Origin of the sequence: Acinetobacter gyllenbergii, from assembly GCF_001682515.1 — a bacterium.
Taxonomy (GTDB): domain Bacteria; phylum Pseudomonadota; class Gammaproteobacteria; order Pseudomonadales; family Moraxellaceae; genus Acinetobacter; species Acinetobacter gyllenbergii.
This window is the reverse complement of record NZ_KV575263.1, coordinates 346,029-403,699: the sequence shown is the minus strand read 5'-3', so window position 1 is coordinate 403,699 and position 57,671 is coordinate 346,029. Positions and strand designations below refer to the sequence as shown.

57 protein-coding genes and 1 pseudogene (2 of these 58 cut by a window edge) are annotated in these 57,671 nt (G+C 40.5%); 28 read left to right on the top strand and 30 right to left on the bottom strand.

Annotated elements, in window-relative coordinates; genetic code table 11:
- From mlaD to dxs, 6 genes are all read right to left on the bottom strand, one after another.
- On the bottom strand, positions 1 to 269 hold the 5' portion of the coding sequence (gene mlaD, locus NG55_RS11035; protein ID WP_023271256.1) for an outer membrane lipid asymmetry maintenance protein MlaD. Its footprint begins 406 nt before the window's first position; 269 of the gene's 675 nt are visible here — the first part of the coding sequence; the start codon lies at positions 267 to 269; the stop codon falls past the left edge of the window.
- Entirely contained in the window at positions 269 to 1,048 is a 780-nt protein-coding gene (mlaE, locus tag NG55_RS11030; RefSeq protein ID WP_065343266.1) for a lipid asymmetry maintenance ABC transporter permease subunit MlaE, read from the bottom strand. Before mlaE ends, mlaD begins: the two co-directional genes overlap by 1 nt.
- Positions 1,045 to 1,863 carry an ABC transporter ATP-binding protein gene (locus NG55_RS11025; RefSeq protein ID WP_016542813.1) on the bottom strand — a complete coding sequence of 273 codons (819 nt, stop codon included), beginning with the start codon at positions 1,861 to 1,863 and terminating at the stop codon, positions 1,045 to 1,047. Before NG55_RS11025 ends, mlaE begins: the two co-directional genes overlap by 4 nt.
- Positions 1,864 to 2,281: 418 nt before the next feature.
- Entirely contained in the window at positions 2,282 to 4,198 is a 1,917-nt protein-coding gene (locus NG55_RS11020) for a DEAD/DEAH box helicase (protein ID WP_016542811.1), read from the bottom strand.
- An 847-nt stretch (positions 4,199 to 5,045) separates the two neighbouring features.
- Complete coding sequence (locus NG55_RS11010; protein WP_005238523.1) at positions 5,046 to 5,876, bottom strand: inositol monophosphatase family protein; 831 nt, start codon at positions 5,874 to 5,876, stop codon at positions 5,046 to 5,048.
- A 126-nt stretch (positions 5,877 to 6,002) separates the two neighbouring features.
- A complete protein-coding gene (gene dxs, locus NG55_RS11005) occupies positions 6,003 to 7,919 on the bottom strand; it encodes a 1-deoxy-D-xylulose-5-phosphate synthase (RefSeq protein WP_065343264.1) in 1,917 nt (638 codons plus the stop codon).
- Between the two features lie 304 nt (positions 7,920 to 8,223).
- On the opposite strand from dxs, the gene ribA reads away from it, so the two are divergent.
- The 3 genes from ribA (at position 8,224) to hemF (ending at position 10,410) form a co-directional block, all read left to right on the top strand.
- The gene (gene ribA, locus NG55_RS11000; protein ID WP_016542807.1) at positions 8,224 to 8,826 is read left to right on the top strand and encodes a GTP cyclohydrolase II; all 603 of its coding nucleotides are present in this window, start codon (positions 8,224 to 8,226) and stop codon (positions 8,824 to 8,826) included.
- 39 nt (positions 8,827 to 8,865) lie between these two features.
- A complete protein-coding gene (locus NG55_RS10995) occupies positions 8,866 to 9,339 on the top strand; it encodes a DUF4844 domain-containing protein (protein WP_065343263.1) in 474 nt (157 codons plus the stop codon).
- A 129-nt stretch (positions 9,340 to 9,468) separates the two neighbouring features.
- Positions 9,469 to 10,410 (top strand): oxygen-dependent coproporphyrinogen oxidase, encoded by a 942-nt coding sequence (hemF, locus tag NG55_RS10990; protein WP_065343262.1) that lies wholly within the window; start codon positions 9,469 to 9,471, stop codon positions 10,408 to 10,410.
- A gap of 41 nt (positions 10,411 to 10,451) precedes the next feature.
- Here hemF and NG55_RS10985 read toward each other — a convergent pair whose 3' ends face one another.
- The gene (locus NG55_RS10985; RefSeq protein ID WP_023271253.1) at positions 10,452 to 10,907 is read right to left on the bottom strand and encodes a GNAT family N-acetyltransferase; all 456 of its coding nucleotides are present in this window, start codon (positions 10,905 to 10,907) and stop codon (positions 10,452 to 10,454) included.
- Positions 10,908 to 11,020: 113 nt separating this feature from the next.
- Between NG55_RS10985 and pdxR the strand changes: the two genes are divergently transcribed.
- Together pdxR and aroE are read left to right on the top strand one after the other, a co-directional pair.
- On the top strand, positions 11,021 to 12,502 hold the full coding sequence (gene pdxR / locus NG55_RS10980) for a MocR-like pyridoxine biosynthesis transcription factor PdxR (protein WP_065343261.1): 1,482 nt from the start codon (positions 11,021 to 11,023) through the stop codon (positions 12,500 to 12,502).
- 60 nt (positions 12,503 to 12,562) lie between these two features.
- Entirely contained in the window at positions 12,563 to 13,351 is a 789-nt protein-coding gene (gene aroE / locus NG55_RS10975; RefSeq protein WP_065343260.1) for a shikimate dehydrogenase, read from the top strand.
- A 60-nt stretch (positions 13,352 to 13,411) separates the two neighbouring features.
- On the opposite strand, the gene NG55_RS10970 is transcribed toward aroE, so the two are convergent.
- Positions 13,412 to 15,763 (bottom strand): hypothetical protein, encoded by a 2,352-nt coding sequence (locus NG55_RS10970; protein WP_065343350.1) that lies wholly within the window; start codon positions 15,761 to 15,763, stop codon positions 13,412 to 13,414.
- 239 nt (positions 15,764 to 16,002) lie between these two features.
- On the opposite strand from NG55_RS10970, the gene NG55_RS10965 reads away from it, so the two are divergent.
- A complete protein-coding gene (locus tag NG55_RS10965; RefSeq protein ID WP_065343259.1) occupies positions 16,003 to 17,826 on the top strand; it encodes an acyl-CoA dehydrogenase C-terminal domain-containing protein in 1,824 nt (607 codons plus the stop codon).
- A 60-nt stretch (positions 17,827 to 17,886) separates the two neighbouring features.
- Here NG55_RS10965 and NG55_RS10960 read toward each other — a convergent pair whose 3' ends face one another.
- Positions 17,887 to 18,561 (bottom strand): hypothetical protein, encoded by a 675-nt coding sequence (locus NG55_RS10960; protein WP_065343349.1) that lies wholly within the window; start codon positions 18,559 to 18,561, stop codon positions 17,887 to 17,889.
- A 345-nt stretch (positions 18,562 to 18,906) separates the two neighbouring features.
- On the opposite strand from NG55_RS10960, the gene NG55_RS10955 reads away from it, so the two are divergent.
- Positions 18,907 to 19,176, top strand: coding sequence for a PspC domain-containing protein (locus NG55_RS10955; RefSeq protein WP_005276002.1), 270 nt, complete (start codon positions 18,907 to 18,909; stop codon positions 19,174 to 19,176).
- A 74-nt stretch (positions 19,177 to 19,250) separates the two neighbouring features.
- Here NG55_RS10955 and NG55_RS10950 read toward each other — a convergent pair whose 3' ends face one another.
- The 4 genes from NG55_RS10950 to NG55_RS10935 form a co-directional block, all read right to left on the bottom strand.
- Positions 19,251 to 20,351 carry an HPP family protein gene (locus tag NG55_RS10950; RefSeq protein WP_016660131.1) on the bottom strand — a complete coding sequence of 367 codons (1,101 nt, stop codon included), beginning with the start codon at positions 20,349 to 20,351 and terminating at the stop codon, positions 19,251 to 19,253.
- A 121-nt stretch (positions 20,352 to 20,472) separates the two neighbouring features.
- Positions 20,473 to 20,889: a lysozyme inhibitor LprI family protein gene (locus NG55_RS10945; protein ID WP_023271251.1), complete on the bottom strand. Its 417-nt coding sequence runs from the start codon at positions 20,887 to 20,889 to the stop codon at positions 20,473 to 20,475.
- Positions 20,890 to 21,021: 132 nt separating this feature from the next.
- Positions 21,022 to 21,813, bottom strand: a complete 792-nt coding sequence (locus NG55_RS10940) for a TIGR03915 family putative DNA repair protein (RefSeq protein WP_171257966.1) — start codon at positions 21,811 to 21,813, stop codon at positions 21,022 to 21,024.
- Positions 21,814 to 21,815: 2 nt separating this feature from the next.
- Positions 21,816 to 23,078: a putative DNA modification/repair radical SAM protein gene (locus tag NG55_RS10935; RefSeq protein WP_065343257.1), complete on the bottom strand. Its 1,263-nt coding sequence runs from the start codon at positions 23,076 to 23,078 to the stop codon at positions 21,816 to 21,818.
- Positions 23,079 to 23,863: 785 nt separating this feature from the next.
- Between NG55_RS10935 and glyQ the strand changes: the two genes are divergently transcribed.
- From glyQ to NG55_RS10895, 7 genes are all read left to right on the top strand, one after another.
- Positions 23,864 to 24,841: a glycine--tRNA ligase subunit alpha gene (gene glyQ, locus NG55_RS10925; RefSeq protein WP_004657598.1), complete on the top strand. Its 978-nt coding sequence runs from the start codon at positions 23,864 to 23,866 to the stop codon at positions 24,839 to 24,841.
- 13 nt (positions 24,842 to 24,854) lie between these two features.
- Entirely contained in the window at positions 24,855 to 25,331 is a 477-nt protein-coding gene (locus tag NG55_RS10920) for a DUF6678 family protein (RefSeq protein ID WP_016542793.1), read from the top strand.
- Positions 25,328 to 27,394, top strand: coding sequence for a glycine--tRNA ligase subunit beta (glyS, locus tag NG55_RS10915; RefSeq protein WP_065343255.1), 2,067 nt, complete (start codon positions 25,328 to 25,330; stop codon positions 27,392 to 27,394). The genes NG55_RS10920 and glyS overlap by 4 nt, the downstream gene beginning before the upstream one ends.
- An 84-nt stretch (positions 27,395 to 27,478) precedes the next feature.
- Positions 27,479 to 27,889 carry a hypothetical protein gene (locus tag NG55_RS10910; RefSeq protein WP_023271244.1) on the top strand — a complete coding sequence of 137 codons (411 nt, stop codon included), beginning with the start codon at positions 27,479 to 27,481 and terminating at the stop codon, positions 27,887 to 27,889.
- A 178-nt stretch (positions 27,890 to 28,067) separates the two neighbouring features.
- Positions 28,068 to 28,541 carry a hypothetical protein gene (locus NG55_RS10905; protein ID WP_065343254.1) on the top strand — a complete coding sequence of 158 codons (474 nt, stop codon included), beginning with the start codon at positions 28,068 to 28,070 and terminating at the stop codon, positions 28,539 to 28,541.
- Positions 28,542 to 28,645: 104 nt separating this feature from the next.
- The gene (locus NG55_RS10900; RefSeq protein ID WP_065343253.1) at positions 28,646 to 29,068 is read left to right on the top strand and encodes a hypothetical protein; all 423 of its coding nucleotides are present in this window, start codon (positions 28,646 to 28,648) and stop codon (positions 29,066 to 29,068) included.
- 220 nt (positions 29,069 to 29,288) lie between these two features.
- A complete protein-coding gene (locus NG55_RS10895) occupies positions 29,289 to 29,699 on the top strand; it encodes a hypothetical protein (RefSeq protein WP_023271241.1) in 411 nt (136 codons plus the stop codon).
- A 92-nt stretch (positions 29,700 to 29,791) separates the two neighbouring features.
- Here the strand turns inward: NG55_RS10895 and NG55_RS10890 are convergent, their stop codons facing one another.
- Together NG55_RS10890 and NG55_RS10885 are read right to left on the bottom strand one after the other, a co-directional pair.
- Positions 29,792 to 31,147, bottom strand: a complete 1,356-nt coding sequence (locus NG55_RS10890) for a S8 family peptidase (protein WP_065343252.1) — start codon at positions 31,145 to 31,147, stop codon at positions 29,792 to 29,794.
- Between the two features lie 76 nt (positions 31,148 to 31,223).
- Positions 31,224 to 31,535, bottom strand: coding sequence for a hypothetical protein (locus tag NG55_RS10885; protein WP_016542786.1), 312 nt, complete (start codon positions 31,533 to 31,535; stop codon positions 31,224 to 31,226).
- Positions 31,536 to 32,154: 619 nt separating this feature from the next.
- On the opposite strand from NG55_RS10885, the gene NG55_RS10880 reads away from it, so the two are divergent.
- Entirely contained in the window at positions 32,155 to 32,769 is a 615-nt protein-coding gene (locus tag NG55_RS10880) for a hypothetical protein (protein WP_016542785.1), read from the top strand.
- A gap of 65 nt (positions 32,770 to 32,834) precedes the next feature.
- Here the strand turns inward: NG55_RS10880 and NG55_RS10875 are convergent, their stop codons facing one another.
- Positions 32,835 to 34,106, bottom strand: a complete 1,272-nt coding sequence (locus NG55_RS10875) for a hypothetical protein (RefSeq protein WP_065343251.1) — start codon at positions 34,104 to 34,106, stop codon at positions 32,835 to 32,837.
- A 121-nt stretch (positions 34,107 to 34,227) separates the two neighbouring features.
- Between NG55_RS10875 and NG55_RS10870 the strand changes: the two genes are divergently transcribed.
- Positions 34,228 to 35,007 carry a class I SAM-dependent methyltransferase gene (locus NG55_RS10870; protein ID WP_065343250.1) on the top strand — a complete coding sequence of 260 codons (780 nt, stop codon included), beginning with the start codon at positions 34,228 to 34,230 and terminating at the stop codon, positions 35,005 to 35,007.
- A gap of 19 nt (positions 35,008 to 35,026) precedes the next feature.
- The gene (locus NG55_RS10865; RefSeq protein WP_065343249.1) at positions 35,027 to 35,590 is read left to right on the top strand and encodes a hypothetical protein; all 564 of its coding nucleotides are present in this window, start codon (positions 35,027 to 35,029) and stop codon (positions 35,588 to 35,590) included.
- A gap of 55 nt (positions 35,591 to 35,645) precedes the next feature.
- Here the strand turns inward: NG55_RS10865 and NG55_RS10860 are convergent, their stop codons facing one another.
- Positions 35,646 to 36,209, bottom strand: a complete 564-nt coding sequence (locus tag NG55_RS10860) for a hypothetical protein (protein ID WP_016542781.1) — start codon at positions 36,207 to 36,209, stop codon at positions 35,646 to 35,648.
- Positions 36,210 to 36,370: 161 nt separating this feature from the next.
- Here NG55_RS10860 and NG55_RS10855 point away from each other — a divergent pair, with 161 nt between their 5' ends.
- On the top strand, positions 36,371 to 37,006 hold the full coding sequence (locus NG55_RS10855; protein ID WP_023271236.1) for a class I SAM-dependent methyltransferase: 636 nt from the start codon (positions 36,371 to 36,373) through the stop codon (positions 37,004 to 37,006).
- Here NG55_RS10855 and NG55_RS10850 read toward each other — a convergent pair.
- The gene (locus NG55_RS10850) at positions 37,000 to 37,470 is read right to left on the bottom strand and encodes a Holliday junction resolvase-like protein (protein ID WP_004657567.1); all 471 of its coding nucleotides are present in this window, start codon (positions 37,468 to 37,470) and stop codon (positions 37,000 to 37,002) included. The two genes, NG55_RS10855 and NG55_RS10850, sit on opposite strands and share 7 nt — an antisense overlap.
- A 130-nt stretch (positions 37,471 to 37,600) precedes the next feature.
- Here NG55_RS10850 and NG55_RS10845 point away from each other — a divergent pair, with 130 nt between their 5' ends.
- The 4 genes from NG55_RS10845 (at position 37,601) to yccS (ending at position 42,545) form a co-directional block, all read left to right on the top strand.
- A complete protein-coding gene (locus NG55_RS10845) occupies positions 37,601 to 38,245 on the top strand; it encodes a ParA family protein (RefSeq protein ID WP_004657565.1) in 645 nt (214 codons plus the stop codon).
- Between the two features lie 123 nt (positions 38,246 to 38,368).
- A complete protein-coding gene (locus tag NG55_RS10840; RefSeq protein WP_065343248.1) occupies positions 38,369 to 39,463 on the top strand; it encodes an AI-2E family transporter in 1,095 nt (364 codons plus the stop codon).
- A gap of 108 nt (positions 39,464 to 39,571) precedes the next feature.
- Positions 39,572 to 40,153: a superoxide dismutase family protein gene (gene sodC, locus NG55_RS10835; protein ID WP_065343247.1), complete on the top strand. Its 582-nt coding sequence runs from the start codon at positions 39,572 to 39,574 to the stop codon at positions 40,151 to 40,153.
- 241 nt (positions 40,154 to 40,394) lie between these two features.
- Positions 40,395 to 42,545: a YccS family putative transporter gene (yccS, locus tag NG55_RS10830; protein WP_065343246.1), complete on the top strand. Its 2,151-nt coding sequence runs from the start codon at positions 40,395 to 40,397 to the stop codon at positions 42,543 to 42,545.
- 20 nt (positions 42,546 to 42,565) lie between these two features.
- Here yccS and craA read toward each other — a convergent pair whose 3' ends face one another.
- Complete coding sequence (gene craA, locus NG55_RS10825) at positions 42,566 to 43,801, bottom strand: chloramphenicol efflux MFS transporter CraA (RefSeq protein WP_407638712.1); 1,236 nt, start codon at positions 43,799 to 43,801, stop codon at positions 42,566 to 42,568.
- A 358-nt stretch (positions 43,802 to 44,159) separates the two neighbouring features.
- On the bottom strand, positions 44,160 to 44,531 hold the full coding sequence (locus NG55_RS10820) for a hypothetical protein (RefSeq protein WP_065343245.1): 372 nt from the start codon (positions 44,529 to 44,531) through the stop codon (positions 44,160 to 44,162).
- A 180-nt stretch (positions 44,532 to 44,711) separates the two neighbouring features.
- On the opposite strand from NG55_RS10820, the gene NG55_RS10815 reads away from it, so the two are divergent.
- The 3 genes from NG55_RS10815 to NG55_RS10805 all read left to right on the top strand — a co-directional run bounded on the left by NG55_RS10815 (position 44,712) and on the right by NG55_RS10805 (position 46,620).
- Positions 44,712 to 45,587: a DUF4349 domain-containing protein gene (locus NG55_RS10815; RefSeq protein WP_065343244.1), complete on the top strand. Its 876-nt coding sequence runs from the start codon at positions 44,712 to 44,714 to the stop codon at positions 45,585 to 45,587.
- A 112-nt stretch (positions 45,588 to 45,699) separates the two neighbouring features.
- Positions 45,700 to 46,296: an NAD(P)H-dependent oxidoreductase gene (locus tag NG55_RS10810; RefSeq protein WP_065343243.1), complete on the top strand. Its 597-nt coding sequence runs from the start codon at positions 45,700 to 45,702 to the stop codon at positions 46,294 to 46,296.
- A gap of 9 nt (positions 46,297 to 46,305) precedes the next feature.
- Entirely contained in the window at positions 46,306 to 46,620 is a 315-nt protein-coding gene (locus NG55_RS10805; protein ID WP_065343242.1) for a putative quinol monooxygenase, read from the top strand.
- 75 nt (positions 46,621 to 46,695) lie between these two features.
- Here the strand turns inward: NG55_RS10805 and NG55_RS10800 are convergent, their stop codons facing one another.
- Positions 46,696 to 47,460: a nucleotidyltransferase domain-containing protein gene (locus NG55_RS10800; RefSeq protein WP_065343347.1), complete on the bottom strand. Its 765-nt coding sequence runs from the start codon at positions 47,458 to 47,460 to the stop codon at positions 46,696 to 46,698.
- 136 nt (positions 47,461 to 47,596) lie between these two features.
- Between NG55_RS10800 and NG55_RS10795 the strand changes: the two genes are divergently transcribed.
- Entirely contained in the window at positions 47,597 to 48,385 is a 789-nt protein-coding gene (locus tag NG55_RS10795) for a xanthine permease (RefSeq protein ID WP_065343241.1), read from the top strand.
- Between the two features lie 96 nt (positions 48,386 to 48,481).
- On the opposite strand, the gene NG55_RS10790 is transcribed toward NG55_RS10795, so the two are convergent.
- From NG55_RS10790 to NG55_RS10750, 9 genes and pseudogenes are all read right to left on the bottom strand, one after another.
- The gene (locus NG55_RS10790; RefSeq protein ID WP_065343240.1) at positions 48,482 to 49,126 is read right to left on the bottom strand and encodes a hypothetical protein; all 645 of its coding nucleotides are present in this window, start codon (positions 49,124 to 49,126) and stop codon (positions 48,482 to 48,484) included.
- Positions 49,127 to 49,427: 301 nt separating this feature from the next.
- Positions 49,428 to 49,895 carry a hypothetical protein gene (locus NG55_RS10785; protein ID WP_016660125.1) on the bottom strand — a complete coding sequence of 156 codons (468 nt, stop codon included), beginning with the start codon at positions 49,893 to 49,895 and terminating at the stop codon, positions 49,428 to 49,430.
- 51 nt (positions 49,896 to 49,946) lie between these two features.
- Positions 49,947 to 50,435 carry a hypothetical protein gene (locus NG55_RS10780; protein WP_065343239.1) on the bottom strand — a complete coding sequence of 163 codons (489 nt, stop codon included), beginning with the start codon at positions 50,433 to 50,435 and terminating at the stop codon, positions 49,947 to 49,949.
- Positions 50,377 to 50,661, bottom strand: coding sequence for a hypothetical protein (locus NG55_RS10775; RefSeq protein ID WP_228704182.1), 285 nt, complete (start codon positions 50,659 to 50,661; stop codon positions 50,377 to 50,379). The genes NG55_RS10780 and NG55_RS10775 overlap by 59 nt, the downstream gene beginning before the upstream one ends.
- A 63-nt stretch (positions 50,662 to 50,724) precedes the next feature.
- Positions 50,725 to 51,225, bottom strand: coding sequence for a hypothetical protein (locus tag NG55_RS10770; protein ID WP_065343238.1), 501 nt, complete (start codon positions 51,223 to 51,225; stop codon positions 50,725 to 50,727).
- A gap of 229 nt (positions 51,226 to 51,454) precedes the next feature.
- On the bottom strand, positions 51,455 to 52,099 hold the full coding sequence (locus NG55_RS10765; protein ID WP_065343237.1) for a hypothetical protein: 645 nt from the start codon (positions 52,097 to 52,099) through the stop codon (positions 51,455 to 51,457).
- A gap of 827 nt (positions 52,100 to 52,926) precedes the next feature.
- Positions 52,927 to 53,217, bottom strand: a pseudogene (locus NG55_RS10760) (PAAR domain-containing protein); the annotation flags it as partial.
- 18 nt (positions 53,218 to 53,235) lie between these two features.
- Positions 53,236 to 53,658, bottom strand: coding sequence for a PAAR domain-containing protein (locus NG55_RS10755; protein ID WP_016542762.1), 423 nt, complete (start codon positions 53,656 to 53,658; stop codon positions 53,236 to 53,238).
- 251 nt (positions 53,659 to 53,909) lie between these two features.
- On the bottom strand, positions 53,910 to 55,319 hold the full coding sequence (locus tag NG55_RS10750) for an FAD-binding oxidoreductase (protein WP_016542761.1): 1,410 nt from the start codon (positions 55,317 to 55,319) through the stop codon (positions 53,910 to 53,912).
- Positions 55,320 to 55,666: 347 nt separating this feature from the next.
- On the opposite strand from NG55_RS10750, the gene serA reads away from it, so the two are divergent.
- Positions 55,667 to 56,899 (top strand): phosphoglycerate dehydrogenase, encoded by a 1,233-nt coding sequence (gene serA, locus NG55_RS10745; RefSeq protein ID WP_005185444.1) that lies wholly within the window; start codon positions 55,667 to 55,669, stop codon positions 56,897 to 56,899.
- A gap of 104 nt (positions 56,900 to 57,003) precedes the next feature.
- Positions 57,004 to 57,671, top strand: the 5' portion of a protein-coding gene (locus NG55_RS10740; protein WP_065343236.1) for an EamA family transporter. Its footprint extends 214 nt past the window's final position; only the first 668 of its 882 coding nucleotides appear in the window; it begins with the start codon at positions 57,004 to 57,006; its stop codon lies beyond the right edge, outside the window.

Sequence of the window (57,671 nt, the reverse complement as noted above, 5' to 3'; positions counted from 1 at the left end):
AACTTACCATCCAGATCAAATTTGACTGTTGCTAGACGTGTCACAGGATCAAGCGTAATCGACTCCACACGGCCAATTGTCACACCACTCATGGTCACTTTCGCACGTGCCTTTAAACCATTTACGTTATCAAACTGCGCTGTCATGCTATAGCTATCACGTAAATTAGTACCGACTAAACCACTGACTTTCATCGCAAGAAAAAATAGAGCGATACCGAAGATAATGACAAAAATACCTACGGCCAGCTCACTAGTACGTGATTTCATTAAATCCCTCCGAACATGACCGCAGTCAACACGAAATCAAAACCTAATACACAAAGTGAAGAATATACAACCGTTCTCGTCATTGCGGTCGCAATACCTTCTGGCGTCGGATCACAAGCATAACCTTGATAGACCGCAACCCATGTACAAATTAAAGCAAATACAATGCTTTTGATAATGGTGCCATTAAAAATGTCATGCCAGAACTGTACGCTACTTTGCATACCTCCCCAGAATGAACCTTCATCCGCACCTAAGAAATCAACACCAACCATTTTGCCGCCAATAATACCAATGGTTGCAAAAATCACCGTGAGCATCGGCAAGCTGACAATCCCCGCCCACAAACGAGGTGAGACGATTTGTCTGAGTGGATCAACGCCAATCATTTCCATGCTAGCAAGTTGTTCACTCTGTTTCATCGAACCAATTTCAGCGGTTAATGCTGAACCCGCGCGTCCCGCAAATAACAATGCAGCAACCACAGATGCCAGTTCACGAAGCAATGTCAATGAAATCGCTGTACCTAGCATTGCTTCACTACCGAAGGTCACCAAAATGCTGTACATCTGCAAGCCCAGTACTGCACCAATAAACAAACCTGAAACCGCGATAATCAGCAGGGACATGACCCCGACACGATACATCTGATAAATAAAGCGCTGAAACCCGCCTTTCGATGGCATGGAAAATAAAACTTGTAAGAGCATCAGCGCCGCAGCACCAATCCCCTTTATCCGCTCAATAACGAGTCTACCTAACCAGGCAATCGCATTCATGGACGAACCTCGTTATCTAAATATGCTTGGTGTGTAAATTGATATTCCACAGGTCCTTCTATTGAACCTGTTAAAAATTGGCGTACAAATGGTGAGGCATGATTTTTTAATTGTTCAGGTGAGCCTTCACCCTGAATTTTACCTTCAGCAACTACATAAATATAATCTGCAATCGACAAGGTCTCTGCAACATCATGCGAGACAATAATCGTTGTTAAATCGAGTGCTTCTCTGAGTGAGCGAATGAGACGAGTTAAGACCCCCATAACAATCGGGTCTTGGCCTGCGAAAGGCTCATCATACATAATCAATTCAGGATCAAGAGCAATCGCACGCGCCAAAGCAACACGACGGTTCATACCACCAGACAGCTCAGACGGCATTAACTGTTCAGCACCACGTAAACCCACTGACTCCAGTTTTAAACCCACCAATTCTGCAATGATATGTTCAGGAAGCTGGGTATGTGCACGAATTGGGAAAGCGACATTTTCGTAGGTCGACATATCAGTAAATAAGGCACCACTTTGAAATAACATCCCCATACGCGCACGTGCAGCAAATAATTCGTGGCGAGACATGGTCGCAATGTTTTTACCATCGAGCAGCACTTCGCCCTGATCAGGAATCAATTGCCCGCCGATCAAGCGCAATAAGGTGGTCTTACCTGTACCAGAAGGACCCATAATTGCAGTAATTTGACCACGTCGAATTTTAAGACTGATATCGTCATAAATGACGCGTTCTCCTCGACTAAAGCTCAAGTTTTTAACTTCAATTAAGGCTTCTGTATCGAGAGGAGAGTTGTTATTCATAATGGCATTCATTCCTGCACTTTTTATGCACGCATACTATACACTGAAACATTAAACGCTTGTTTTTATTTTGATAACCGATGTATCAAGATTATTTAATTTATGTAGTTATTCTTTGAAACAGTTTGACTGGTGGTATGTTGGGAATTGGCATTAAAAGAATCAGAGTGATTGGTATCAAACAATGCATACGCAAAAAATAAGCCATTACAGAGCATTAAAATGACAAATAGACACGGCAGCCCTTCACTACACATGAAAGACCAAGTTTGACTCAAAAGACTTTTATTTTGCTTAACCCTATTCATTTCTTATTTAAAATTTGAATTAGTACACATTTTTATAATTTTACATGACTAACACAAAATAAAAAAGCCAGTTTTTCAACTGGCTTCTTGTTTTTATCGGTTTTTAACGATTAAAAATCGTTTTTGCGACGACGGTCGCCACCGAAAGTTTCTTCACGTGAACCGCGTACTGGACGCTCATCGCTACCAAACTTACGCTTTGGACGGTCATCACCACCGAAGCTGCGTTTTGGACGATCATCACCGAAGCTACGCTTTGGACGGTCGCCGAAGCCACCTTCACGTTGTGGACGATCACCGAAATCACGTTTTGGACGGTCACCGAAGCTGCCTTCACGACGTGGTTTGTAGTCTACACGGTTACCCCGGTTGTCATCATTCGAATCAAAACGCGGCTTATCATTGAAACCACCTTCACGACGTGGGCGATCAGAATTGAACTCGCGACGTGGACGGTCTTCACCACCAAAGCTACGCTTTGGACGATCATCAAAACCACCTTCACGGCGTGGACGATCTGAATTGAACTCGCGACGTGGACGGTCTTCGAAACCACCTTCACGGCGTGGACGATCTGAATTAAATTCGCGACGTGGACGGTCTTCGAAACCACCTTCACGGCGTGGACGATCTGAATTAAATTCGCGACGTGGACGATCTTCACCACCAAATGATGGACGTTCACCACGAGGTTTGTCATCGAAGCTACGACGTGGACGATCATCACCGCCTTCACGACGTTTGAAGTTACCTTCGCCTTCAAAACGACGGCCACCGCCGAAACCACCACGACCACGACCGCCGCCATCACGACCACCGCGACCACGACCACCGCCATCACGACCTGAACGCGCAGGAGGTGGAGATGGCTCTAAACCTTCGATTTCAGATACATTCAAACGTGCATCTAAATAATCTTCTAAAGCACGGATTTTACCACGCTCACGGTAAGTCGCTAAAGTTACCGCCTGACCTGTACGGCCAGCACGACCTGTACGACCAATACGGTGTACATAGTCTTCATTTTTCATCGGTAAACCGAAGTTAATGACGTGAGAAATGGTTGGTACGTCTAAACCACGTGCTGCTACGTCAGTTGCAACCAAGATTTTTGCACGACCTTCACGAATGCTACGTAAACGACGGTTACGCACTGTTTGTGGCATTGCACCGTGCAACGCAACAACTGAGTGACCTGCTTCCGCTAATTCTTCAGCAAGCATATCGGTATCTTCTTGCGTGCTTGCGAATACAACAGCTTGATCTACTGATTCGTCAGATAACCAATGTGTAAGTAATTTTTTCTTGTGTTCAAAACCATCCGTCCAATGTAATGTTTGAGTTACATCAGTGTTGGTGCTGTGACCTGTTTCAATCGCAATACGTTGTGGATCATTCATCATGCGCTCAGCAAGACGGATAATACGATCTGCAAAAGTTGCAGAGAACATCAACGTTTGGTTACGGTTAGCAGCTAATTCACCAATTGCTTCTAAATCTTCAGCAAAGCCAAGATCAAGCATACGGTCAGCTTCGTCAACGATTAAAGATTCAACTTTATCAAGTTTTAATTGACGACGGTTTACAAGATCAAGTAAACGACCAGGAGTCGCAACAACTACTTGTGCACCTTTAAGCTGTTGGATTTGTTTACCAAAAGGCATACCACCCATAATTGCAGCAATACGAACACCTTTCATGTGACGTACAAATGCAATCGCGTCTTGGCTAACTTGTTGAGCCAATTCACGTGTAGGAGAGATAACTAAAATTGTTGGCTGGGTAACAGCTTTCATGCGCTCTTTAAATGGCACAAAAGTTTCTTCACCCGCTAACGCGTTTAATGTAGGAAGTAAGAATGCTGCTGTTTTACCAGAACCTGTCTGGCTTGAAACTAATAAATCTTTTCCTTCTAACGCAGCTGGAATCGCTTGTTCTTGCACAGGAGTTGGCGTAGTAAAACCTAAACCTTCTAGGGCTTGTTGTAAGGTTTCGTGCAAAGAAAATTCGGCAAAAGTTTTGCTCATAGAGAGTTTCACCCTTGTGGGTGCTCCATTTTAATAAATACAAAAAATAGACATCGGCAACAAGCGGCAAAGCGACTCAAGCTGAAAATAGATGAAATTCAGCGGCGATCCGAATAACGACGATGTGGACTAAACGCACGCTTGATTACTGCCTCAACCTGAAGAATCGCTAAGCGATTTGGGCGCAAGATGTGGTCCTCTCTATGGACAGCGTGCGCTAATATGAATAGAACTGAATGTTCAGGTAATGAACTGGAATTTAAGTGCGTGGGCGGATTATAGCAGAAAGTTTAAGAAAGTCACGTTTTTTTAGAAAATACTAGGCTTAACGGTCACAAATAAGCTACACACTTCCAGTAATTGTACAATTATTCTTTTTAGCAACAACAGATTACTTTAACTGTGACATGAAAAATAAGAGTCAAAACAATTTTATGCTCATCAAATTATTACTAGGCGTATGGTTCTTAGGATGTCTGAATATTATTTATCATGGACAGCAGCAGAATCCGTCCCCATTTATTCATGGCACAGAATACATTTTTAAGTATCCAATTGAAGGTGTGTTCTTTACCTGCCTTGTTTTTTCAATTTATTTTATTGCCCGTGGCTTCGCATCCGTACTAATGCTGGATAAAACATACCCCCTCCTCACCTATACAATTTGTAGCTTCATCGTAATTGGACAATTATTGATTGCCTTTCTCGGCGCGATGCATGCACCCCCTTATTGGGCTGCTTATTTAATCAATACGGCTTTTCTACTTTTATTTCAGCTTTTTATTGTTCCCGCTCTATTACACAAAAAAAAGAGTAGCGTTTAGCTACTCTTTTTTTAATCTACAAATTATTTTGCAGCATCGCCCCAAGCTGGAACAACTGCTTGCATTAATGGTTTTAACATTTTAAGCGAACATGCAAGCACTTGACCATTGTCAAATGACTCACTCCCACCACGCGCATCAACCACAACACCGCCTGCTTCTTTTACAATCAACTCACCCGCAGCGATATCCCACGGTTTTAAGCCCAACTCAAAGAAACCATCAAAACGACCAGCTGCAACATAAGCTAAATCTAATGCAGCAGAACCACCGCGACGGATTTGTGCGCCTGCTTTAGTTACAGCCAATAATGAAGCGAAATGTTGTTCTGCATAAGAAACAATTTCACCATTACGCTTTGCACGATATGGATGACCGACTGCAAGGAAAGTATTTTCCAAGCTATCTTTTACATTGACACGAATACGGCGTTGATTCATCACTGCACCGCGACCTCGGCTAGCAGAGAATAATTCATCACGGACTGGATCATAAATCACACCGTGTTGAGTCACACCTTTATGTTGTACAGCAATCGAAATACAGAAATGCGGAAAGCCGTTGATAAAGTTTTGCGTACCATCTAAAGGATCAATCACCCAGCACCAATCTGCATCGTGACCTTTACCTTCTTGCATACCAAACTCTTCACCAAGGAAGCTGTGGTTTTTATAACTTTTACGAAGCGTTTCAATTGTCAATTCTTCCAAGTAACGATCAACACGCGTTACTGGACCATCAATGCCTTTTTCTTCAACTTGTAAATCGAGTTTATGACGATTTTGATGAGCCTTTAAAAGCTCTTGACCAACTGTTTGAGCCGCACGCGCAGCCATAACCACCATAGGTTCCATTGAACACCCACTACAAATTTGAAGATTTTGACAAAGAATAATGCATAAAAGCCCCTATATTCTATCAAATATAAGCGCTTTTAGGGGAAAAATGTTGCTAAAAATTATTCTAACTTTTACATCAACTTAGTGATGAGAAAACCAAGCTTGCTCAATTGAAGCCAAGATTCCTTGAGTATCTAAACCACAATCATGCAGCATCTGTTGATGCGTAGCTTGATGTAAGAACGTATCTGGCAAGCCCAGATTCAAAATCGGCTTGAGAATACGTGCTTGGGCCAAAAATTCATTGACGGCACTGCCCGCGCCTGCCATCACCGCATGTTCTTCAACAGTCACAAAAAGTTCAGTCTGTAGTGCTAAGTCACGCAGTATTTGTTCATCCAATGGCTTCACAAAGCGCATATTTACCACACGCACAGCAACCGCATGTTTTTGTGCAAACTGTTCAGCAGCATCGATAGAGGCTGCAACACGACTACCAAAGGCAAGGACACTAATCTGCTGTTCAGCATCCAAATTAAATTCAGCCACGATTTCAGCTTTACCTATTTCCATCGTGGTCATCTGCTGCTGAATTTCAACGCCTGTGCCGACACCACGCGGATAACGTACCGCTGTTGGCCCTTGGTAAAGGTAAGCGGTATGCAACATTTGACGACATTCATTTTCGTCTTTTGGTGCCATGATCACCATATTGGGTACAGTACGCATATAAGCATAATCATATGCACCTGCATGGGTTGGGCCATCTTCACCGACCAGACCTGCACGATCTATTCCAAAAGTAACATCGAGATTTTGCAGTGCCACGTCGTGGATCAGCTGATCATAGCCACGTTGTAAGAAAGTCGAATAAATCGCAACAACTGGTTTTAAACCTTCACATGCCATACCTGCCGCTAAAGTCACCGCATGTTGTTCTGCAATGGCCACATCAAAGAAACGCTCAGGATATTGCTGCGCAAATTTAACCATGCCTGAGCCTTCACACATCGCTGGCGTAATTGCCAATAAGCGTTGGTCTTGTGCTGCTTCATCACACAGCCATTGCCCAAATACGTCTGAATATTTAGGTGGCGCTTTTACCGTTGATGTTTTTGCAGCGGTAGCAACCACTGGTGCAATCTTGGTAATGGCGTGATAGGTAATTGGATCAGCTTCCGCAGGCGCGAAACCTTTACCTTTTTTTGTATAAATATGAACTAAACGTGGGCCTTTCCGTTTTTTCAGCGCATGGAAAACTTGTGCCAGCTGTTGCACGTCATGACCATCAAATGGTCCAAAATAATCAAAACCAATCGCTTTAAATAAATTATCAGCGGCATCAGTCGCAGATTGATGTAAGCGCGAATTATAAGTCCACTTTGGATGTGGCTGAACATAGGCTTCCCCTTGCTCATTCACATTAATCAATTGACCTGTTTCCCAAATCGCCGCCAAATGCTTGGCAAAACCACCGGTACTACAAGAAATGGACATATCGTTGTCATTTAAAACTACGATTAAATCGGCATCATGTGCAACCGCATCATTCATGGCTTCAAAAGCCATGCCCGCAGTCATCGCACCATCACCAACAATCGCCACCACATCACATGGATCTTTTTGATAGCGACGCGCCAAGGCCATACCCAAACCAGCTGAAATTGCAGTTGAGGAATGCCCTACGCCAAAAGTATCGAACGCAGACTCATCACGTGCTGGAAAAGCAGCTAAACCATCCTTACTGCGAATCGTGGTGATCCGCTCACGACGACCTGTTAGTACTTTATGTGGGTAAGCTTGATGGCCGACATCCCAGACTAAACGATCATCAGGCGTGTTAAAACAATAATGCAAGGCAACCGTCAGTTCGATCACCCCTAAATTTGCACCAAAGTGTCCACCGCTTTGTCCTGCTGCATACAAAATATATTGACGTAACTCATCCGCCACTTGTTCGAGTTGGCTTTGTTCGAGCTGACGTAATTGTTGTGGATGGTCAATTCCATCTAACAATGGCGTAACAGGACGTTGAGTTGGAATTTCGGTATACAACATAATGTGGCAAAGCCTTTTTAAGCCTGGCAAATCCGAAGCTGGGTTAAATGGGGGCAATCATACAATTAAATACGATCTACCTTCAATCAGCCACATGAGCAAATGATGCAGTGCTGAACATTTGCATGTCAATCTTAATGACTGGCCCGCAGATTATCCTGAATTATGTCACTGTTTATCAACCATTATTGTGTGCTTTGTATGAAAAAGAAAAACTTATGTGAAAAATCAGAAATTCCAATTCACGCAATCTTCATACATTAGGCTATACTCAGACTGTTTTTATTATCATAGTGAGCTCTCTGTGCCGATTGAATTTATTGCAACATCAAAGCTTCCCACCGCTTTTGGTGACTTCAATATTTCTGTGTTTCAAGACCCTAAAACGGGCGAAGAACATGTGGCGCTTTCCAAAGGTTTAGAAACGGCTCCAGACCAGCCGGTACTCGTGCGTATCCACTCAGAATGCTTGACAGGTGATGCTTTCGCCTCGCTGAAATGTGATTGTGGCCCCCAGCTCCAAGCCACTCAACGCTTAATTAATGAGGCGGGTCAAGGCGTGATTTTGTACTTACGCCAAGAAGGCCGTGGTATCGGTTTGACCAACAAAATCCGTGCTTATGCCTTGCAAGATCAAGGGCATGATACGGTTGATGCGAACCTGTTATTAAACCTACCTGCCGATGCGCGTCGTTATGATATGTGCAGCATTATGCTTGATCATCTTCAAGTTAAAGAAGTGAAATTAATCACCAATAATCCTTTAAAACTAAAAGCATTAACGGATTTAGGCATCAATGTGGTTGATCGTGTCCCATTGACAGTGGGTCGAAACCCATTTAATGAACAGTATTTAAAAACCAAACGTGAGCGTATGGATCATCTCTATAAAAAGGATGACTTCTGAGTTTAGAGTCATCTCGCTCGTTAAAGAGTATTTATTAATATGCAGTTATTCAGTATTTTCTTAGTAACAGGTCTCCTGTTACTAAGTGGCTACACTCAAGCAAATGAGCATAAAATACCCTCTTCAAATATTAAAATTATCAATCAATTACATAAATTTAAGCAGCAAGATCATTTTCTAAGTGATGGCTATCTCTATACAGGCGTTCAAGATAATCACTTGAAAAGAGTATTGAATCAAAAAGTAGCCCACACTGCTGAAGCGTACATCCAGCTTTATCAGCACTCTGATCAACCAAGTAAACAACAGCGACTGAAAATACTTTCTGACGGTATTCATCAAATTGATCCTGATTCACTTGGTACAGATGACAGGGAGCAAGTTGCAGGTACATTTGAACATTTTTTAGATATTACGGGCTTGGAAAGTTCTGAAGGTATTTTAAATACTTGGCTATATAACGAAGAAATTAATCGGCTTATTGAAAAGAGTCGCGCTGCGCAGTCTAAGTAAAAATAGGGTTATCCCCTAGCACCACACCCTAGACCATGCATTTTTCATCTTGACTCAAAAATCCCTTACTTTTCTTATGGAATTGTGTTTTGATATCAATAATTCCTAGATCACTTTAAAAGGATCATCATGCAGCATCCAACTTCAGCTGATATTCAACGTGTTCGTGAGTTTTTACTCGATCTACAGGCACGGATTTGTGCAGGACTAGAGCAACAGGAACGTGCTGGCGGTGGCACCGCTGAGTTTATCATTGATGATTGGCAGCGAACCGAAGGTGGCGGTGGTCGCTCTCGCGTTTTGCAAAATGGTGAAGTGATTGAAAAAGGTGGGGTGATGTTTTCCCACATCAATATCAGCAAGCTACCTGCTTCTGCGACTGAACGTCATCCACAAATTGCAGGCGCGAAAGCACAAGCTTTAGGTGTCTCGTTGGTGATTCACCCGAAAAATCCCAATATCCCAACCTCGCATGCCAATGTTCGCTTATTTGTCGCTGAGCCTGAAGGCCAAGATCCAGTGTGGTGGTTTGGGGGTGGCTTTGACCTAACCCCGTTCTATCCTGACGAGCAAGATGTTCTCAACTGGCATCAAACTGCGTATGACTTATGTCAGCCCTTTGGTGACACGGTTTATGCAGAACATAAGCAATGGTGTGATGATTATTTCTATTTAAAGCATCGTGATGAGCAGCGTGGTGTCGGCGGTTTATTCTTTGATGATTTAAATCAATGGGATTTCGAAACTTGCTTTAAATACATGCAAGCTGTAGGTAATGGCTATTTAGCAGCGATTTTGCCAATTTTTGAAAAGTACCGTGAACAGCCATATACTGAAGCTCAACGTGAGTTCCAGCTGTATCGTCGTGGTCGTTATGTCGAATATAACTTGGTTTATGACCGTGGTACCTTGTTTGGCTTACAAACTGGTGGCCGTATTGAATCGATCTTGGTGAGTTTGCCGAATCTTGCAGGTTGGTCGTATCGCCCTGAGTGGGATGAGAACTCAGCAGAAAAGCGTCTTACCGATTATTATCTAAAACCAAGAGATTGGTTGGGTTTGAATGCTTAACCATCTAAAAGCCAAAGCAACCATCTGCTTTGGCTTTTTTCTTAATCTAAATGCATCCGATACTCAATAATCCCTGGCTTTTCTGCAATCCAGTCATAGAGTTTCTGTGCCGTATGATTCGTTTCCTGTGTATGCCAGTATAAGCGATCACACTGATGTTCCCTCGCTTGTTGCTGCACATATTCGATTAAGCGCTTTCCGATCAACTGCCCCCTTTGTGCTGGTGAAACGAATAAATCTTCTAAATAACAATAGTTATTTTTCGCCCAAGTTGAACGGTGAATGACGTAATGTACAAAACCTAAAAGCTGATCTCCTTGTTTTGCAACCGCACAGTAGACGGGCTCAGTTTGATCAAGGAAACGTTGCCATGTGGTTTGTGTAACGGCGCTAGACAGTTCCACCTTGTAAAAATTCTGATAGGCCAGCCAAAAGGGTAACCACTGTTGATAGTCATCTTGTTGCACAGGAGTCACGTGGATGTCTTGATACTGCATGAAATTTTCCTTAAATTTTATGGTCTTGGAAATGAAGTTAGCAGTGTAGTTTTGATTGTGGATGGTTTATAAGATACAGTTTTGATTTATTTGACAGTACCAGTTTACTCGAAATGAAAAATTCATCTGCTGCCCATTTTCCTCATCTCGTCTTAGCGCAAGGCAACATTAAAGACGCCTTATACACAGCCTTACATACCGCCATTTTAGATGGCAGGCTTCATGCTGGAACAAAACTTCCATCAAGTCGCACATTAGCAGAAATGATGTCTATCTCTCGTAACTCGGTTTTAGCAGCATTAGAGCGCTTATTGGATGAAGGTTATCTCATCACCAAACCAAGTTCTGGAACCTATGTCAGTGCACTCATCCCCGACCAATTCATTCAAGCACAAGCTCAACCTCCTATTAATTCTTCAATAACAGCTCAAAACTTAGATATTAATCAAGATCTGGCCCAACATCTTAAAACTTGGCAATTACAACAAGCATCACAAGAAAAAAGAGTTTTTCATGTAGGAGTCGGATGTGTTGATCTTTTCCCACACCAACTTTGGGAGAAACTGCTGGGCCGAGCTTGGCGGCAGTCATACCACCAATTGGGGCAAACGCATGACCCTCGTGGTTACTTGGCTCTACGACAAGCAATTTGTAACTATGTTCGTTCAACACGCGGCTTGAATTGCACAACACAACAAATTTTGATTGTGAACGGAACCCAACAAGCGATCCATTTAACCGCTTTCGCCTTATTGCAGAAGCAGGATCAGGTCTGCATGGATGAACCTGGTTATGATGCAGCTTTAGCAGTTTTCCAGAGTTTTGGGGCAAAAACACAACCCATTTTAAGTGATGATGAAGGGATGAATATTCCAGACATCGTTCAACATCATGCACAAAGTAAATTGATTTATACAACACCCTCACATCATTTTCCATTAGGCGGTACATTGAGTTTAAAACGCCGCTTAATGCTGTTGGAATGGGCTACGCAACAGCAAAAATGGATTTTTGAAGATGACTATAATAGTGAGTTTCGTTACGGCTCTCGTGCTATTCAAGCCTTACAAGGATTAGATCATCAGCAACGTGTGATTTACTCAGGAACATTTTCTAAAATGATGTTCCCTGAGTTTCGCTTAGGCTTTATGGTGATACCAGAGGCATTAGTCGAACTATTTAGTCTTGCAAAGAAGCAAATCGACAGCCAATGTTCTTGTTTAGAACAAGTTGCTTTAAGCCTTTTTATCCAAGAAGGCCATTACGCAAGGCATGTCCGCAAAATACGTAAAGCATGTTATGAGCGTCAACAGGTATTAATTCGCGCGATCCAAACCTATCTCGCAGATATTTTAACAATTCAAGTAACTGACTCAGGAATACATTTACTCTGTTGGTTAAATCCAGATTGGACGGAACAAGAGTTTATTGCTTACTGCTTAAAGGTTGATTTGGCGGTTCAACCCCTTTCTCGATATTGCCAAACCGACGATTCCCCAAGCGCAGTCTTATTTGGTTATGCGGCACATCAACCTGATGAAATTTGGCGCAATATCCAAAAGCTGGCTGAAGCCATCAAAGTATCCATGATCTGATTGCGATCAAATCAATAACTTTATACACTTCAGCTATTTTCTTCAGTTGATCATCGCACAATGACCAAACAATTTGCTGTAATTGGAAATCCGATTGAACAATCCCGCTCACCTGAGCTCCACCATGCATTCGCAGCAAAAACTAGGGTCGATCTACACTATAAAAAAATCCTTGCGCCCTTAGATGGTTTTGAAAGCACAGCAAAGGCTTTTTTTGCCCAGAATGGTGTAGGGATGAATGTCACCGTACCGTTTAAAGAGCAAGCTTTTGCGTTATGTGATCAACTGACTGAACGTGCCAAGATCGCCAAAGCCGTCAATACACTCTGGATGCAGGACGGCAAACTGTATGGTGATAATACTGATGGCCAAGGCTTGGTTGCGGCAATTCAGGCATTGGATTGGAACTTAGAAAATAGCCGTATTTTAATTTTAGGCGCAGGTGGCGCAACCCGCGGTGTGATCTACCCTTTGGTACAAGCAGGTGCACAACAGATTGTGATTGCCAACCGTACCCTTGCCCGCGCTGAACAACTCGTTGACGATTTAAAGGACGCAGTCCCGCAAGCTGAGCTGAAAGCGATTGGCTTAGATCAATTGACAGGTGAATTTGATCTTGTGATTAATGCAACATCCGCAAGTTTAACTGGGGATACGCTACAACTGCCTGAAAGCTTAGTGTTTCATCATGCTTATGAAATGGCCTATGGCAAACCCTCAAGCTTTCTAGATCAGGCCAAACAACGCCAGATCCCCTCTACTGATGGTTTTGGCATGTTAGTGGGTCAAGCGATTGAAGCATTTTCGATCTGGAATGGGGTAAAACCTGAACTCAAAGACTTTTTATAATTATCCAAATACAAAATAAAAAACCTGCATTTTGCAGGTTTTTTATTGAGGATAAAGAAATTATTTAACGGTCAGCATCTTCTGATAGACCTCTTTAAAAATCTCATAATCAATAAATTCGTTATGCTCGATTTTTAAAGACTGAATCGACTTCCCAGACAATTTATTCTTACGCGCATCCACATACACTTGCCCTAAGATATTTGCGGTCTGTCCAAGTAAGACTTTTTCCTCACTTGAAGCGCCGTTCTCTTGTTCGAACTGGATTTGATATTGCTTGGCAAATAACTGCTGTGGTTGCTTATATTGCGCTTGTAGCTTTTTCCACGCTTGACGACCTGTATCGCCATGCACGGCATCCAGTACAATACGATTTACCGCTTGCCCCAATGTATCATCAAACTGGTCTTCGTTTTCAAGATGATGCTTCTTCTGTAAGGCTTCTATGCTTTGTAGCGCTTTCCCTTTTGGATTATAAACCTCTTCATTGGCATACCAGTATGCATATACAGTGGCAATTTCTTGCAACTCTTGACTTGAATAACGCTGTACAATTTGTGGTGCATTTTCTGTCAATTTTGCAATGAATACTGCTTTATAGGTTTGGTCATAAGCATGCGTTGCATCATAGCGTTGTTCCGCAATTACTTTGAGTTGATCTTCTAAAGACATGGTATATGGTTCTGCTGAACGTTCTTGAACCCCTGCTTGACCTAATTTCTCAGAGAAACTGTTCACTGCTTGTTCTAGCATCGAGCCTTTACTTGCTTCTGACCAACTCTTCGCACGTTTCAATTGTGCCTGATCAATTGGGGTGGCTTTGCCATAATTTGAAATCAACATATCGGCTTTGACACTAAAACGTGACTTCAACTCAGATAGGCCATAGTTTAAATCATAGTCTAATTTAACCGCACGCCCTTGGGCATCCAAACCAATATCCATAGTAAATGGATTTCGTTTCTCAACTGGTGGCAATGCTTTTGCAATATCCGCTTGATGCTTGATCCAAAGTGCCTTAAATGCCTGATCATCAATAAATTGATTTTGATCATAGGCAGCAAACTGTTTTTCGACCGCTTGTAATTTAGTGATATAACTCAAGAAACCAGATTCAGCTTGCGTACCAAAGACATCAATGTCATACATACTTTGGCAATACTGTGCATCGCCATATGTGGTTTTTGCTGTATTTTGCAGAGCTGTACATTGCTCCTCAGTTAAACCCGCCTGTTCGTCTTTGGATACTTCTGAATCATCGGATACTTCAGCATATTCAGATGCTTCTGGATCATCAGCCGCTGCTGCAACTGCTCGCGCCGCTGCGGCTAACGCCGTATCTTCCTCGGCCTTATCCATATCTACTGCTTCAGCATCATATTCAGTTTCCTCATCCTCCACACCAAAGTGTTTATTCACCAAGCGATACAATTCTTGGCTGACCACACTGGCATCATCCGCTGAATTTTTCTTATCCAATAATGAAGCGGTTTTTTCTGATTTACTTGCAGCATCAACTTCATTGGCAATCAGTTTCTCAAGATTCTCTTCCTTAATGTTGAGAACATTTTGCATGAAGTATTTTTCATTGACCTTGCTATACAAATTGGCTTGTAAAATCAGTTCTTCAATTGAACTTTTTAAACGAATTTTCTCGACCACACCTGCTGCTTGATCAGCAGAAGAAACCGATAAGGCTTGAAGGTTATTTTGATCTGCAAGACGATAATAGACGGCGCCAGAAGCTTTCGTATATTCAGCAAATTTTTTGTAATCCACGTGCTTGAACATATCCTGATATTTAGAAAAATCTAAATAAGCCAGATTATTCTGACTGTCTTTATTGACCAAATACGGCATCAGGGCAAAATAGTTGATATAAAATTTATAATTATTCAGATCAACAACCATCGGTATTTTAGCTTGTACCAGCAAAGTTGGCTTTTCATAACGCGCTGTCAGGTTAAATGAGCCCATTTTCTGGCGATAATGCACTGAACCATCATATTCAAACTGCATGTCATTGAGGACATTGGCCATGATTTGGGTAAACTTATCTACCTTGGTCTGACCATTGCTTTTTTGTTCTTGTGCCAAGGCCACATACAACGCTTGTTTTTGTTTTGCGTTTAAATTGACCTTCTGATCTCGTAAATATTGATCGACTTTTTGTTTCAATGCCGTATCCAGAACAGCATTTTCTGCTTTTGTATTGCTATGCTGTTGACTCGGTTCAACATGAATATTAAATTTTCCGCGATAATCATAGCTCGGATATTCGTACATCGCATTCATACTATTGATGGCTTTCTGTTCCAGATTGGTCGAAGCTGTATTGGTTTTAATGACATGTTGTGAACATGCAGAAAGACTCAGACCCATTAAGCATAAAGTTAAATATTTTATACGCATAGCTTTACCAAACACCTTTATATCATTATATTTTCAATTCTAAAATTGAGTAATTTTCACATTTCATATCCGTTTTGACACCAACAGAAATGTGGTTTTTCTAAGAACTTATCTTCAAGGAAATTCGCTTTTCTGACATTCTTTTCCCAAGTGATTATCAATGTATTTTTATCACCATTGTGAATAATCAAAGTATCGAAACAGATAATCCAAAATGATTCAAATACAGGATTAAGATTATGCCAGCTTATAAAGCCCCGCTCCGTGATATTCGTTTCTTAATGAACGAAATGTTAGATTATCCAGCACATTACCAAACTTTGACAAGTGGTCAAAATGCGGATGCTGAAACAGTTGATATGATTCTTGAAGGTGCAGCAGATTATTGCGAAAACGTACTTTCACCATTGAATCAATCTGGTGATGAAGAAGGCTGTACGTTTAACAACGGCGAAGTCACTACACCAAAAGGTTTTAAAGAAGCATACGACCAATTCGTTATGGGTGGTTGGCAAGGTCTTTCTTATCCAGAAGAGTTTGGCGGTCAAGGCTTGCCAATGTCTTTAAACCTGATCAAATCTGAAATGATGGGAACGGCGAACTGGTCATTCACCATGTACCCAGGTTTGAGCACAGGCTGTATGAACACGATCATGCAGTTCGGTACAGATGAGCAAAAAAATACCTATATGCCTAAATTGGTTGAAGGAACTTGGTCTGGCACAATGTGCTTAACTGAACCGCAATGTGGTACCGACTTAGGTCAAGTTAAAACTAAAGCAGAACCTACTGCTGATGGCACCTACAAAATCTCTGGTACTAAAATCTTCATTTCTGCAGGTGAGCATGATTTAACCGAGAACATCATCCACATCGTATTAGCTCGCCTTCCAGATGCACCAGCAGGTACACGTGGTATTTCGCTGTTCATCGTACCTAAATTCATCCCAACCGCGGATGGCGGCGTAGGTGAGCGTAATACTGTTTCTTGTGGTTCAATCGAACACAAGATGGGGATCAAAGCCTCTGCTACTGCAGTATTGAACTTTGACAATGCAACGGGTTACTTGATCGGCGAAATCAACAAAGGTTTACATGCAATGTTTACCTTTATGAACACTGCCCGTATCGGTACAGCAGTTCAAGGTATTGCGCACGCTGAACTTTCATTCCAAGGTGCTTTACCATATGCAAAAGACCGTATGTCTATGCGTGCCCTTTCTGGTAAGAAAGAGCCTGAGCGTGTAGGTGATGCGATCATTCACCACGCTGACGTTCGCCGTATGTTATTGACGCAAAAAGCGATTGCTGAAGGCGGTCGTTCGATGATCTATCATGCTGCTAAACTTGCAGACAAAATGACAGATGCATTGGTCAATGGCGATCAAGCAGCGTATGAAGCTTATGATGACAAACTTGGTTTTTATACCCCGATCTTAAAAGGTTTCTTGACTGAGCTTGGCTTAGAAGCAGCCAACCACGGTATGCAAGTCTACGGCGGCCATGGCTATATCCGTGAATGGGGTATGGAGCAAATCGCACGTGATGCACGTATCTCTACCTTGTATGAAGGCACGACGGGTATCCAAGCACTTGACTTGATTGGCCGTAAAGTGCTGTTAAGCTCAAAAGGTAAAGTGGTTCGTGACTACACTGCTGAAATCTTGAAGTTCTGTGCAACTCACGCACGTAACAAGTATCTCCGTCGTTTTGCTTGGGACTTAACTAAGCTTTGCGCACAATGGAATACCTTAACCGTTCGTATCATGCTTGCTGCACGTAAAGATCGTGACATCGTTTCTTCAGCTTCAGTTGATTTCTTGATGTTCTCTGGTTATGTCATGATGGCTTATTTCTGGGCGCAACAAGCAGTGGTGGCTTCTGAGAAATTAGAAGCAGGTAACGGTAGCGAAACCCCAGAATTCTATAAAGCAAAAATCAAAGTTGCAGATTTCTACTTCGACCGCCTATTACCACGTGCACAAGGCCATGCGGAATCAATGGTGACAACCTCTCGCACTTTGACTTCACTTGCACCTGAACATTTCAGCTTCGATTACTAATCGGAACTAAAATAAAAAAGAGCGCTGAATGCGCTCTTTTTTATTTTGAATATAGGTGATTTAATCTACTTTCTTAAATATATAGGCCTGTTCTGGGAATGGATATTCTTTAAAGAACTTACGGTTACGTCCATTATCGCCATTCCATATCTTGTCCAGATCCATCACCAAGTCCTGATTTGGACTGACTTGATAATACAAATTGACATCCGCAGCATCACAACGAATCATAATTTCATTCAGTTCTTTATGCACATGCCACTGGACCTGCTTACAGGTTTGCTCAATCTTGGCAATATTACGCGATGGGTCTGAACCAAGTCGGCTAAAACTGGTATTGGTCCAAAATACGGAGCCATCCGCCATTAAATTCAGAATATATTCCGCTTCTTTCTCATTATTGACGCAGCCCGCAAAGGCATCACTACAAGGAATACGTGCATGATAACGGCCCGCATAGACCAAATCGGCTTCTGAAGGCTTACTCAAATTATGTTTACGGTCCGCAGAGTATGGCAATGTTGCTTGACCAGCCACTTGGGTCAATGACAAGCCTTGTGTATCAGAGGCAACGGGTTCCTGTTCATCGGTCAGCACTACACTTGCATTACGACTCGATTGCATCTGGGCTTGTTGTTGCTTCATTGGCTCGGGATGATGGCTATCACAAGCACTCAAACCAAGACTCAATAGAACTCCTACACTCACATACTGTAAGAATAACCTGAACTGCATATTCATAAATCTCTAACATCAATATCGTTATCGCGTGCGTTTCACAAACAGACCCCGAACCTCGGAAAATATAGGGATCATTGCCATGTTCGTCTATTCCCCAAATGGGTAATAGCCAATGCGATAGGACTGAAATAGCAAATTGACAAAGCAGTATGCTTTAATTCGGTGCATTTTAGGCGATGCTGTTGGTTTTTCCATCAAAGATTTACACAACTTAACTAATTTCCCATCTGTTTAAACTTTAAAAAATTCAGTCCGACCCTATTTCTTAATTAACAGCATCCTAAACTGAAATAATTTAATTTTTTACTGCTGTTTCATCAATTTAAGGAGACAAACTCGATGGCCAACTCTGGTTTATATCGCTCAAACCAACAAAGCATGATCGCTGGTGTGATGGGCGGTATTGCGGAACGGTTTGGTTGGAACGCAAATTTATTACGCCTGATCTTTGTTGTGATCTCACTCATGAGTGCAGCCTTCCCGGGTATCTTGGTCTATTTGATTTTATGGTTGGTGATTCCAAAACAACAGCAAGCCCGTGTTGATCATGTGCAAGGTTATAACCAACCTGTAAAAACGATTTATGAAGACCAAAGCATAAAACGTTAATTCTCTTTTACCTTTTTGGTCGCTACGGTTGAAATTACCCCTAATCCAACCGTAGCTTTTTTTTTAGCTAAAATTTAGGCTTGACGATTCAGTTGTTGTTGCAAGGCTGCAATCATATCCGCACGGCTGATTATCCCAATCAAGCGTTGCTCTTCAACCACGGGAATATAGTTAAACGACTTTTCGACAAAGTAAGGCACCAAATCCTGAATCGGCTGCGTAGGACTGACCGTCACGACTGTATGGCTCATGATTTGTCGCACATAATGCTGCCAAGAGTTGCGTGGATCTGTTGCACCCTTAAACCACTCCACCACTTCATATAAGGCCAAAGTCCCAACCAAATGATCATCGGCATTCACGACTGGCAAACTCATTAAATTCACCGCCTTAAACTTATCTAAGGCCTGATGAATGTCATCATGCTCATGTAGCTTAATCACATCACGACTCATAATATCCTGACAAACGAATGTATTCACCAAGCGTTCATTGGCATGCGATTGCGCTTCCAGAATAATTTTTTCTAAATCGTACTGGCTAATATCCAACAGCTCCGTGTGATGCTCTAAGGCATATTCAATATCTTTGGGTTGAATCGAAACTTTCTGGGTCGGTGTCGGATCTTTAGAACGCTCATTCACATGGGCGGTGAGTGGATAATGTCGTCCAATCAAACGATTAAAGAACACCGCAAATACGAGTAATAAAATAGAGTTCAATAACACTGGATATAAGATGAAATGAAAGCCCAATCGATGCACCGCATCCCCACCTAATACTGCGGTAATCGCAACCGCACCACTTGGTGGATGTAAGGAGTCCGTTGTCATCATCAGGAAGATCGCCAAACCGACAGCAACGCTAAAAGCACCAGTTAAGTCGGGTAGATATTGCGTACAAACCACACCAATAAACCCAGCCAAGGTATTTCCGACAATCACATTCCATGGTTGTGCCAAAGGACTATTGGGTACTGCAAATAACAGTACCGAAGATGCGCCCATCGGTGCGATATACCATGCATTCATCCCACCCAGCACATACCAGCTGATCAGTGATGAAATCGCCAAGCCGCATAATGCACCAAGCGCGGAAAGCCCCCTCTCTTTTAAAGGTAGAACTTTATAGTTGGGTTTTAGAAAATTTAGCCAGTCTGATCGGGTCAAGCTCACAATGCACCTTGCTGGAATCGTGTTGTTTTATTCGATGCAGCAGTATACGCCTACTCAAGCTTAAGATGTATTTAAATTACAGTTTTAAATAATGACTAAAACGATTAAATAAGGAAGCTGATCAATTTAAATATTCTTTTAGCTGTTCCAATCGCTCAGCATATTTTTGCATCGGACAAAATTCATACATTGGTGAACCGATATAGGCACCCGCATTACGACATTCCTGATCCACAAAATTTTTCCAGAGTTGCTGCGATTTCATAATGTCATTATAACGTTCAGGCTGCTTATACTCCTGACTCTGTTTTTTAATTCGATCCAATAATTGTACAATCTGCTTGGTATATAAGGTTTTAGTTCTGGTACTACAGATTTCCACCACTGCATTGTTGATATTACCCAATTTTAGCTCTTGAATGGTTTCGTCAACACATTGGCTATAAGGATCTATGGTTTTATCCTGTGCTTTGGCAAAAGCATGAGCACTCAAACAGGTCATTATCAGTAATGCGACTTTAAACATTAATTTTGTCATTGATTGGCTCTTTTGTTTTTTGTCATCTTTTCAAATCATAATCAAAAATTACGCTGATGCTGATTTTTTTATTCTTCCACATACGGCTGGTCATGGTTGTGAAGCAATCTATTTTGCAAGGATCCAACTAGGCTAAACATATTTTTCATTCAGATAACGCCAATAACGTTTCGGCAGATATTGCACATGCAATTTAATATTTTGCCGTTCTTTAATATTGATACTCTGAAAATAATCTTTCCAAAGCTGATCATATAAGATCTCTTGTTCATCCAACTCTAACTGAAAACTTTGGCTACCGCCCTTTTGCAGATTGCAATCAATCTTATCAGCATCCATAAAGACCTCATGAATCTGCTTGAGGTCGTAATAAAGACCATAGTTACGCTGCTCATCATAAATCAGCCAGCGCTGATCCTGATAACGGCGTCTAAAATGCGGTTGAATCAAAGGCAGTACATTAAAATCGGGACGAACTAAGCTCAAAAACAGCCCATCCGTGGTTTTCTTAAACCGTACAAAAGCCTCCATCCGATGCTTTTCACGGCCAACTTTTTTGGTCCATTGAGAAATCGCCAGCACACTTGGATGTAAATAATCTTTTTCAATCGAATAGGACTGCTGAAACACATAGATGCAATAATTAAAGAGATGCTGATAAGCCTCCAGTGACTCAGACAAGGAGGCAAAATAAATCTGCTTTAGCGCAGCTGGAGAAAGCTTCTGTTGTAAAGCAGACCAAACCCGTTGGGCATGTGGCTCATGATTGGCGACATCAACAACATCGGAAAATAAACCATGTTGTGTCTCACCCAATAAACACAGTTGTACCTCAAATTCTTTAAACTGAAAAGCGCGAAATACACAACTCAATAACCCCAACATTGAGCCATCAAAACAATAATTGAGTTTCTGATTCAACATCATTAAAACCCCAAACTCAACTGTGGAGAAAGTGGCTTAATATATTTGGATGTGCCTTGGGTCAAAATTTGCTGACGAATAAAACCAGAAGAAAGTTCCTTCTGGAAACGTGGACTGTCTTCACAACGAATAAAATATTGTGCACGTGAATAGGCCACACCCAATTGCTTTAATAGGTCGATGTGGATTTTGCCAAAACGACGCGCCTGTACAATTTTCTTAGCGGATTTCACCCCGATACCCGGCACGCGTAAAATCATCAGGTAATCAGCTCGATTTAAATCCACCGGAAACTGTTCAGGATGCCGCAAGGCCCAACTGAGTTTTGGGTCAACGTCCAAATCCAAATGTGGGAATCGTTCATTGACGATTTCATTGACCTGAAAGCCATAAAAACGCATCAACCAATCGCTCTGATAAAGTCGATTTTCGCGTAGCAAAGGCGGTGCAGAGCCAACCGCAGGTAGATAGTTATTCTCGGTATTAATCGGGATATAGCCTGAAAAATAGACCCGTTTCAATTTAAATTCTTTGTAGTGCCGATCTGCCATAAACAGCACATCTTGATCCGTTTCCTGATGTGCACCCACCACCATTTGTGTAGTCTGGCCTGCAGGGACATATTTCGGCACATGCTTAATAATTTGACGTTCATCTTTAAGTTGAATCAAACGATCCCGAACCAGCCCCAAATCCTTTTGTACTTCTTGATGTGACTTTTCAGGAGCAAAGGCTTTTAATCCTACTTCTGTAGGCATTTCTAAATTAATACTCATGCGATCAGCATACAGGCCCGCTTCATGAATCAATTCAGGGGAAGCACCTGGAATGGTTTTAAGATGAATATAGCCATTAAAGTTTTCTTCCAAGCGGAGTTTCTTCACCACTTGCAGCATACGTTCCATGGTATGGTCGGCGGACTTGAAAATGCCTGAACTGAGAAATAGCCCTTCGATATAGTTACGGCGATAGAAATTAATGGTCAGGTCAACCACTTCCTGTACCGTAAATGCCGCCCGTTTGACATCATTGGAACGACGTGACACACAATAGGCACAATCAAAAATACAAACATTGCTGAACAGGATTTTCAACAAAGAAACACAGCGTCCATCTTCGGTATAGCTATGACAAATTCCTGCTCGACTGGCGTCGCCTAAACCTTTGTCTTTATTTTTACGGTCACTGCCACTGGAGGAACAGGACACATCATATTTGGCAGCGTCCGCTAAAATTTGTAGCTTTTCACGAATGCGATCAGACATTTCAAACGACCCAAGGAGAACAGAGAATATCGTTTAAAAATTAGCATTTCAAAGTTGTGAAATTAAGTCCCCAAGAGATGCAATACGTCATGAGCTGACGTATAGTTGTGGGTCGAGGACTTGTTATAAGCAAAAATTAAGACGATTCAATGCAATAGCTTGATTAACTCTACAACCTAAATATAAACAATTGAAATAAATAAAGATTAAAATACCATGAACCCCATACTTCAAAAACTTGCACAACCATTCACTCAAAAACTGATTGTCAGCAAAGCACAAATTTGGCGCTGTTTGATCCAAACACCCTTCTATGCAGGTGTTCCCATCTATTTTATATTTGTCGCTTTTTTTGCGCCTGATCATTACTTTTCCACAGAAATATTCAAAGTATTGTATGAGATATTCTTGGTTGTCCTGTACATTGCCTTGATCTATTTCATTCTGGTTTTTCTTCCAAGCTATTTTGTGCAACTGTTGCTACAAAAATACCAATTGCTGAATTTCTTTTCGATTATGGCTTATGCCCTTTTATTTACTTTTGTTATCCCGAGCTTGATCATTATTTTAAACACAGCCCAAATCAATATTATCCCATTCAGATTCTTTGTTATTCTCTGTTTTTTCTCTCTTACATTTGCCGTGACCAATTGGATCCTATTAGTCAGAACAGCAAATAAATCTAAAAGCTGTTCAAAGCTGAAATTCCCCAACTAGCCTTTGCCACTCCTCTACAAAATCCTTATACTTAAGCACAATTTTTGTTTGATTCCAGTGGATGCACCATGAGTCGTGCTATATCGCATATTGATACCTTTCAGGGCTTAATTCTTGCCCTACAAAACTATTGGGCGGAGCAAGGCTGCGTCGTATTACAACCATATGATATGGAAATGGGCGCAGGTACTTTCCACACTGCGACCTTCTTACGTGCATTGGGGCCAGAAACTTGGAACGCGGCTTATGTTCAACCATCACGTCGTCCGAAAGACGGTCGTTATGGGGAGAATCCGAACCGTTTACAACACTACTACCAGTTCCAAGTGGTACTTAAGCCAAACCCAGACAATATTCAACAGCTTTATCTTGATTCACTAAAAGCCATCGGGATTGATACCCTAACTCACGACATTCGTTTCGTAGAAGATAACTGGGAATCTCCAACACTTGGCGCATGGGGCTTAGGTTGGGAAGTTTGGTTAAATGGTATGGAAGTGACTCAGTTCACTTACTTCCAGCAAGTCGGTGGTATTGAATGTTACCCAGTGACAGGTGAAATCACTTACGGCTTAGAACGTCTGGCAATGTACCTTCAAGGTGTAGACTCAGTTTACGATCTGGTTTGGACCAAAGGTCAATTCGGTACCGTAACCTATGGTGATGTATTCCATCAAAATGAAGTTGAGCAATCAACCTATAACTTCGAATACGCGCCAGTCGACAAGATGTTTGAATTATTCGACTTCTATGAAGCTGAAGCCTCTCGTTTAATCGAAGCTGAATTGCCACTTCCTGCTTATGAGCAAGTGATCAAGGCATCGCATTGCTTTAACTTGTTGGATGCGCGCGGTGCAATTTCGGTAACTGAACGTCAACGTTATATTTTACGTGTTCGTACTTTGGCGCGTTCAATTGCACAAAGTTATGTGGCTGCCCGTGCCAAACTTGGTTTCCCGATGGCAGAACCACATTTGCGTGATGAAGTATTGGCTCAACTTAAAGCACAAGTTGAAGCAGAAGCTTCATTAAAAGCAAAAGACTAAAGTTATCTGTCTGATGCAAAATCCGCACTCTATTGTCCATTATGGTATTGACGATCAGCAACAAAGCATTGCCAACGCTGTTCAAAATGGTCAATGGGTGAGTGCTGCCAACAATACCAAGTGGTCTGAGCTGATCACATTCATGCAAAACGATGACTGGGGTCCTAGTTATCGTTATTGCTGGATCAGCAATAAATTTATCAGCAATTGGGATGTTGAATGGTTTGGTCATTTACCCTATCCATTTGCAGGGGTGTTATGGCTAGACTTAAGTACTTTAGAGCATCAGGTGGAAAAGCCTTGGGGACATAAGAAAATCATTGACCACTCGGCTCGATTTAAAAATTTATTGATAAAGATTGGTTTAGAGTTTGAACAACGTGAAGATGTCATTCGAATTTGGGGATACCTGCCCAAAGATGAAACAGATTTTCCACCCCAAACCAACTTTGTACAACCACACCATATTTTTTCGGATACATGGAAATGACACATACCGTACTATTTGAATTGGGTTGTGAAGAACTTCCACCCAAAAGCTTAAAAACCTTACGTGATGCACTTAAAGCAGAAACTGAAAAAGGCTTAAAAGAGGCTGGCTTAAATTTCGCCTCTATCGAAGCCTATGCTGCGCCACGTCGTTTAGCATTGAAAATTGTTGATATCGATGCTGCTCAGGCAGATACACAAAAACGTTTTGATGGCCCTGCTGTGCAAGCGGCTTATGATGCTGAAGGCAAACCGACCAAAGCACTTGAAGGCTTTATGCGTGGTCAAGGCATTACGGTTGATCAGCTTTCGACGTTCCAAGCAGGTAAAGTTGAAAAAGTTTGCTTCTTGAAAGATGTCAAAGGTCAAAGTCTTGATGTTTTACTACCACAAATTTTACAGACTGCATTGGATAACTTACCAATCGCAAAACGTATGCGTTCAGCGGCAAGCCGTACTGAATTCGTACGCCCAGTAAAATGGGTCGTGTTACTGAAAGATGATCAAGTGGTTGAAGCAACCATTCAAGATCATACAGCAGGTAATGTGACTTATGGTCATCGTTTCCATGCACCTGAAGCCGTGACTTTGATGCATGCAAATGACTATTTAGCAACTCTAGAACAAGCCTATGTGGTTGCGAACTTCGAAAAGCGTCAAGCAACCATTCAAGCACAAGTGAAGACATTGGCAGATGAAGTCAATGCGACTGCTATTGTGCCAGCAGACTTGCTTGATGAAGTCACCAGTCTGGTTGAATGGCCTGTAGCTTTACGTGCAACTTTCGAAGAACGTTATTTAGCGGTTCCACAAGAAGCCTTGATTACCACCATGCAGGATAACCAAAAGTATTTCTGCTTAATCAACGCCGAAGGTAAATTACAGCCTTACTTCATTACCATTTCAAATATTGAGTCGAAAGATCCGATTCAAATTATTGAAGGGAATGAGAAAGTTGTACGTCCTCGTTTGTCTGATGCGGAATTCTTCTTCTTACAAGACCAAAAGCAACCGCTTGCGTCTCGTAAAGAAAAATTAGCCAATATGGTGTTCCAAGCACAATTGGGTACGCTGTGGGATAAATCACAACGTATTGCGAAACTGGCTGTGGCATTATCTCCAATGACGGGTGCCAATGTTGCTGATGCTGAGAAAGCAGCATTACTTGCTAAATGTGACTTAACTTCTGAACTCGTGGGTGAATTCCCAGAACTTCAAGGGATTGCAGGTACTTACTATGCACGCCTTGAAGGTGAGAATAATGAAGTTGCCGAAGCGTTAGGTGAGCAGTATTTACCGAAATTTGCTGGTGATGTATTACCGCAAACCAAAACAGGTACTACTATTGCCCTTGCGGATCGTTTAGATACATTGGTCGGTATTTTCGGTATTGGTCAAGCGCCAACAGGTTCAAAAGATCCATTTGCATTACGTCGTTCTGCAATCGGTATCTTGCGTTTAATCATCGAAAATGAACTTGATGTGACCATTGAAGAGTTGGTGAACTTTGCCTTACAAGGTTATGGCGACATCATTAAAGATCACGATAAAACCCGTGCGGATGCGGTTGCATTCCTTGAAGGTCGTTACCGTGCCAAATATGAAGACCAAGGCGTTGCGGTTGATGTAATTCAAGCGGTACAAGCACTTGCACCAAAATCGCCACTTGATTTTGACAAGCGTGTAACTGCGGTCAACCATTTCCGTACATTGCCTGAAGCGGCAGCATTGGCCGCAGCCAATAAACGTGTTGCCAATATTCTTGCCAAAGAAGCGACACCGGAAGGTGCTGTGGTTGAAGCCAATCTGGTTGAAGCTGCTGAAAAAGCACTTTATGCAGAATTGTCTGCACTCACGCCTGTGGTTCAGCCTTTGCTTGCTGCGCGTAACTACACAGAAGCCTTGTCTAAGCTGGCTGCGCTTCGTGCACCAATTGATGCCTTCTTTGAAGGCGTGATGGTGATGGCAGATGATGTAGAGTTAAAAGCCAACCGTTTACGTTTACTTGCTCAATTACGTGATTTATTCACGGCAATTGCAGATGTAAGTGTATTGCAAGGCTAAACCTGTATTTATTTGAAATTATTAAAAAAACCTGCTAAAAATAGCAGGTTTTTTTATTTACACTTTTTATAAGACTATAACGACATGAAAAAATACACTTTATTGCTCTCTACTCTTTTAGCGATTGGACAAAGTGCTTGTTCTTTAAATCCTAGTTCTAGGGCCCAGCCAGAGATAGAAAACCATCAAAATATACAGAATCCTATCGCGATTGGCATGGCTCGAAGTGAATTTATTACCAAAGTGATTACACCAAGCTCAAGTAAATTAATCGGTGATCAACGAATTGATACTTTTATATTCTATAAAAGAGAGAACAGCGCTAAGATCTACGGACAAGCTTTATATAATGGTTTAGTCGCAAGTACATTGCCCTTTGATGCATTAATAGAAAAGGTATCAATCCCAGACTCAGCGTTTAGAGGAGACAAAGCAATTATTCAAGTGATCTATGACTCATCTGATCGCGTGGAAAAAGTTGTAAGAATCCAATAAATCAACTTGAAAATGAGTACTGTCTCAATTTGCTCAACCTCGTTCATCAATGAATGCATTCATTCAAAGTGCCATCGTGCTGACGCAGCTAAGTGTATGTAAGGTTAAGCTGATATTTGCAGCTATTCAACAAACCTGCTAGTAATAGCAGTTTTTTAATAAACATTGATTAATAAAAATGATGCTACCTAAAAATTATTATCGTATCGATATCATTCTGACCGTTATACATGCCGCTTTACTCTTAATCAGTTGGACAAGCTACACAGTATTTCCATTTATTCGAACCAAACCCGATATGAGTGGCCTGTTTTTTATGATCATTTCAATTTTGGGTGGAATGATTGCACTAATTCTTTTGGCAGTTGTCTTACCTCGTTTAGATCAATCTGTCAGTCAACTAGCACTCAAGAAATTTTTATTTGCCTTACTCTACTGGATCAGCAGCAGCAGCATTTTTATTTTATTTGGCAATACGCTATTGCTCTTTAATCAACCACTCCCTTGTATCCTTATTTTCTCATTTATCTTTTTAGGCTCAATCTATTTATCCGTCATACGACTCGCACATATACGCAAACAAGATTACTTGATTTTTTTAGGCATTTTTGGCTTTTTATTTCTCTTCTTTTTCTGCATAAGTTTTAGTTAAAGGTTACTTACCGTATCAATTTCATATCATCCCAACTCTTTTCTTCGAACCAACGATAAGATATAAAATCTCGATTGCGACAATATCGCGGAAAGGACAAAAAGATGATCAAAAAAGTACCCGCACTCTGTTTAGCGACTGCACTGATTGCATCGTCTTCGCTCTGGGCAGCAGATCCAACTAGCACCACAAGCAATGCTTCTAATGCTGTGCCTGAAAAAGCGATGCCCTATGGCGACAATCCAAGCTTAGGACGGGTCTTGTTGTATAAAACAGGTAAAGGCATGCAGAATTTAGGCGATTCAATCCAAGGTGCATCTGATAACACCTCACAAAAGATCAGTGAAAGATGGCAAGACACCAAGAAATATACGGAAGAACAATCTGAAGTTGTTCAAGCGCAAACTGAAAAAGCCAAGCAATACACAGCTAAGAAATGGCAAGACACTAAAGATGCAGTGGTTGGCACCAATGAAGGCAATGTTCCGATTGAACGTGCTGGACTGAGCCAACCGTCAAGTAACTAAACCCAAGAACCTCTACCATGTAGAGGTTTTTTATGGCGGCCGATTCATTAGAATAAAGATTTTTTCGGGCTATAAAATATCAGTTATATACAGCGGATTTGTTATAGTGATTTGAAACATAGGTTTTAAATTTACAGTGTACGCTCAAAACATTTATTGAACTTCACGAGTTTTGCCGACAGACTCAATCGTATAAATTCATCGGACTGGAATTTTGCACATGACGCAACAAAAATTTAAAACCATTCTATTTTCCTGCATCAGTGCAATCAGCTTCACTGCTTGCTCAACATTATCCACACCCAACAATGGCACACAAACATTACAACAAGTGAAGAATATTGGCGCCACGCCTTCAACTGAAGGCAATACTGCAAAACTGAGCAAACAAGGTCAACACTGCAACATTGAATTTACGGGCTATTTTGATGGTGGTCAGGCCGTTGAGCAGTGGGTGTTTAACCAAAATGGTTTAATTTCAGCAAGCTCTACCACCCAACACTATCAAGATAAAACGCTTGCTCAGCCCACAACCGCAACTGCTTTTGATGTGCAAGATGCGACTGTTCAAGCCAACTTTCAAAAACTGCAAAGTAACTTTAGTGCGGATAAACTAACACAATGTCATTAAGCCAATAAAGAACGCGTTGTATCTATCTCTAGTTGCAACGCGTCATGGCTTTTAAACTATTTTTGGATCGATCTTTCAACTATAAAATCATCTTAATTCGAACTGAGTCCGCTGGTTGCAGCCAGTAAATCAATGCGTGGGAACACCAAACCTGTACGCGTATCGGTAATCGGCTTACCTGTCACTCTTAAACGATTTACGGTTTGATCGATAGTCTCTGATGGTGTCACAGCATTGGCGCGTAATAATGCGATTGCCCCTGCCACATGAGGCGCTGCCTGTGAAGTTCCGCCCTGAGTTTCACCGCCTGCAGTAATCATTGCCCCAGGTGCCAGTAAAGTCACTAATGAGCCACCATTACTAAAGCAGGTCACTTTATCGGCAGCTGTGGTTGGATCAGAGCATTTCAATGGATTGCCCCAAGACACCCCACCAATATTACTATCGTACACCGCACCTACTCGTACTGCACCTTTCACACAGGCCGGTGAAGAAATCCCATCAGCAAAAGCATCGTTGCCTGAAGCCACCACAGGCACAACACCTGCCGCACGTGCGTTGGCAAATGCCGTGCTGTAACTGCTATTGTTACATTCCGAGGTGTATTTCACCCCAGGCACACCCAAGCTTAGATTAATGGCTTTGATGTTATAAGTTGGTGCATTATTTACCGCCCAGTTAATGCCTGCCAGAATGTCGCTGTCATAAGCGGTACTTGCCCATTGCCCTTGTGATCGGACTTTTCTAAACGCATCAATCCCAATAATTTTGGTTTTAGACGCAACTTTGGCAACAATCCCAGACACATTACTGCCATGCCCATCATCATCCAGAGTATTGTCATCTGGTGCACTATCAAAGGCATAGACCACGCGACAAGTTGAAGCTGGGGTATTGACTGCGGTACAACCAAAGTCAGCATGTTTATAATTCACCCCAGTATCAATCACCACCACGCTTGAGCCTTCTCCAGTAAAACCATTTGTGAGCGCTTGTGGCTGGTTAATTAAAGGAAGACTTTCCATGGTGGTGGTTACATTTTTACGGTTTGGATAAACACCTTTGACATTTGGATCATTCAAGACCTGTGCCAGCGTCTCCCGATTCTGAATACGATAGAGACCTAAAGGTAGGCCATTAAATTCTCGCAAGGTTTGAAAGCCTGCCGCTTTGCTAAATTTATTTTTAAACTGACTTTTAGCATCTGCAATCAGGCTACGTTTTTCTCGCCCTAAAGTGGTGCTCGTTGCACTGCTATCGTATTCAATCAGTAGATCATTTGAATCATTGTCGACTAAGGCATCAATATTAATTTTGCCATTCGACACTTTATTTAATGCTGCGGTGCTGAGTCGTTGTTTGAGTTGGACAGCATCGAGTGCCGCAGCTGAGGTTGTGGTGGTATAAAAAGCACACAGGCTTAAAAGTAGTAAGGTTTTATTGTTCACTATTGATCTCCATCGTTCTTGGATAAAGAACGGTTCTTAATATCTGTTTTTCTTGGATAAAAGAAGCCCAGACGATTTAAAGTTTTTTAATTTCATTGGCTGGATCAGTTTCAGGATCAATCGGTTGTATCGAAGGATCACTTTTAGTGTCATAAAATTGGTTGTTTTCTTGCGTTTTATCCAATTTTTTTAACATATGCGATGTGGTATGTTCTGTGGTTTTCACCTCCTCTTGATGTAATACAGTTGAAATACCGCCTGAAGGTTCAGGATGGATTTGATATACCGCAGTATCATCGGTTGAGCTGTTCGGTTCTGCAGGTTCAAAATAGAAGACCACCACGCCCAGCGCGATCAATACCAGCAGAAATGCTGCAATCTGTTTCATTCATATTCTCCAGTGCGTTATTTACTGGCCATTACTTGGTTTTCAATTCTTTTTCTATAAATAATGCGAATACAAGTTAAGATTCACTTTAAATTTCACCTATTTTTTTAAATAAAATACGATAGGAGTCATCGTACTATCAAAAAGACAGTGATGTTTTGGTTCAGGCTTGTGCTTTAAAAAGTATCCTTAATGCACAAAGAATGATCTTGATGGGATAAATAAATTGCATTAAAAAAGTGCAATATTTATTCCATATAAATATACCAAGCAATAAAAATGCCATTTTTTTAATCTTTTTAAAAGCGCTTTAAATCAATTTATATATTCTTAATTTTCATATTCATTGCGATAAAATATAACCCGTAAAATAGTCAAACTGTTATCCACCAACTCTTTTAAAACTGAATTTTTACAGTTATTTATATTTATTAAAAAACTATACTTTTCATGTTCTTATAAAAATAACGATTCTCCACAATTTATCTCCAGATTGTTTTTAAGCTGTAATCTGGTTGTAACGTTTGATGAAAATCACACATTTCTGATTTTTTGCTCGCTATGATGCAGTTGCGTTAATGAAGTACCCCAATACGGTACATCGCTTAAGGAAATCGCAATGAAAAAAATGATCAAAACAGCTATCGTGACAACTTCTATCCTTGCTTCTGCTTCAGTTTTCGCGCAGAACGTAGGCGCAAATGCCAGTGGCTCAGCTCAAGTCAATGTACAATCTGGTGGCCTGCTTAAAGGTGTCACAGGTGCAGTGAAAGGCACAGCACAAGGCGTCGGTCAAGTGGCTCAAGGTGTTGGTCATACTGCACATAATGTCGGTCATACCGCGCTAAATACTGGCGTTGCAGCAACTCAAAAAACCGTAAGCACAGCAACACAGGTGGGTTCACAGGTCGCAAATAAAACGGGTGAAGCGGTAAAAACCACAACCCATTATGCAGTAGACAAAGCTGTTGATGGTAAGGAATTAGCTGCGGAGACCACAGCCAACGTGAAACAGCGCATTGCAGACAAGAAAACCGCAACTCAATCTAAGTCCTTAAATTTAGGTGCTGAAACCAATGCTCAGGCACAAGTGAATGGTAAAACTTCAGCCGTGAATGCACAAACCGGCTTAAATGCAGATAAAAAGAGTCTTCAAACGGGTGCAAATGTGGGCGTGAAAGTATTAGGCGTGAATGCCAACGTCAATACCAATGCCAAAATTGGTACCAACTAATTTAAATCTGATCTAAAAAAGCCCTTTGAATATTCAAAGGGCTTTTTTTATTGAAATAAGGTCATTCAACATAATTGCAGTTTGGTCTGTTCATCTGCATTATTTTCGATGAAATGCGTCAAACCTTGTGCATCACAACATAGGCTCAGTTGTTTATAGCTCAGGCTATAAAAATCGGCATAGTGTTTAAACACCAACGGCGATTGATCCAGTGCAAAGGGCTCACCTTCTTTGACCAGTTTATGAATACCACGATCATTCATCGTGAGGAAGTAGTATTCATCATTCAATCTCAGCTTGACCAAGCTATTGGCCGTCAGATTTAAAGGCAATAGATAGGCGGAATTGGCCACAATAATCTCAGTGCTATAGCACTCTAATTTCAAGCTTGCCAAATTAAAGACCAAAAACTGATTCTGTGCATTGACCACATTGGCAGCTTGAGTCTCGGTATGTTGCACAAAATGCAGATGTACGCCGAGCTTATGTAAATTCTGTTCAGTGCCTTGTTTGAGATTAAACAGCTGCTGTACCAGTTTTTGTTTAAGTACCGCATCAAAATAACGCTCATCTAAGGCAATGTCGTTCTGTTGCAGAATTTTTAATAAAGCCTGATGATGACGCGGCAACAAAGCATCCAACACATGTCGATAGTAGAACTTGCTTTGCTTTTTAACCTCTCGAACCCGCTGATAGAAATAAGTGATTTCAAATGGTTTAACCACAAAATCATTCAGCAACTGAGAACTTGCCAACACCGAAAGTGCTTCATGGCCTGTAAATGGCAAATGAATCACATGCATGTTAGGCAGTAAAGGCTGGATCTTTAGAAAGTGCTCTTTATCTTCTGCATAGTATGGATCATAGACGATGATGTATTCACGCGATGAATCCACCTCATCTGCCTGAATCTGCATAGCTTGATGGATAGATGCATCAAAGAATTCGGCGTAACGGCGATCTTCAACCACATCAGGATCAATCGAGAATTGTGGTACAAAAGCCACAATCTTTTGCATATTCAATAGATTTGAATACTTGATTGCTGCGTAGCCACCCATAGAGCCGCCATAGCCAACAATGCCTTTAAATTGCTGCAAAATCGGTTGAATCTGCTGCTGCATCTGCAACATACTACTTTTCGGAAACCATGATTTTTGCTTCGGCATAATGCCGATCACATTGTATTGATATTTTATTAAGGATTTTTCAGCATTAATTGACATGCCTTTAGCGCGACTAATCAAATCGCCAAACGAAATCACTAAAGTGTCACTTGAACCTTTTAAAAAAATAACGCGAATATGCTCATCTTCAAATATTATTTGCTTATCCATGCTCACACTGAAAAGTTGATCCTAGGTCTGTAGCAAAAAGTCACCAAATGATGGCTTTGCCAAACCATAATTGCGGAGTATCTTATTTTATAGAGATAAGACAGATTAAAAAGCGCAAAAAATGACACAATCCTTACATCCTGCTGCTCAAAAAGGCTTTAGTTTAGGGGCTGAACTGTACCAGCAAGTTCGCCCCAGTTACCCGCAAGAAATAGCAGTTTGGCTGCAAGATCGTCTCCAAATAGGAGAAAATTCCACTGTTGTTGACCTCGGTGCTGGGACTGGCAAATTCTTACCCTACTTGATTCAGACACAGGCGAAAGTGATTGCGGTCGAGCCTGTCACGGAAATGTTACAGCAGCTTCAACAAGCTTATCCGACTATCGATTGTCGACAGGCATTCAGTAGCGAATTACCATTCGCCGATGCATCAATTGATGCCATTCTCTGTGCGCAATCGTTCCATTGGTTTGCCAATATTGAAACCCTAACAGAAATGCATCGTGTGCTGAGTTCCACAGGGCGTCTTGGTTTAATCTGGAATCAGCGCGATACCTCGGTCGATTGGGTCAAAGCCTTGGCCGATGAAATTGCACCTTTAGAAGGTGATACCCCTCGTTATCACAGTGAGTTATGGAAACAAGTGTTCGAGGAGCAAAGCTTATTTAAACTGGATGGATTAACCACCTTTCAACAGGCTCATCAGGGTACGGTCGAACAGGTGGTGAGTAAACGCTTGTTATCTACTAGTTTTATTGCCGCGATGCCTTCAACAGAGCAACAACAGTTAAAAGCAAAGTTTGAACAAATTGTATTTGATTTTACGGGCTTAACTGCGCAAGATCAGATGAGTTTCCCCTATACCACTTTCGCCTACCATTTTCAGAAAATATCCAACTAATTCTTGAACGAGCTCTGCTATGCCTAACTTAAAAACCACATTTGCCATCACCTGTGTACTCAGTTCAGCGCTGATGCTCAGTGCGTGTAATAAGGACAAAGAGCCAACTGCAAAGCAACAACAGCAAAGTAGCACAAATAGTGATGCAATTGGTCAACTCAATCAAACCCCGATCAAGCAATTCCCTGCCACAGCAGATGATGGGCATGATATTGCGGTATTGGACGACTATGATCGACGTTTTACCGACATGAGCGATAGTATGGAAATGGAATTGGCCAAGATGAAAGAAGCCAATAGCCTCACGCCTGAATTCGAGCAGCAACGTCAAAAAGATAATGTCAACTCAGCGTTGAAGATGCTCAAAGAGCTAGAACTCAAAACTGAACAGGGCCGCTATATTCAAGGTTTGCTTTATGATTATTGGGAATATCAAGCCCAAGTCTTGGAACACGCCAATACCGCTCAAACGACAGATGCGAATCAGCAGGTCAATCAGTTGAATGAATATCTACACGCGCAAAGCCAGTTGCATCACTGGAGAAATGCGCAAACAGCTGAAAACAAAATGCAAGCTGAGTAACTGAAATAAATAAAAAAAGGGGGCATCAGCCCCTTTTTTTATTTCACATTCATTGTTAGATATTCTGCTTCTCAATCCAGTGAATGGAACTCACACGAAATAACTCACATGCGCCATCACCCACTCCACCTGGGGTTAAAGAAGATTTCCACACCAAGTCCTTATCGCGAATTTCAACCAACTCACCTTTGAGTTGAACCAAGTCACCGCGTTTCACTTGCTTGATTTGTTTGGCAATCTCTGGATTGGCAGGAATAATGTGCATATTGGACACCAGTTTGATCGCTTGATCGGGTGGCACAGGCAGTGTATTCATTTTCCAATTCAAATAACGATCATATTGACGTACATCAATCGTTCGAGCGATTGCAGGATCAGTAAATGCTCCCAAACTCACCGCATAGTCGATCGGAGAAAATTTGGCTTGCTCATCGTCATGATAAACTTTTGAACCAAGAATACGGAAATTACCATCAAAAGGTTTTAATACCGAAATCGATTGATATTCCACAACTGGCGCTAAGCCATTGGCAATATTATATTCTGCCTGACCCGTTGATGCATGTGTTTGCCCAATTGCAGCCACCATGCATAAACTCATCCATAGACGTTTTTTCATGGCTCGATTATCCTCGAAAATATTAGAAAAGCCTTTCTGTTGATAGTATGCTGAGATGGTGAAAAAAAGTGCTTTTTTTGGTAACAATCAAACTTACTTTAGTCATATTTTTGTGCTGTTAGTGAAGTATCCTCTTTATTAAAACCAACGAATGGATCTCTATGATTTACCAATTTTACCAACGCCATATCTTTCCTCATTTGCTCAATCAGGTCATGCAAACCGCTAGCTTGATGGATCGACGTCGTGAATTACTGCTGCCGATTGAAGGTGAAGTGCTCGAAATTGGTTTTGGTACAGGGCTCAATATTCCGTTTTATGGCAATGTTGATTCAGTGTACGCCTTAGAGCCCAATCCTGATATTTATCAATTGGCCGTTGAACGGGTACAACATGCACCTTTCTTTATTAAACATGTGCAATCCAGTGCAGAAAAACTCCCCTTTGCCGACGCTTCTTTAGATCATATTGTATCGACTTGGACACTGTGTAGCATTGCTGATCTTGAACAGGCCTTAGCCGAAATACATCGGGTACTCAAACCAACAGGTACCTTCCATTTGGTTGAACATGTCAAGCATCCGAACTCGGCAAAAATACAGTCTTTGCAGACGCTACTAACCCCAATTCAGAAACGGATAGCCGATGGCTGCCACTTAAATCGGGATATTGAACGCCAGCTCTTACAAGCCAAATTTAAATTGATCGAAAAGCAATATTTTGATGCAGAAGGAATCCCATCTGTGGCGCAAACAATGCTGTTGGCACGCGTACAAAAATTAGAAACGCCTCATTGATCTTCAAAATCAATTCGCAAGGTTTCAAAACGAATACGCCCTTCAGTGACCGCTTGAGCAATCGCCTGCTGCCCTTTGCTTAAGCGTGCGCCACCGCTTTTAATATCCAGTAAAATCACTTCAATATCTTCGGCTGTACCATCGCCATCTCGAAAGTCGGTATAACCATCAAAAACCACGTAATCGACAGGATCACCTAAAAATTTAGCATCACTGGGTAAATAACGAAACTCTGGTAGGATCGGTGCAAACTGCTCCGCCATTTTGCCTTTCAATACCGCACGGCTGGTATTAACACTACGCTTCTGCGCATCGAGTAAAGCTTGCTTATGTTCCAGCTCCAATTCAGCAATATATTTCTCATACTCCGCCTGAATCCGCCCATTACGAGTGCTGGATAAAATAATCGTGGTGATCACGACACCAATACAACCACCAATCAGCATCGCTAACCAAACCGACATAGTCACTTTCCTTTGCTTGAATGCAGCTATTTAACTGCAACATGAAACTTTTGTCATGTGTAACACACTTGACCGAAAAAGATGCTAAGGTATAAACGAATACGAGAGCCTAGTTAATAAATCTAATTTCATGAAAACCATATTAATCGCAAATCAAAAAGGTGGCTGTGGCAAGACCATGACAGCTATTACACTCGCTGCAGCATTATCGCAAAAAGGATATAAGGTTGCGCTAGCAGATGCTGACAACCAAAAATCGTCTTTGCAATGGCTCAAGCAACGTCCTGAAACGGTCACGGGCATTCAGAGTCTAGATTGGCGACATGAAAAATCGATTGGTGAAGCACCCAAGAATTTAGATTATTTGATTATTGATGCCCCTGGTGCGCTCTCAGGCGAACATGCCGAGCAATTGGTCAGCGAAGCACATGCCATTGTAACGCCATTACAGCCATCATTCTTTGATATCGACAGTACTCGCCGCTTCTTAAAACATTTACAAGACATTAAGCGTATTCGTAAAGGCAAGGTACAAATCTTGTTGATTGCCAATCGTGTCAAACCGAACAGTGCCAGTTCCAAAGATATTCAAGACTTCTTTAGCAAGATTGAGCAAGATCCTGTGGCGTGGATTTCTGAGCGTAGTGCCTACGGTACATTGGCTATGCAAGGGCTGAGTGTGTTTGATAAAACCCAAAAAAACTTTGTTAGCATCCAAAGCCAATGGCAGCCTGTTTTAAACCAGTTGGTCGATGATCCCAGCGAGTGGTTCTAAGACTTTGCAAAGAAACGTAATCTTTTGATATCAAATCTTAAAATGGGGAAATGAAAATTTCCCTCGCCTACTTTTTCAGTTAAGATGGTTTTATTCAATTTCTAGCACTTGAGAAATACTATCGTGCAACAATACGCTCCCATATTACAACGCGTTTTGCTGTTTGGACTATTTTTTGTCCTGCTCTTTTTGGGATTCAGTATTCTCAAATACTTTATTGTCCCTGTCCTTTGGGCCGCAATTATTGCCTATATGACTTGGCCCTTATATCTATGGGTACAACGTCGTTTCTTTGGTGAAAATCGACCGACACTGAATGCCACCCTGATGATTAGCTTGGTCATTATCGTGATTGGTGTGCCATTTATCTGTGCAATCTTTATGTTGCAGCTTGAAGGTCGTAATTTATATTTTAATTTACAGCGACAACTGTTTTCAGGTCATGTTCAAGTTCCTGAATTTATCAAAAATCTACCGATTATTGGCAAAGACATCAGTCGTACCGTCAATGAACTGAGTAGTGATCCAAACAGTATCACCAAGAATATTGCTGAATGGATTCAAAGCCATTTGAGTTATGGCCGTTTTGTCCTGAGTGAAATTAGCCGTAATTTGGTCAAACTCACATTTGCCCTCATGACCTTGTTCTTCTTCTACCGTGATGGACAAATGATCTTGGCACAAGTGAGTCGTGCCTTGGAAATGGTGATTGGTCCACGCGTGCATCATTATTTAGATACCATTTCAGAAACAACCCGTGCTGTCGTATACGGCGTTGGTTTAACTGCAGTTGCACAAGCTCTATTGGCCGGCCTTAGCTATTTTGTCGCAGGCGTTCCAAATCCAATGCTGTTGACCATGGTCACCTTTATCTTGGCGCTGATTCCTTTTGGAACACCTGTTTCATATCTTGGGGTAGGCCTGTGGTTATTTGCTCAGGGACAAACCATGGAAGCCATTGGCGTTGTGGTTTGGGGTGTAGTGATTGTGAGTAGCTCGGACAATGTGATTCGCCCATTGGTGATTTCAGGCGCGACCCAGATTCCATTTATCTTGATCATGTTCGGGGTATTAGGTGGTATTGCCAGCTTTGGGCTGGTCGGCCTATTTATTGGCCCAGTGATTTTAGCCATCCTGTTAGCGATTTGGCGTGAATGGCTGCATGAAAATGTCGAAGAGCCTGTTGCAGCGTTGGAAGCTCCTCCCGAAACTAAATAGGTATATTTCGTTTAATTTTTTGTCATGAATTGATTAATGTTGCTTGCGAGATATCCCTGACTTTGTTTGAATCGTCAAATAAAGATAATTTATAAGGATATCTTCGCAATGACGTCAATGCTTCAAAAAATTTCTCTGCTCGGCTGTTTGAGTTTAAGTATCGCAGCCTGCTCTTCGGTTTCTCTCGACAACAATGCGGCTAAGATTCAGACCAAAGCCAGCAAAAGCGATCAAAAGCAATTGATCCAAGTCTATCAAGTCGATGCCAATGGGGTTGGTGCTTCCATCGGAACGGTTGCTTTTCAACAAACACCAAAGGGTTTATTAATCACCCCTGCACTTTGGAAACTTTCTCCTGGCGAACATGGTTTCCACATCCATGAAAACCCATCCTGTGAAGCGGCGCTTAAAGATGGAAAAATGGGCGCCGCCTTGGCAGCAGGCAGCCACTTAAACCCTGAAAAGGTTGCATATCATGGTACGCCAGAAACTGGACATTTAGGTGACCTTCCTGTGTTGGTTGTAAATGAAAAAGGTTTTGCAACCACACCTGTGATTGCACCACGTTTAAAACTGGCTGATATCCAGAACCGTGCCATTATGATTCATGTCGGCGGAGACAATTATTCGGATACACCAAAACCATTAGGCGGCGGTGGTGACCGTATTGCCTGCGGTGTGATTAAGTAATTTCAATACTGTGGGTATCTTCCGAGTTATCCACAGTTACACTGCTTTTAGCCATTTTTATTTCTTATCCAATCTTACAAGAACAAAATACAACTGAGCATGAATTTTGCATCTTATCTATTATTTGAAAGATCAAGCAAATATTGATGTTCAAAAATAGTGCCGCTTGTTGGCTGACAATGCTTTCCTTTGGGACATTTATTTGTATGATGAAACCAGAACATATTCAAGAATAAGAATCGTGAAAAATTTATCTATCCTGTTCAATCGCTTTCGCTCCAACTCGATTCTGCTTTATTGCCTACAAATCCTGATTGTGCTTTGCGGTACAACACTCGGTTTACATTATTTCGGATTTGGACAGCTGATTGTGCCTGTAACTTTAGGGGCAATTGCGACCGCACTGACCGACTTTGATGATCGTCTCAGCATTCGTTTACGCAATCTGATCTATGTCTGCGCGCTGTTCTTTACGGTCAGTACTATTTTAGAGTTTCTCGCCCCCTATAAATTTTGGTTTATTGTCTATCTCAGCCTCTCGAGTGCGGCCTTAGTCATGATGGGTGCGCTTGGGCAACGCTATGCCACCATTTCCTTTGGCACGATTTTACTCTCGATCTATACCATGTTCGGTCTAGGTGAATATCCACACTGGTATCAGCAGCCTAGTTATTTTGTATTGGGTGCCTTGTGGTATGGGCTAACTTCAATCTTATTTTTTGTGATTCGCCCAACCCTGCCACTACAAGAAAAGATCTCAGCTATTTTTCAGGAGCTTGCTGAATTACTGCAAGCCAAATCACGTTTATTCGACCCAGATAATATTGATAATGTCGAAACACTACTATTCGAACTTTCTCAAAAAAACAGCCAAGTGGTCACTAGTCTGAATCAAGCCAAAAACTCCTTACTGACGCGCTTAAAAGCGTCTCGGGTGAACAACACCAGTATTTATTGGCTGAACTTATATTATTTTGCTCAAGATATGCATGAACAAGTCACCTCCAGCTATCTGCATTATGAAAAAATTCATCAAAATTTTAGCCGCAGTGATTTGATTTTTCGTATTCAAAAAAATATGCAGCTACAAGCCTTGGCCTGTCATGATTTAAGCCAAGCAATCTTGCAGCATCAGAGCTATCAACCGCGTGAATCTGCCAGTAAAGCTTTAGGCAATTTAGAATTATCAATGCGTGACTGGGTGCAACAACATCCCAACAATCTCGAAGTTAAAAATCTGGAACTGATCTTCAATAATTTAAAAAGTGTGCATGAGCAGTTTACCCAACTGCAACTCAATCAGAATATTGAACAACGCGCTCCACAACAACATCATGACCATCTCAATTTGCTTGATGATGATATTCAGGGTGCGCAGGATCTACTTTTAAAAATCAAACAGCAACTCAGTCCGCAATCGGCACTATTCCGTCATGCCGTCCGTTTGGCTGTGATCTTTGCCGTTGGCTATGCTATTTCCTTATTACCATTTGCGCAAAATGGCTATTGGATTTTACTCACCAGTTTATTTGTCTGCCAGATTACCTATTTTGCCACCAAAAGCCGTCTCAAGCTCAGAACCATCGGCACTTTACTCGGAGTGTTATTAGGTATCCCCATTCTTTATTTTGTCCCCAGTATTGAGGGGCAACTACTCCTCACTGTGATTTGTGGGGTGTTATTTTTCTATTTAAGACAAAAAAAATATGCACTCGCCACGGTGATGGCCACCTTAATGGTGTTAATGATTTTTAATTTAAAAGGGGCAGGTTTTAGTATTATTCTGCCACGCATGATTGACACTTTTATTGGCTGTGCCATTGCATGGCTCGCAGTCAATTTCATTTGGCCCGATTGGAATTTCCGCAATATCTCCAGCAACATCAAGAAAAATAATCAAACCACCTTTGATTATTTTCATGTGGTGGTACAGCAATATCATCAAGGGCGTGAACTCGATCTGGAATACCGAACCACTCGACGTGCCGCACATAATGCCCAGATTGAGCTGTCTAATATGATCTCAAGTCTGAGTACCGAACCTCAGCCCAACCAAGAACTCATTCAACATGCGTTTCGCTATTTGGTCTATAGCCATAGCCAACTCAGCTATGTCTCAGCCTTGGGGCATCAACGGGAAAAAATCGAAGATCAGACATTATTAGCATTGCTAGATAAAATTGAGGAGCTACTTAAGCAAAGCTTGATTGAACAAGTGCCCGTTCCACAACATCAGGTAGAGCACTTGCTTAAAGAAATTGAAGCATTGAATCTGCAAGAACAGATCTCTGAAAAGCATCCCTTGTTGTTAAAACAAATGAGTCTGCTGCTAGAAACGTTGACCGAATTAGTATCGTTAAAAAATAAACTGCTCAGCTTAGAAATTAAGTGAGCAGTCAATGGAAGCCAAAATTAATTCAACCCGTCTTGCTGACGTGCCAGCATATGCTGTTTCAAAGCTTGGCGTGGAGAGCTAAACCAGAATACGATCAAAACCAGACTGGCTAAAGCAAAGGCCCAGATATGGAAATGGGTATACAGTACTCGAACCAATTCAATCACGACAAAATAACTGACCATCATCAACATCGAGACTGCTGCTGCGACTGTTCCTTTTGAGACTTCAGATGACATTAAGGCAAAGCGATACATCACCGAGAAGCTAATTCCCTCACCCAAGCTCACTAAAGTCATGCCAATCAAGAGACAAGGCACCAGATAAGTCTGCCAAATCACACCCAACACCAAGAAGACCGTACCCAATAACATAATTGGCAAACCAAACAGAATGGTTTGACCGAGAGGGAAACGATCAATGATCTTGATCAGGATGATATTGCCGGCAATCAAGCCAAAGAACACAGGGAACTGTGCCAAGCCATATTGCACACTGCTCAATTTCAGCTCATCCACCAAAATAATCGGTGATAAGGCAATCCATAACATCAACGGCATCCCCACCATCGGTAAGGCAATGCTTAAGCCCAAGAAACGGCGGTTGCTCAATACTTTTTTAAAGTCATCAAAGATATAACTAAAAGGCTGCTTCGGTTGTTTACGACTTTCTTGGGGCGCTGGCATAAATTTCTTTAAACCAAACCAACTCAAGAAAGATACCGCAGCAATGGCGACAAAGCCCCAATGCCATGACACATAATCAATCAGAAATGCACCCAATACAGGGCCCAGTAAAGGTGCCAATAAGGAGATATTCGCCATCAGTGCCATGACTTTGATCGCGTCGCGCTCTTCAAAGGTTTCTTGAATCGCAGCATAACCCACCGCAGAAATGACGCTCAGACCCATACCCTGCAAGAAACGCAGTGTCAGGAACTGTTCAATATTATGGGTCAGTAATATCAGCAAACAGCACAGCGTAAAAAATGCCACACCAGCCAAGAGCACTTTTTTACGCCCGAGACGGTCTGAAAGCGGTCCCAACAGCCAGGCAACACTGGCACCGCCCAATAGATAGAATGACATTGACGAGGGTGCCCACGTTGCACTGACCGCAAATTGTTCTGTAATCGACAACATCGCAGGCTGAATCAAGTCATTACCGATATAAACTGAAAATTCGAATAGCACTAAAGCTAAAGGAAACATGAGCGTTATACGGTTTAACGTCATGTTCTGATTATTCGTCATCATGTTTTATTCACAAAAATAACCAACTCGTGTTCGTCCCATTTTTCAAAATGAAAAAGGGATCATCACCACAAGATTTTATGGCTTAGATTTAAATTAAATTTTGATTTCATGCTGTGAGAAAGCATGTGATAAATGTGAAAACACCGTATTCACTGGGTGTATATAAGAAAAAAAATTTATTACGTGAGATTGGTAAATATTTTACCGTTTGGCTAAATTGCCACGCGCAACTGTAGCACTTTTTCAAAATGACCGCAATTTAAACAATCCATCACACCAATTCAGCAATGTGCATAACCGAAAAGTTATCCACAATTTTGCTGAACTTTTATCCACTGTTTAATAATGCACAAAATTATGGGCATAACTCAAATTGGAAAGTTTCGGTATTCTCTCCTCTAGCACATTGATAACTTTGCTTCTTATTGACGACTTTCCAAGTATTCTGGTCGCGTTTTAATTGATACTCAGTACGCACCGCAATCACAGAATCATCCAACTGTGCTTGCTCCACTGTCACTTGTGCATCGGTTGGATTTTCCGCACGATTGAATTGCTGATCGATTTTTAAATTACTGTCTTCATGAAACAGATTGGGTTGATCCGATAAAATCACATGCATCACTGTACTCTTTTGCACTTCTGCTTGCTGTTGCGAGGATGCAATCGGCTGATTACATGCAGTGAGGAATAAAGCAGATCCCAAGATTATCGCAATTTTATGCATTTTGTACCTATCCAATCCATTTAGCTCATTTATGCTACTATGCAAAACTGAATGGCCACGCAACAAAATGTATGTGGCGTGCATTAAATTTGTTGTCATCATTCAAGATTATGATCATAACAAATGATTAAAAAAACACAGTTTATAACATCAAAATCACCTTAGTTTGGACATGCCGATATGTCAGATTTAGCAAAGAAATTAACGATTATTTTAATCCTTGGGAGCACCGCCTTAGGTTGCTCGAAAAAACAGGAAGACCCTGCCAGTGAAGCTGCAATGGCAACTGAAACTGCCGCTGCAGACAGTCAAGCAGTGCAAGACAATGCAGTCCAAAATCCAGAGCAATTAGTCAGCAATCAACAAAGTGCTTTGGAACAGAATCGTCAATTGGTCAAAAGCGCACAATTGCAATTTGAAGTGAAGGATGTGTTAAAAACTACATCAGCACTAGAGCAGCAGTTATTGCAATACAATGGTTATATCGAAGAGAAGCAGATTAATTATCAAGTCAGTGACCGCTCTGAACGTGATCGTATTGATGGCAGTGTCGACATCTATGAAAAGATTACCCCCACGGTGCAACTCACGGTTCGTATTCCCAATGCACAAGTCACCAGCTTCTTAAATAATTTACTGCCACTCATGCTGAACTTTAATACCCAAAGCTATGAAGCGAAGCGTTATGAGTTAAAATTGCTCGAAGAAAAACTCAATACCGCCAATCAAAGTAACAGCGGATCCAATGCGGTGAACAATCAGCTACAGCAACTGACCAATTTAGAAGTCAAAGACCGTTTGGCTTATAGCACCATTCGACTGGAATTCTTCCAGCAATCACAAGTGCGTAAATCCCATGATCTGAATATCAATCGTATTGCCACCTTAGACAGTGATCCGCTATTCAGTCGAATTTTGGAAGCGATTAAAGTGGGCTTATATGGCTTTAGAGAAACCATCATTTGGCTTGTGATGCTGTGGCCGCTGTATTTGGCAATTGCCATTTTATGGGGAGCTCGTCGTTGGTATAAAGCTAAAAAATCTAAAATCGAATAGTTCAATTATTGACTTTTGATCAATAGTCTTTTGCTCATTTATGCATTTTTACTCATGAATAGATTTTCTAAAATGCGTTCCAGTTTTTAGAGATTTATTTTTGAGTAATCGTATGAGCAATATTTTAATTATTAATGGTGCCAAACAATTTGCACATTCGAATGGTGAGTTGAACGACACCCTGACCGAGTTTTCTCAAGCACATCTAAGCACCTTAGGTCATCAGGTACAAGTGACTCGTACCGACAGTGACTATGATATTCAAGCCGAAATTGCCAAATATCTATGGGCAGATGTGGTGATTTACCAAATGCCAGGTTGGTGGATGGGCGCACCATGGACCATGAAAAAATACATCGATGATATCTTCACGATTGGCCATGGTTCACTGTATGCCAGCGATGGCCGTAGCCGTTCAGATGCATCGAAAAAGTATGGTTCGGGTGGCCTAATCCAAGGTAAAAAATATATGTTGTCTTTAACTTGGAATGCACCAATCGAAGCCTTTACCGATCCAGACCAGTTCTTCCACGGCGTTGGTGTGGATGGCGTTTATTTACCTTTCCATAAAGCCAATCAATTCTTGGGTATGGACTCACTACCAACATTTATTGTGAATGATGTCATTAAGGCGCCAAACGTACCAAGTTATATCGAAGCGTATAAAACCCATTTAGATCAGTTGTTTGCCACAAGCTCCATTAAGTGAGAAAATATCATGCTAACCATTATTGCTGAAATTTATACGCATGCAGGTGTTGAACATCGCCAAGCCGTTTTAGATGCTTTTCAAAAAATCATTCCAACGGTACAGGCAGAAGACGGCTGTCATGGCTATGAACCCTTGATTGATCATCTTCCAGCAATAGACATGCAGGCAACGAATGAGAATACGATTATCATGTTAGAGAAATGGCAGAGTACCGCTCATTTAGCAGCGCATATGCAAACTGCCCATATGCAGCAACACTTTGAAGCCACTAAAGAGCATGTTACGGATGTAAAAATCCGTATTCTAAACAGCGTGATTTAACAAATAGAACCATTAACCGAAGTTCGACATATTGAATATTTAAGTCGAACTTAGGTAATGGGTAAATGAATCATTTTATTGATAATAATGCTGTTTTAAATGACGGCTATAATCCGTTAAATAAGCTTCCAAACTAGCACGTCGATCTGTCTTCTGCATCGACTTTTCCGCCAACTGCTCGATCTTATGTTCCAATAAATTAAGAATCGTAGCTTGTTCTGCCTCAGGTAGTTGTACCTTTTCTTTCTGCTGCTTTTTAATTTCCAGATAATCTTCTGCCCAATGCCGTAATGGATCATTCGCATTCACTTGCGCAAATAGATCGGTGATCAGTAATTCAGGCATCTGTTCTTGGGTTACCAACTCAGCCGACATCAAACCACGAATCGAATAAAAGACTTTCTTATAGGTAAAGTTATCTGCGCTTTGCATCACTTTCATCCCACCTTTTGCCAGTGATAAATAGTGGTGATACAACGCGCTATAGTCGATTCGCTCTAGTAATCCATCACGAAAACCCTGCCACTCAGGAAAGGCATTAAAATACACAATATGTGCTCTGACCCACTCCAAAACAGTGGGGTTACTTTTTGCCAATAACCCAAACATTTTATCCAAGTCATAAGAAACAAAGTCAAAGTCTCCGTCCATGACCTCAATCAAATCACGATATTTTTTATAATCAAAATATTGGTCTTTGCTGGGTAGATGAAAACCGCGTACATCGTAGTCACTGTCAGGACTGGCCATGCCCCATAAACGGCTGCCACTTTCGATATAAAATAAGGGGATGTCTTGACGTTGTTGAAACAGTTTTTCAATTTCGTAATGGATATTCATTGCAATGGCTTCATTATTTAAAAATTTATACTTGTGAGAGACAATACTCTTTTTGACTGTACTCATTAATTTGATTTTAAAAAGATCACCAACTGATAAAATCAAGCTCTCTTCAATATAACAAATAGGATCATGCATGCAACTGACTTATGCGGGACAGGTTTTCTTGGTGGTGGTTGCGATCTTATGTATCTGGTCTTTTGTGCTGACAAAGTTTTGGCTGAAACGTTTAGCCAAAAATCGTGACAGCAGTAAATTTGAATTTGCTTATTTATTTGTTGTGGTGTTTAGCATCAGTTCTTTATTTTTTCCTTTTACTTATTGGGTGTCGCAAGCGGTATATGGCTTGGCAACCAAACCGAGCTATGATGCAACCATCGTGAGCTATAGCTCTGAATGGGTCGATACCGAACGTACAGATTCCAACGGGCGTAAATATAAGACCAAAACTTTAATGCATACCGCACAAGTACAATTCAAAGATGATCAAAACAGAACATTGATCTTGGATAACTCAGTTCGTTCAGGCGATGTGCCCGTGGTCGGAGATCATATTCAAGTGGTTTATGAGGCAGGTGATCATTCTGCTCAGGAAAAGAGTTGGCGCACAGGTCTACTGTTTGCCGCTACCCTATTTATGCTGTTTATTATGGGCTATATTTTGGTCATGATTATTGCCTATGCTTTGAATCGAAATATGACGCCTTACAAAGCCTTTGCTAAGGTCTTAATTTTTAGAATTACCCTTCCACTCGGCACAATGGCGATGTTTGGGATGCTGTCTTATTCGGTTTTTGCTTATTTCTTTTTGGGAGATCCACAGAATCTACCTGTCTGGGCAGTTGCAATTTGTGGCTTCTTTGCGCTCTGCCTTTTACCGCTGATTTACCATATTTTAACAGGTTGGAAAGCGTATAAAAAATAAAAAAACGAATATCATCCAAATAAAGGAATGGAAAAAGGGCAATAGATCACTCCTAACCTAAACATAGGTGGGTTATGAGCTGTAGAATATAAATGGCTAATTTAAAACAATCTTTTTACTTCTTATATTATAGATAAAAGTAGTAGTAAATTTATTGGAGTCGATACCTACTCCTATGTCACTATTATTCTTAATAAAAAAACTAGATATATCTGAATAAGCAACCCTTTTTTTATTCTCAATTAGGCTTTGCAGTGTCATATCAGCACAGTAATCAGGTAGAGATTTTTTTACGGATAGACAAGGTGAAATAAAACTATTTATACTCTTTAGTACATCATACTTAGAATTTTTTTTATCTTTAAGATATTCTGAAAGACTTAGCTCCTTTTTATTAGAGAGACTCAGTGTGTAATATTTATTAAAGTATCTTTCTGTTGAGTTGCTGATGTTATAATCAATTGAAAAACTTAATATTTTCTCATTCTGAAATAGCTTTTCAAAACTAATTTCTGTAGGGTACTGCTCATCTTCTCTATCAAAATTGATTGCAATAAATTTAGAAATAGAATTATTAATCTCTTTAAATTGTTTTCCTTTTATTGATGGATATGAACCACTTAATTGAAGATTATGGCTTGGCATAATATGGTTGCTAATTAACTCATTATTTGTTTTTGTATGCCCTATGGTTATGTATGAAAAAAACATAAATATTAAACTGAATACTTTAAACTTCATGCTGCTTTCCAAAAAATAGTATGGCCTGCTGTTACTTTGGCAGTTAGTGATTTGCTTACGTTACTACCCGTGTTGTATTCATAGTTTTACAAATATCAATAGGAGTCTCTCTGATAGTTTCTCGGACACAGCAGAACGTACTAGGAACTTCTAAATATTGGAAAATTCGTCCAAATGAAAGAATTCGTCCAAATGAAAGATAGCCAATTAGAAATAGAGTAACCCCAACCTAAACAAGATTGAGACATGAGTTTTGGAATGTAGCCCCAAAGTTAAGAAAAATTGGGGGGAAATAGAGAATTTACTTTAAAGTTGAGCAAGGAACATCAAATATTCTTTTATCTTGATGGGATAATAAACTTTCCCATTTTTGTTGTTTTTTACTAAGCCAACCATAGAATTCTGTATAAACATCCCCTTTTAAGTTCAATGCATCTTTATATTTATCTGAAAGTAAGAATTTCCCCATTACACATAGGGAATTAATTTGGGTAATCTCAATATCTTTTTCGAAGTCATCATTTTCACCAGAATCATTTAAAAGCCTTTTAAAAAACATTGCTTTGGATATTGAGGAATCATAAATACTTTTTGTTAAGTCAGATGGTTGTTGTTGTAATGCTTTCGCATAAACAACACTATCAAAACCAATTAAAATAGGAGGTAATGGTATTTGCAATGCAAGTTGTTCTTTTGGAGGTGTTTTATTACTACAACCACTAGAAAGTAATAAAAGACATATGAGTATAATTTTTTTAGCAGCTAACATATTACTTGAACCTGTATCAGTATCTGAGGGTGTAAATAATTGATTTAAAAATCACTCGCAAACCTCTACAAAATTCTTAGCAGTCTTATCTTTACTATCACGCAGTTTGATAATTTTTTGTCTTTCATTATAAAGATTATGAACATCATTTAAGGTTTCATCTTTAAGGTCTTTTTTGTATTTCCCTTCAATATTGTTTACATAGTTTTCCATGAATACTGTCATCCAACACACAGTGTTAAGATCTCCATAGTCATAACCATTTTTCTCCAAACCATCAATCCAATCAGGGTACTCTTCGTTTAAAAGACTTCGAGCCGTTTCTAACTTAACATATGTATTGTTAAACAAGGAGTTTTTCAATGCTGGCTCAGTGTTTACGTTTTTATTGGCTTCAATAAGCAATCTATAATTGTCTGTTGCATAATTTTTTAAATCTACTTTCACATAATTATCAATATCTTCTTTATCTGTCGATGCCTTACATGAAGTTAAAAAGATACAGGAAAGTACCAATATTGGTAGTAAAGTAATTTTCATAGTGAGAAGCGATTTTTAGGGGTGTGTATAGATAACTCTGAATATATTGAGATACTGTTGCTCTATCATATGGGCGACCAAAGACATTTTGATACATGTATTCGTTGATTCCATATGGTCCATTGTTAGTAAAGGTAGCCAAAGCATTGGCTGTCAACACTGGTTTACTGGCATTGGATAGTGCTATATCTATAACTTCACCAAAATTCTTTTTAGCAATTGCCATACGAGCAGTAAAACTATTTTTTGCTAGCTCTGAAATAAACTTTTCCCTTCATTGGTTGCATGTTTACTTTAATGTTAAACATTTTAATTGATCTAAATAATCCTTACTTCCGCTGAGTTTTTCAAGATAAATAGACTGCAATGATAAAGCTTTATTCATATCTTCTTGGAGACTTTGTGGAAATTTTTTCATATCGGTTGTATTAGAATATTTTTTAAAAAACTTATTAAAAATACAAAGCCCATCGATTCCTCCAATATCAATATCCTTATTGTTTTTAACTTCGTTTTCAAAATTTTCATTATTCATCTCATAACTGCCAAACAAAGAATCAGTTTTATTTACAGCATAAATGAGTAGTTCATTATTAATCACTGATTTTTTATCAGCATTTTCATAAGCTGAAATATACAATCTTCTAGATTTTTTAATATCATCACTAATAGCTATTGATCTTGCTTTTAGAATTTCACCAATAAGTTTTTCACTTTCTTCTTTGTTTGTATTTGCATGGCTACATCCGAAAAGAGCAAAAATTAAAAAAGATATGCATAAACATTTCATTAATTATTCCAGTTGTTGAACTTAAAATTTTTCATATTCTTCGGATTTTGAAACGTGATAACCATATTCTATTCGACACAGTTCATAGACCTTGTCTATTCCATTTTTTACCACAGCCACAAACAATCTCATAATTAAAGCGAATATAACCTACATAAAGGAATGGAAAACAGAAATTGACACTCCCAACCTAAACATAGGCAGATTATGAGCTAGAGGATATAAATGGCTAATTTAAAACAATTCTCTTACTTTTTACATTATAGATAAAAGTAGTGGTAAATTTGTTGGAGTCGATACCAATTCCTATATCGCTATTATCTTTAATAAAAAAGCTAGATATATCTGAATAAGTAACCTTTGTATTGTTCTCAATTAGACTTTGTAGCGTCATATCGGAGCAGTAATCAAGGGGAGGTTCCTTTATGGAAAGACATGGGGAAATAAAATTATTTATGCTCTTCAATACATCATACTTAGAAATTTTTTTATCTTTAAGATACTCTGAAAGACTTAGCTCCTTTTTATTGGAGAGGCTCAATGTGTAATACTTGTTAAAGTATCTTTCTGTTGAGTTACTGATATTATAGTTAATTGAAAAGCTTAATATTTCCTCACTCTGAAATAACTTTTCAAAACTAATTTCTGTAGGGTATCCCTCATCTTCTCTATCAAAATTAGTTGTAATAAATTTAAAAATAGAATTATTAATCTCTTTAAATTGACTTCCATTTATTGATGGATATGAACCACTTAATTGAAGATTATGCTTTGGAATAATATTATTACCAATTAAGTAATTATTTGTTTTTGCATGTCCTATAGTTATGTATGAAAAACACATAAATATTAAACTGAATATTTTCAACTTCATGCTGCTTTCCAAAAAATAGTATGGCCTGCTGTTACTTTGGCAGTTAGTGATTTGCTAACGTTGCTACCCGTATTGTATTCAAAATTACCAGTCGTCCAGTTTGTATTATCTTTAAAAACTTTTGCAGGAATTTCATAGAAAATACCACTATATTTAACTCGTCCTTTAGGATATTCCTTCAATGAGCCGACTAGGAATTCATCATATATCGCTTTAGAGATTGTGATTTTCTTATATTCTCTAAACTTAGCATGTGGCTTATTTGTATTATCTTTATATTTATACGGACTTTCTAACCCCCATGCTAAGAAATCTGTTCCATCCCAATGTGTTGCACCATCTGTAGGATCTTCCTCTCCTAGACAAACTTTTAAAACCCCCTTACGAGCAAGTCCGTACTTAGGATCTTCCACTTTCCCATTGTTGGGTTTATCTGGTAAAGGGGTCTTTGTTCCAGCCGGCATCGTAGAATAGCCTGACATTAATAATGAATGTAAATCCTTTTTTACTTGTTTTGCGTAATTGTTAGCAGTGAAAGCAATAAATATACATTCTAAGGTCGCTGTTCCAGATTCATGTGAAACAACCCTTGAGCATTCTTGGAATTTTTTATGAGTAATATTTACATATTGAGGGGATATAAAATCGCTATCTGATTTCTTTCCATTACAGGCATATACATTTTCAAGATTACCTTTTCCATTGGAAATTTTTCCTTCATATAACCCAGTATTTATATTGTAGTAATAACCATTCAAAAGCTCATTTTTGCTATCAGTTAAATTGTTATTGAAACTTTGTTGATAGCTAGTAGGTTGAAAAAGAGGGGAAGCTGAACCTAAACTAGAACTGCCACTTTCCCCCACAACATGAGATTGTTTCGGTAAAATTTTAGCACCACAAGTAAGCTGATCACCGACATAAGCAACAGCTTTTCCATCAAGAATAATATGATCATGACTTTTAATAATCTTTGACCAACATTTACATTTAGGGCAAAAATGGCCATCCCCTGCTACCAAAAATAAGTTACCCATTTGAGAGGTTCTCATTTGGGTTGCAGGAATGATACCACCATGATTTGTCATCGAGTTATGAATTGCAAAGCCTACAGCCATGATTGTCTCCTAAGAAATTTAGTCATGACTGAGAAAACCTTGAGGGATTTCTTGATCAGCATACAAACGATACTCAAATACTGATTGTAGGCTTTCAATGATTTCATCACCATTTTCTAAACGGCTACCAACAAGTGCAATGTCATATCCTTCAATTGATCCTGCTTCGCCAGCACCCGAAATAATTTTAGAAGTTGTTCCATCCTTATAAATGGCTTCATCACCAACAACAGCAATAAGATGACCTTGTACTTTAATTTTTTGGTTCATCGTCGCTCTAATTAATCCACCATTTTTTGTTTTAGAGCCATGTGTCGCAGCAAAGAACTTTTTATGCTTCTGTTTATTCATAAACTCTTGTTCAGCAGCAATACGTTCATGAATTTCCTCTATAGATAAATTGGATACTTCATCTTCAGAAAAATGTTTTTTAGGATTCACTTATATATCCTCATTCTTATTTAATTGAATAATGAATACTAAATACATTATTTCTTTTTATTTATTCAATAAAAATCATATATAACACCTATAATTGGCATTTAATGTCAACAAATAATGAAAATGAAGTTTATATATTTACATTTTGTATTATAAGAAGAAACACACAACATTAGTTTTTTATTTACGGAAAATAAAAAAGCGTATCTTTCGATACGCTTTTAACAGAACTTCTTTTATCTCATCAAGCATTAAAGATCAAATAATTTGCCTGGGTTCATAATCCCATTCGGGTCAAACGCCAATTTCAATGCTTTCATATATTCAATTTCTTCAGGCGAACGTGAATATTCCAAATATGGCTTCTTAGTCATACCGACACCATGCTCGGCAGAGATCGAACCATCATATTTTTTCACGGTCTCAAACACGTATTTATTTACCACCTGACACTTGGCAAAGAACTCATCTTTGGTCAGATTTTCAGGTTTGAGAATATTTAAGTGCAAGTTACCGTCACCAATATGACCAAACCAACAGATTTCAAAGTCAGGATAATTATCTTGAACAATGGCATCAATCTCACGGATAAATGCAGGCACATGGGTAATTAATACTGAAATGTCGTTTTTATATGGAATAAACGGCGCGATTGATTCAGAAATATCTTCGCGTAAACGCCATAAGCTTTCCACTTGATCAAGGCTCTGGCTCATCACACCATCAAGCACCCAACCTTGTTCCATACAATGCTCAAAAATCTGCATTGCCTTGTCGACAATCGGCTCATACGGTGCTTCAAACTCAAGCAATACATAGAATGGGCATTGCGTTTCGAATGGGCGTTGTACATGACCACGATCAAGTACTTTTTGCATCGCAAGCTCACCAAAGAACTCAAATGCAGTTAAGTCGATATCTTTCTGGAACGCATGCAATACAGGCATTACCGCATCAAAATCAGGCACCCCTAGAACCAAAACTTGTAGGTTCTGTGGCTGACGCTCAAGTTTGATTTCAGCTTCGGTCACGAGACCCAATGTCCCTTCACCACCAATAAACAAATGCTGTAACGAATAACCCGTCGCATTCTTAATCATGCCTTTGTTTAAACGCAGTACGTCACCTTTGCCCGTCACCACCGTCAGACCAAGCACCCAATTACGGGTCATACCATACTTGATCACTTTAATCCCGCCCGCATTGGTGCCGATGTTACCGCCAATCTGACTTGAACCTGCTGAAGCAAAATCTACTGGATAATACATGCCCTGTTGTTCGGCATAATTCTGTAATTGCTCAGTCACCACACCTGCTTGAACACGGACCATACGATCTGCGGGGAAGAACTCAAGAATCTGGTTCATCTTGTCAAAGCTAATTACGATCTCACCATTGGCAGCCACTGCACCTGCTGAAAGGCCAGTACGGCCACCTGATGGGGTAATTGCGACATTAAATTGATTGGCAAGTTTGACAATGGCCTGAACTTGTTCAGTGCTTGAAGGGAAAACGATGACTGATGGGTTCGGATCAAAATGTTTAGTGTGATCTCGTCCCCAATTTTCCAAACTGTCGGCATCGGTTTTAATTCGGTTTTCACCCACAATTGCCGTTAATTGGGTCAATAACTCAGGTGTTAAAGCGACTGAAGCATTCATCGTTTACAGGCCTAGCAAGAAGTAAAGATAGAGCATTTGAATAACAACATAATATTTTTCAATATCTTAAAATGCAGTATTCAACATATAGAAACTCGGCAGAACAGCGCAAACCTGATGTTTTCAGATTTGACTATCAGATCTCTGCATTTTACATAGAAGCAGGCACGGGATAAAGCTTAGGATAAAGATACTGTAATAACAAAATGTGTATAACCAATAAAATTCAGCTTCAACTGAAAAATTATCAATAATTCTGCTGTGGGAATTTTAAACCAAATATTTATATCTCAAAGCTCTATGCTATAGTACTGCAACTAAATTTTGGCCTTTGTAGCGGAGCCGTAATGAGCCAACATCTATCACTACCTAAAGACAAAATCCGTTTCCTTCTGTTAGAAGGTGTGCATCAAAATGCCATCGATACCTTAAATGCAGCGGGTTATACCAACATCGATTATCACAAAACTGCGCTTGAAGGCGACGCTTTGAAAGAAGCGGTTAAAGACGCGCACTTCATCGGTATTCGTTCCCGTACACAATTGACTGAAGAAATCTTTGCAGCTGCGAACAAACTGATCGCAGTCGGTTGCTTCTGTATTGGTACCAACCAAGTCGATTTAAAAGCGGCGATGTCTCGTGGTATCCCTGTATTCAACGCACCGTATTCAAATACACGTTCGGTTGCAGAATTGGTTCTTGCTGAAACCATTTTGTTGCTTCGTCGTGTACCTGAAAAATCGAAAGATACACATGCGGGCGGTTGGAATAAAGCTGCGGTGGGTTCATTTGAAACTCGTGGTAAGACTCTAGGTATCGTCGGTTACGGCTCGATTGGTTCACAACTTTCTGTATTAGCAGAAAGCTTAGGTATGAAAGTCATCTATTTTGATGCTGTGACTAAATTACCATTGGGTAATGCACGTCAAGTGGGCTCTTTAGATGAACTTTTAGAAACGGCAGATGTGGTAACGCTACACGTTCCAGATGTTCCGTCTACGCGTAACTTCTTCAAAAAAGAACAATTCGCGAAAATGAAAAAAGGCTCAATCTTCTTGAACGCAGCACGTGGTACCTGTGTGGTGATCGAAGATTTAGCAGATGCAATCAAATCAGGTCACATCGCGGGTGCTGCGGTTGACGTATTCCCGAAAGAACCAAAAGCCAATGGTGAAGAGTTCCTATCTCCACTTCGCGGTTTAGACAACGTGATTTTAACCCCACACGTGGGTGGTTCGACCATGGAAGCGCAAGCAAACATCGGTTTAGAAGTGGCTGAAAAATTCGTTGCTTATTCAGACAAAGGGATGACCCTTTCTGCGGTGAACTTCCCAGAAATCGCATTACCACTTTCTGATGGTCAACACCGTTTGCTTCACATCCACAAAAACGTGCCGGGTGTGTTATCGAAGATCAACACATTGTTCGCTGAACAAGGCATCAACATTTCTGGTCAGTCATTAATGACCAAAGGTGATATCGGTTACTTGGTGATGGATGTTGACGCATCTGCATCTCAAGAAGCGCTTGATACCTTGAACCATGTTGAAGGTACGATCCGCGTTCGCGTATTGTTCTAAGCAATATTTAGAATAATGTCGAAAAAGCCACAGTTGATGCTGTGGCTTTTTTATGGGCATTTGAATTATTATGTGAATATTATACTGAATGTTAAAAAAATAAGATGTCTAGCCCTGTACTGAAAACACCACTGCATGCTTTATTGCTGTTAATGATTGCCATGTTGTGTGTACAAGGTAGTGGTTCTTTGGCCAAAATTCTGTTTCAAAGCTTTCCTGTATTGACCGTCTCCGCCATGCGCCTATTTTTTGGTGCCATCATTCTGGCGGTGATTTTTAAAATCTGGACCATCAACTTCAAAGTGGTACGCTGGAAAGCCATTGTGACTTATGGGGTTGCGCTTGCAGGGATGAATGCGCTGTTCTATTTATCACTAGAACGCTTACCTTTAGGCTTGGCAGTAGCCTTTGAATTTATCGGCCCCTTGAGTGTGGCACTGTATCATGCTCGACAAAAATACGACTTTATTTGGGTCGGCTGTGCCATTTTAGGCTTAATCTTGCTGTTTCCTTTGCAACAGGCACAACAAGGTCTCGACATGGTCGGTGTATTTTTTGCGGTCAGTGCGGGTGCATGTTGGGCGTTGTATATTATTGCAGGGCAAAAGCCTTCGGGCATTTCTGGCAATCATACTGTTTGCTTAGGCATGTCAATTGGTATGTTCTGCCTACTGCCTTTCGCCCTATTTTCAGGGGCGATTGATCGAGTCTTTGAACTGCCTAATTTATATTATTTTATCGGGCTTGCGATTTTAGCCAGTGCTCTACCTTT

Coding starts and splice junctions, on each gene's coding strand:
- NG55_RS10955 (WP_005276002.1), top strand. CDS start 18,907: ATGGCCAACTCTGGTTTATATCGCTCAAACCAACAAAGCATGATCGCT.
- NG55_RS10920 (WP_016542793.1), top strand. CDS start 24,855: ATGCAAAATCCGCACTCTATTGTCCATTATGGTATTGACGATCAGCAA.
- NG55_RS10945 (WP_023271251.1), bottom strand. CDS start 20,889: ATGACAAAATTAATGTTTAAAGTCGCATTACTGATAATGACCTGTTTG.
- NG55_RS10800 (WP_065343347.1), bottom strand. CDS start 47,460: ATGAATATCCATTACGAAATTGAAAAACTGTTTCAACAACGTCAAGAC.
- aroE (WP_065343260.1), top strand. CDS start 12,563: ATGACCAAACAATTTGCTGTAATTGGAAATCCGATTGAACAATCCCGC.
- NG55_RS10815 (WP_065343244.1), top strand. CDS start 44,712: ATGTCAGATTTAGCAAAGAAATTAACGATTATTTTAATCCTTGGGAGC.
- NG55_RS10860 (WP_016542781.1), bottom strand. CDS start 36,209: ATGAAAAAACGTCTATGGATGAGTTTATGCATGGTGGCTGCAATTGGG.
- NG55_RS10780 (WP_065343239.1), bottom strand. CDS start 50,435: ATGAAAATTACTTTACTACCAATATTGGTACTTTCCTGTATCTTTTTA.
- NG55_RS10940 (WP_171257966.1), bottom strand. CDS start 21,813: ATGTTGAATCAGAAACTCAATTATTGTTTTGATGGCTCAATGTTGGGG.
- glyS (WP_065343255.1), top strand. CDS start 25,328: ATGACACATACCGTACTATTTGAATTGGGTTGTGAAGAACTTCCACCC.
- NG55_RS10885 (WP_016542786.1), bottom strand. CDS start 31,535: ATGAAACAGATTGCAGCATTTCTGCTGGTATTGATCGCGCTGGGCGTG.
- NG55_RS10810 (WP_065343243.1), top strand. CDS start 45,700: ATGAGCAATATTTTAATTATTAATGGTGCCAAACAATTTGCACATTCG.
- NG55_RS10970 (WP_065343350.1), bottom strand. CDS start 15,763: ATGCGTATAAAATATTTAACTTTATGCTTAATGGGTCTGAGTCTTTCT.
- NG55_RS10965 (WP_065343259.1), top strand. CDS start 16,003: ATGCCAGCTTATAAAGCCCCGCTCCGTGATATTCGTTTCTTAATGAAC.
- NG55_RS11025 (WP_016542813.1), bottom strand. CDS start 1,863: ATGAATAACAACTCTCCTCTCGATACAGAAGCCTTAATTGAAGTTAAA.
- serA (WP_005185444.1), top strand. CDS start 55,667: ATGAGCCAACATCTATCACTACCTAAAGACAAAATCCGTTTCCTTCTG.
- NG55_RS11010 (WP_005238523.1), bottom strand. CDS start 5,876: ATGGAACCTATGGTGGTTATGGCTGCGCGTGCGGCTCAAACAGTTGGT.
- NG55_RS10900 (WP_065343253.1), top strand. CDS start 28,646: ATGATCAAAAAAGTACCCGCACTCTGTTTAGCGACTGCACTGATTGCA.
- NG55_RS10865 (WP_065343249.1), top strand. CDS start 35,027: ATGCCTAACTTAAAAACCACATTTGCCATCACCTGTGTACTCAGTTCA.
- glyQ (WP_004657598.1), top strand. CDS start 23,864: ATGAGTCGTGCTATATCGCATATTGATACCTTTCAGGGCTTAATTCTT.
- NG55_RS10750 (WP_016542761.1), bottom strand. CDS start 55,319: ATGAATGCTTCAGTCGCTTTAACACCTGAGTTATTGACCCAATTAACG.
- NG55_RS10985 (WP_023271253.1), bottom strand. CDS start 10,907: ATGCAGTATCAAGACATCCACGTGACTCCTGTGCAACAAGATGACTAT.
- mlaE (WP_065343266.1), bottom strand. CDS start 1,048: ATGAATGCGATTGCCTGGTTAGGTAGACTCGTTATTGAGCGGATAAAG.
- NG55_RS10855 (WP_023271236.1), top strand. CDS start 36,371: ATGATTTACCAATTTTACCAACGCCATATCTTTCCTCATTTGCTCAAT.
- NG55_RS10905 (WP_065343254.1), top strand. CDS start 28,068: ATGATGCTACCTAAAAATTATTATCGTATCGATATCATTCTGACCGTT.
- NG55_RS10870 (WP_065343250.1), top strand. CDS start 34,228: ATGACACAATCCTTACATCCTGCTGCTCAAAAAGGCTTTAGTTTAGGG.
- NG55_RS10795 (WP_065343241.1), top strand. CDS start 47,597: ATGCAACTGACTTATGCGGGACAGGTTTTCTTGGTGGTGGTTGCGATC.
- NG55_RS10820 (WP_065343245.1), bottom strand. CDS start 44,531: ATGCATAAAATTGCGATAATCTTGGGATCTGCTTTATTCCTCACTGCA.
- NG55_RS10775 (WP_228704182.1), bottom strand. CDS start 50,661: ATGGCAATTGCTAAAAAGAATTTTGGTGAAGTTATAGATATAGCACTA.
- NG55_RS10910 (WP_023271244.1), top strand. CDS start 27,479: ATGAAAAAATACACTTTATTGCTCTCTACTCTTTTAGCGATTGGACAA.
- NG55_RS10770 (WP_065343238.1), bottom strand. CDS start 51,225: ATGAAATGTTTATGCATATCTTTTTTAATTTTTGCTCTTTTCGGATGT.
- pdxR (WP_065343261.1), top strand. CDS start 11,021: ATGAAAAATTCATCTGCTGCCCATTTTCCTCATCTCGTCTTAGCGCAA.
- NG55_RS10845 (WP_004657565.1), top strand. CDS start 37,601: ATGAAAACCATATTAATCGCAAATCAAAAAGGTGGCTGTGGCAAGACC.
- NG55_RS10850 (WP_004657567.1), bottom strand. CDS start 37,470: ATGTCGGTTTGGTTAGCGATGCTGATTGGTGGTTGTATTGGTGTCGTG.
- NG55_RS10895 (WP_023271241.1), top strand. CDS start 29,289: ATGACGCAACAAAAATTTAAAACCATTCTATTTTCCTGCATCAGTGCA.
- NG55_RS10805 (WP_065343242.1), top strand. CDS start 46,306: ATGCTAACCATTATTGCTGAAATTTATACGCATGCAGGTGTTGAACAT.
- NG55_RS11020 (WP_016542811.1), bottom strand. CDS start 4,198: ATGAGCAAAACTTTTGCCGAATTTTCTTTGCACGAAACCTTACAACAA.
- NG55_RS10790 (WP_065343240.1), bottom strand. CDS start 49,126: ATGAAGTTTAAAGTATTCAGTTTAATATTTATGTTTTTTTCATACATA.
- NG55_RS10875 (WP_065343251.1), bottom strand. CDS start 34,106: ATGGATAAGCAAATAATATTTGAAGATGAGCATATTCGCGTTATTTTT.
- NG55_RS10960 (WP_065343349.1), bottom strand. CDS start 18,561: ATGCAGTTCAGGTTATTCTTACAGTATGTGAGTGTAGGAGTTCTATTG.
- sodC (WP_065343247.1), top strand. CDS start 39,572: ATGACGTCAATGCTTCAAAAAATTTCTCTGCTCGGCTGTTTGAGTTTA.
- NG55_RS10785 (WP_016660125.1), bottom strand. CDS start 49,895: ATGTTAGCTGCTAAAAAAATTATACTCATATGTCTTTTATTACTTTCT.
- NG55_RS10765 (WP_065343237.1), bottom strand. CDS start 52,099: ATGAAGTTGAAAATATTCAGTTTAATATTTATGTGTTTTTCATACATA.
- hemF (WP_065343262.1), top strand. CDS start 9,469: ATGCAGCATCCAACTTCAGCTGATATTCAACGTGTTCGTGAGTTTTTA.
- dxs (WP_065343264.1), bottom strand. CDS start 7,919: ATGTTGTATACCGAAATTCCAACTCAACGTCCTGTTACGCCATTGTTA.
- craA (WP_407638712.1), bottom strand. CDS start 43,801: ATGACGAATAATCAGAACATGACGTTAAACCGTATAACGCTCATGTTT.
- NG55_RS10880 (WP_016542785.1), top strand. CDS start 32,155: ATGAAAAAAATGATCAAAACAGCTATCGTGACAACTTCTATCCTTGCT.
- NG55_RS10935 (WP_065343257.1), bottom strand. CDS start 23,078: ATGTCTGATCGCATTCGTGAAAAGCTACAAATTTTAGCGGACGCTGCC.
- NG55_RS10995 (WP_065343263.1), top strand. CDS start 8,866: ATGCAGTTATTCAGTATTTTCTTAGTAACAGGTCTCCTGTTACTAAGT.